General features: G+C 40.3%; 40 protein-coding genes, 2 pseudogenes and 1 other annotated feature (1 of these 43 running past the window's edge). Of the genes and pseudogenes, 27 read left to right on the top strand and 15 right to left on the bottom strand.

Features of this window, described 5'->3' with window-relative positions; translation table 11 throughout:
* From FW759_RS12090 to FW759_RS12075, 4 genes are all read right to left on the bottom strand, one after another.
* Positions 1–45, bottom strand: the start of a protein-coding gene (locus FW759_RS12090; protein WP_062844217.1) for a cytochrome c1. 672 nt of this gene lie to the left of the window's left edge; 45 of the gene's 717 nt are visible here — the first part of the coding sequence; it begins with the start codon at positions 43–45; its stop codon lies off the left edge, out of view.
* The gene (locus FW759_RS12085) at positions 45–1,250 is read right to left on the bottom strand and encodes a cytochrome b (RefSeq protein WP_208855372.1); all 1,206 of its coding nucleotides are present in this window, start codon (positions 1,248–1,250) and stop codon (positions 45–47) included. The genes FW759_RS12090 and FW759_RS12085 overlap by 1 nt, the downstream gene beginning before the upstream one ends.
* A gap of 22 nt (positions 1,251–1,272) precedes the next feature.
* Complete coding sequence (gene petA, locus FW759_RS12080; protein WP_062844219.1) at positions 1,273–1,857, bottom strand: ubiquinol-cytochrome c reductase iron-sulfur subunit; 585 nt, start codon at positions 1,855–1,857, stop codon at positions 1,273–1,275.
* A gap of 495 nt (positions 1,858–2,352) precedes the next feature.
* Entirely contained in the window at positions 2,353–4,296 is a 1,944-nt protein-coding gene (locus FW759_RS12075) for an ATP-binding cassette domain-containing protein (RefSeq protein ID WP_446443116.1), read from the bottom strand.
* Between the two features lie 239 nt (positions 4,297–4,535).
* On the opposite strand from FW759_RS12075, the gene FW759_RS12070 reads away from it, so the two are divergent.
* From FW759_RS12070 to FW759_RS12060, 3 genes are all read left to right on the top strand, one after another.
* A complete protein-coding gene (locus FW759_RS12070) occupies positions 4,536–4,796 on the top strand; it encodes a SlyX family protein (protein ID WP_446443115.1) in 261 nt (86 codons plus the stop codon).
* 219 nt (positions 4,797–5,015) lie between these two features.
* Positions 5,016–6,506, top strand: coding sequence for a hypothetical protein (locus FW759_RS12065; protein ID WP_446443114.1), 1,491 nt, complete (start codon positions 5,016–5,018; stop codon positions 6,504–6,506).
* A gap of 374 nt (positions 6,507–6,880) precedes the next feature.
* Positions 6,881–8,326, top strand: a complete 1,446-nt coding sequence (locus tag FW759_RS12060) for an outer membrane protein transport protein (RefSeq protein ID WP_446443113.1) — start codon at positions 6,881–6,883, stop codon at positions 8,324–8,326.
* A 463-nt stretch (positions 8,327–8,789) separates the two neighbouring features.
* Here the strand turns inward: FW759_RS12060 and putP are convergent, their stop codons facing one another.
* Positions 8,790–10,289 carry a sodium/proline symporter PutP gene (gene putP, locus FW759_RS12055; RefSeq protein WP_443528560.1) on the bottom strand — a complete coding sequence of 500 codons (1,500 nt, stop codon included), beginning with the start codon at positions 10,287–10,289 and terminating at the stop codon, positions 8,790–8,792.
* A gap of 465 nt (positions 10,290–10,754) precedes the next feature.
* Positions 10,755–11,627 carry a LysR family transcriptional regulator gene (locus tag FW759_RS12050; RefSeq protein WP_062844225.1) on the bottom strand — a complete coding sequence of 291 codons (873 nt, stop codon included), beginning with the start codon at positions 11,625–11,627 and terminating at the stop codon, positions 10,755–10,757.
* A gap of 321 nt (positions 11,628–11,948) precedes the next feature.
* Between FW759_RS12050 and leuC the strand changes: the two genes are divergently transcribed.
* The 5 genes from leuC to FW759_RS12025 all read left to right on the top strand — a co-directional run bounded on the left by leuC (position 11,949) and on the right by FW759_RS12025 (position 17,732).
* Positions 11,949–13,367 carry a 3-isopropylmalate dehydratase large subunit gene (gene leuC / locus FW759_RS12045; RefSeq protein WP_062844226.1) on the top strand — a complete coding sequence of 473 codons (1,419 nt, stop codon included), beginning with the start codon at positions 11,949–11,951 and terminating at the stop codon, positions 13,365–13,367.
* 124 nt (positions 13,368–13,491) lie between these two features.
* Entirely contained in the window at positions 13,492–14,142 is a 651-nt protein-coding gene (gene leuD, locus FW759_RS12040; protein ID WP_443528558.1) for a 3-isopropylmalate dehydratase small subunit, read from the top strand.
* A 130-nt stretch (positions 14,143–14,272) separates the two neighbouring features.
* The gene (locus tag FW759_RS12035; RefSeq protein WP_443528556.1) at positions 14,273–15,001 is read left to right on the top strand and encodes a hypothetical protein; all 729 of its coding nucleotides are present in this window, start codon (positions 14,273–14,275) and stop codon (positions 14,999–15,001) included.
* Positions 15,002–15,120: 119 nt separating this feature from the next.
* A complete protein-coding gene (gene leuB / locus FW759_RS12030) occupies positions 15,121–16,224 on the top strand; it encodes a 3-isopropylmalate dehydrogenase (RefSeq protein WP_446443112.1) in 1,104 nt (367 codons plus the stop codon).
* Between the two features lie 386 nt (positions 16,225–16,610).
* On the top strand, positions 16,611–17,732 hold the full coding sequence (locus tag FW759_RS12025; RefSeq protein ID WP_446443111.1) for a L,D-transpeptidase family protein: 1,122 nt from the start codon (positions 16,611–16,613) through the stop codon (positions 17,730–17,732).
* Between the two features lie 261 nt (positions 17,733–17,993).
* On the opposite strand, the gene infA is transcribed toward FW759_RS12025, so the two are convergent.
* From infA to dinB, 7 genes are all read right to left on the bottom strand, one after another.
* Entirely contained in the window at positions 17,994–18,215 is a 222-nt protein-coding gene (infA, locus tag FW759_RS12020) for a translation initiation factor IF-1 (RefSeq protein ID WP_021814850.1), read from the bottom strand.
* Between the two features lie 106 nt (positions 18,216–18,321).
* Entirely contained in the window at positions 18,322–19,179 is an 858-nt protein-coding gene (gene truA, locus FW759_RS12015; RefSeq protein WP_446443110.1) for a tRNA pseudouridine(38-40) synthase TruA, read from the bottom strand.
* A gap of 33 nt (positions 19,180–19,212) precedes the next feature.
* Positions 19,213–20,298 carry an asparaginase gene (locus tag FW759_RS12010; protein WP_446443109.1) on the bottom strand — a complete coding sequence of 362 codons (1,086 nt, stop codon included), beginning with the start codon at positions 20,296–20,298 and terminating at the stop codon, positions 19,213–19,215.
* Between the two features lie 162 nt (positions 20,299–20,460).
* Complete coding sequence (locus FW759_RS12005; protein WP_446443108.1) at positions 20,461–22,185, bottom strand: FimV/HubP family polar landmark protein; 1,725 nt, start codon at positions 22,183–22,185, stop codon at positions 20,461–20,463.
* Positions 22,186–22,240: 55 nt separating this feature from the next.
* Positions 22,241–24,022, bottom strand: a complete 1,782-nt coding sequence (locus tag FW759_RS12000) for a type IV pilus assembly protein FimV (protein ID WP_446443107.1) — start codon at positions 24,020–24,022, stop codon at positions 22,241–22,243.
* A 110-nt stretch (positions 24,023–24,132) separates the two neighbouring features.
* Positions 24,133–25,335: a tRNA preQ1(34) S-adenosylmethionine ribosyltransferase-isomerase QueA gene (gene queA / locus FW759_RS11995; protein ID WP_353671215.1), complete on the bottom strand. Its 1,203-nt coding sequence runs from the start codon at positions 25,333–25,335 to the stop codon at positions 24,133–24,135.
* 177 nt (positions 25,336–25,512) lie between these two features.
* Positions 25,513–26,598 carry a DNA polymerase IV gene (dinB, locus tag FW759_RS11990; protein ID WP_443528548.1) on the bottom strand — a complete coding sequence of 362 codons (1,086 nt, stop codon included), beginning with the start codon at positions 26,596–26,598 and terminating at the stop codon, positions 25,513–25,515.
* 191 nt (positions 26,599–26,789) lie between these two features.
* On the opposite strand from dinB, the gene FW759_RS11985 reads away from it, so the two are divergent.
* The 9 genes from FW759_RS11985 to FW759_RS11945 all read left to right on the top strand — a co-directional run bounded on the left by FW759_RS11985 (position 26,790) and on the right by FW759_RS11945 (position 37,701).
* Positions 26,790–28,157, top strand: coding sequence for an aminotransferase-like domain-containing protein (locus tag FW759_RS11985; protein WP_446443106.1), 1,368 nt, complete (start codon positions 26,790–26,792; stop codon positions 28,155–28,157).
* A gap of 340 nt (positions 28,158–28,497) precedes the next feature.
* Positions 28,498–29,781, top strand: a complete 1,284-nt coding sequence (locus FW759_RS11980; protein WP_446443105.1) for a hydroxymethylglutaryl-CoA reductase, degradative — start codon at positions 28,498–28,500, stop codon at positions 29,779–29,781.
* 107 nt (positions 29,782–29,888) lie between these two features.
* Entirely contained in the window at positions 29,889–30,320 is a 432-nt protein-coding gene (locus FW759_RS11975; protein ID WP_062844239.1) for a hypothetical protein, read from the top strand.
* A gap of 93 nt (positions 30,321–30,413) precedes the next feature.
* A complete protein-coding gene (locus tag FW759_RS11970; RefSeq protein WP_446443104.1) occupies positions 30,414–31,787 on the top strand; it encodes a tripartite tricarboxylate transporter permease in 1,374 nt (457 codons plus the stop codon).
* 195 nt (positions 31,788–31,982) lie between these two features.
* Complete coding sequence (locus tag FW759_RS11965) at positions 31,983–33,272, top strand: CitMHS family transporter (protein ID WP_446443103.1); 1,290 nt, start codon at positions 31,983–31,985, stop codon at positions 33,270–33,272.
* A 22-nt stretch (positions 33,273–33,294) separates the two neighbouring features.
* A complete protein-coding gene (locus FW759_RS11960) occupies positions 33,295–34,635 on the top strand; it encodes an acyclic terpene utilization AtuA family protein (protein WP_446443102.1) in 1,341 nt (446 codons plus the stop codon).
* Between the two features lie 3 nt (positions 34,636–34,638).
* Positions 34,639–34,938, top strand: coding sequence for an AtuA-related protein (locus FW759_RS11955; RefSeq protein WP_446443101.1), 300 nt, complete (start codon positions 34,639–34,641; stop codon positions 34,936–34,938).
* Between the two features lie 259 nt (positions 34,939–35,197).
* On the top strand, positions 35,198–36,517 hold the full coding sequence (locus FW759_RS11950) for a short-chain fatty acid transporter (protein WP_443528539.1): 1,320 nt from the start codon (positions 35,198–35,200) through the stop codon (positions 36,515–36,517).
* A gap of 458 nt (positions 36,518–36,975) precedes the next feature.
* Complete coding sequence (locus FW759_RS11945) at positions 36,976–37,701, top strand: tetratricopeptide repeat protein (RefSeq protein WP_446443100.1); 726 nt, start codon at positions 36,976–36,978, stop codon at positions 37,699–37,701.
* 813 nt (positions 37,702–38,514) lie between these two features.
* On the opposite strand, the gene FW759_RS11940 is transcribed toward FW759_RS11945, so the two are convergent.
* Positions 38,515–39,414 carry an XRE family transcriptional regulator gene (locus tag FW759_RS11940; protein ID WP_446443099.1) on the bottom strand — a complete coding sequence of 300 codons (900 nt, stop codon included), beginning with the start codon at positions 39,412–39,414 and terminating at the stop codon, positions 38,515–38,517.
* Between the two features lie 237 nt (positions 39,415–39,651).
* On the opposite strand from FW759_RS11940, the gene FW759_RS11935 reads away from it, so the two are divergent.
* From FW759_RS11935 to FW759_RS11900, 8 genes and pseudogenes are all read left to right on the top strand, one after another.
* The gene (locus FW759_RS11935; protein ID WP_201611550.1) at positions 39,652–39,921 is read left to right on the top strand and encodes a helix-turn-helix domain-containing protein; all 270 of its coding nucleotides are present in this window, start codon (positions 39,652–39,654) and stop codon (positions 39,919–39,921) included.
* A gap of 118 nt (positions 39,922–40,039) precedes the next feature.
* Positions 40,040–40,942, top strand: a complete 903-nt coding sequence (locus FW759_RS11930; RefSeq protein WP_446443098.1) for a hypothetical protein — start codon at positions 40,040–40,042, stop codon at positions 40,940–40,942.
* Between the two features lie 20 nt (positions 40,943–40,962).
* Positions 40,963–42,243, top strand: a pseudogene (gene dnaB, locus FW759_RS11925) (replicative DNA helicase); the annotation flags it as partial.
* Between the two features lie 92 nt (positions 42,244–42,335).
* Positions 42,336–42,941, top strand: a complete 606-nt coding sequence (locus FW759_RS11920) for a hypothetical protein (RefSeq protein WP_289048758.1) — start codon at positions 42,336–42,338, stop codon at positions 42,939–42,941.
* A gap of 2 nt (positions 42,942–42,943) precedes the next feature.
* Complete coding sequence (locus tag FW759_RS11915) at positions 42,944–45,259, top strand: hypothetical protein (protein ID WP_446443097.1); 2,316 nt, start codon at positions 42,944–42,946, stop codon at positions 45,257–45,259.
* The gene (locus FW759_RS11910) at positions 45,252–48,398 is read left to right on the top strand and encodes a site-specific integrase (protein WP_446443096.1); all 3,147 of its coding nucleotides are present in this window, start codon (positions 45,252–45,254) and stop codon (positions 48,396–48,398) included. The genes FW759_RS11915 and FW759_RS11910 overlap by 8 nt, the downstream gene beginning before the upstream one ends.
* A gap of 276 nt (positions 48,399–48,674) precedes the next feature.
* Complete coding sequence (locus FW759_RS11905; RefSeq protein WP_446443095.1) at positions 48,675–52,868, top strand: NACHT domain-containing protein; 4,194 nt, start codon at positions 48,675–48,677, stop codon at positions 52,866–52,868.
* A gap of 247 nt (positions 52,869–53,115) precedes the next feature.
* Positions 53,116–54,335, top strand: a pseudogene (locus FW759_RS11900) (IS3 family transposase).
* Positions 53,391–53,507 (top strand) — a sequence feature (AL1L pseudoknot). (Overlaps the previous pseudogene by 117 nt.)
* Here FW759_RS11900 and FW759_RS11895 read toward each other — a convergent pair.
* The gene (locus tag FW759_RS11895) at positions 54,299–55,282 is read right to left on the bottom strand and encodes an IS4 family transposase (RefSeq protein WP_446443145.1); all 984 of its coding nucleotides are present in this window, start codon (positions 55,280–55,282) and stop codon (positions 54,299–54,301) included. The pseudogene FW759_RS11900 and the gene FW759_RS11895 overlap by 37 nt on opposite strands.
* A gap of 511 nt (positions 55,283–55,793) precedes the next feature.
* Here FW759_RS11895 and FW759_RS11890 point away from each other — a divergent pair.
* Together FW759_RS11890 and FW759_RS11885 are read left to right on the top strand one after the other, a co-directional pair.
* On the top strand, positions 55,794–56,771 hold the full coding sequence (locus FW759_RS11890) for an OmpA family protein (protein WP_102092621.1): 978 nt from the start codon (positions 55,794–55,796) through the stop codon (positions 56,769–56,771).
* Positions 56,772–56,853: 82 nt separating this feature from the next.
* Positions 56,854–57,671, top strand: an 818-nt coding sequence (locus FW759_RS11885) for an Ig-like domain-containing protein (RefSeq protein WP_443509632.1), incomplete at its 3' end; no start/stop codon positions are given.

Below are 57,671 nucleotides of genomic sequence, written 5' to 3'. Positions count from 1 at the left end.
CGCGCCTAAGCCTAGACCAGCTAAGGATTTAATTAGCGTGCTCATCAGTGACCTCCGGTAACGCGTTCTGGTGGCTGTTTACACTTCTCAATGGCAGTGTAGAACGGCATCAATAAGAAGAACAAGAAATATAGAATAGTAAACACGCGAGCCATGATAGTAGCTGTTGGTGTTGCAGGCGTTGCACCTAAGTAGCCCAAGACGATAAAGCTAATGGCAAAGATAGTAAGTGCAATTTTAGATAAAATACCTTTATAACGCATCGAGCGTACAGGTGATCTATCAAGCCAAGGTATTAAGAATAATACAGCAATAGCAGCACCCATGGCGATAACACCGCCAAGCTTATCTGGAACCGCACGCAAGATGGCATAGAAGGGCGTGTAGTACCATACTGGTGCAATATGCGCTGGTGTTTTCAGGGAGTTGGCCGTCTCAAAGTTTGGTGGCTCAAGGAAGAAGCCGCCGCCTTCTGGGAAGAAGAATACCACTGCAAAGAAACAGATAAAGAAGACTACGATACCAACCATATCATGCACAGTGTAGTACGGGTGGAACTCAATACCGTCTAATGGCACACCGTTTTTGTCTTTTAGCTTCTTGATATCGATACCATCAGGATTGTTTGAACCCACATGGTGTAGCGCCACAATATGCATAAACACCAAGCCCACCAATACTAATGGGATAGCAACCACATGTAGAGCAAAAAAGCGGTTTAGGGTAATGCCTGAAATAATATAGTCACCACGTACCCACTCAGCAAGACCGTCACCAATGACTGGTAGCGCTGCAGGAAGGTTCAAAATAACCTGTGCACCCCAAAATGACATGTTGCCCCAAGGGAGTAGGTATCCAAAGAAACCTTCTGCCATAAGCGCTAAGTAAATACCCATACCGATGAGCCAAATAAGCTCACGAGGTTTTTGGTATGAGCCGTATAGTAGCGCTCTAAACATATGCAAATACACTACGACGAAAAACGCAGAGGCGCCTGTCGAGTGCATATAGCGGATTAGCCAGCCGCCTTTTACATCACGCATGATATATTCAACAGACGCAAATGCTCCTTCGGCACTTGGGTTGTACATCATCGTAAGCCATATACCGGTCACCAATTGGTTGACCAATACAATCATCGATAGCACGCCGAAAAAGTACCAAAAGTTAAAGTTCTTTGGTGCATAGTACTTTGACATATGGTATTCATAGGTTTCTGTCGCTGGAAAACGCGCGTCCACCCAGTGCATTAACTTTTTACCCATACTCATATTAAGCCTCCCCAACCGTCAAAATGGTACCATCCATACCATATTCTGGGACGGGTAAATTAAGCGGTGCAGGAACGCCACTATATACGCGGCCTGCTAAGTCATATTTTGACCCATGACACGGACAGAAAAATCCGCCATACCAATCGTTACCACCTAAATCCACCGCGCCCACATCAGGACGGTAGTTCGGTGCACAACCCAAATGCGTACAAACGCCTTCAACAACCAATACGGTTGGATCCAAAGAGCGAGTAGGATTTTTGCAGTATTCAGGCTGTAAAGACGCATCAGACTCAGGATCGGACAGTAAAGGTTTAACTGATTCTAGTCCTGCGACCATATCTTCGGTGCGTTTAACCACATAAATAGGTTTGCCACGGTATTTGACAACGATCATTTGTCCTGCTTCGATAGAACCAATATCTTGGGTCACTGCAGCCCCTGCAGCCTCAGCTTTAGCACTTGGATACCAAGAGCGGACAAAAGGGGTTGCCACAGCAGCTACCCCAGCTGCACCAATTGCGGCAGTCGAGGCAATAAGAACTCTACGGCGTTGTACATTAACGCCTTCGGCTTGGCTCATTAATACTTCCTCCAGGTGAATGAAATGGGATTACCCCACACTGGGTTTGTGGCTTAGAAAATATACAATATCAAGCCACTTTAGCTGTGCCTAATCTTGCTAATTGTTGCTATTCTAAGCTATTTCGGTGATAAAATAAATTATTGCGTTAAAAATAAAGCAACCTTTATAGGACATATTATAAGGTTGAATATGATGACCAGCATAAAATGATTAACATTATCAATGTCTAGCATCTATTTTTTTACTAGGGATTGTAAATGTGATGACCTTATAATTAATAAGGATATTTAGTAATAGCGCATGATACTTGAAATTGCGGTAATGTTCACTAACTTTCAGTATCTAAACAGATTGTAACTGCTCTATAAACGAATAATCACCACTTTATCCAATAAAGTGGTGATTAATTTACGACCTTTGAGTGTTTATTGATGCAAAAATGAGAAACGTATAGTCAGTCTTTCTAAAGGGATAATAGGCCATACATTGCTATTAGCTCTCAAGCGTACTCCAGCGTTCAAGCTTATTCATCATTTCTTCTTCGATAACCAGTAAGCGTTCACTAGCAGCAGTGGCTGCTTCAATATCTTGTGTAAACCATGAGCCGTCCGCCAGCTTTTTTTCTAACTGGCTTTGCTCTGCTTCTAAGGCCGCAATCTCTTTGGGTAAATTATCAAGTTCACGTTGTTCATTATAGTTGAGCTTTTTGATGGCTTTTGCTGGTTTTGCTGTTACTGTCGACTTATTAGCCGCTTTGGTATTAGTACCATTATTGACTGGTACTCTGGCAGCACGAGCAGCTTCTTCGCGGCCTTTTTGTATCAGATACTCTTGATAACCACCAACATATTCTTTAACAATGCCTTTACCATCTTCATCCTGATCAAACACCCAGGTAGACGTGACGACATTGTCCATGAATGAGCGATCATGACTGATAAGTAAGATAGTACCGTTAAAGCTACTGACTGATTCTTCTAATAGTTCGAGAGTGGCCATATCCAAATCGTTGGTAGGCTCATCTAGTACCAAAATATTAGCAGGCTTTAATAGCTGCTTGGCCAATAGTACACGATTACGCTCACCGCCTGATAGCGCTTTTACTGGGGTACGAGCGCGCTCTGGTGCAAATAAGAAGTCTTGTAAGTAACTCATGATATGCGTCTTACGACCACCAACCTCGACAAAATCAGAACCTTCTGAAACATTTTGCGCTACGCTGGCTTCAAGGTCTAGCTGGTCACGCAATTGATCGAAAAATGCAATTTGTAAATTGGTACCAAGCTCAACATTGCCTGTTTTGGTTACTTCAGCATCAGACATATCGAGTAGGGCTTTAATTAATGTGGTTTTACCCGCACCGTTAGGACCGACAATACCAATTTTATCACCACGCATAACCGTCGTACTAAAGTTGTCAACCAAGACATTACCATCGTATTCGAGGTGCAGGTTTTTAACTTTACAAACCAGCTTACCGCTTTTCTCGCCTTCATCCATCGTGATATTGACGTTACCAACTTGCTCACGTCGACCACTGCGCTCTTCACGTAATGCTTTTAGTTCGCGTACGCGGCCCTCATTACGAGTGCGGCGCGCTTTGATACCTTGGCGAATCCAAACTTCTTCTTGCGCCAGTTTTTTGTCAAAGTTGGCATTGTTCTTTTCTTCAGCCAATAATTGCAGCTCTTTTAGCTCTTGATAGCGAGCATAACCTTTGGCACCTTGGGTGACGTCATAGCTGGTCAATTGACCACGGTCAAGCTCGACAATACGAGTAGCCAATTTATTAACGAAGGCTCTATCATGAGTTACAAACAATAGCGTCAAACCTTGCCAATCAAGCAAGAAACGCTCTAACCACTCAATGCTCTCAACGTCCAAATGGTTGGTTGGCTCATCCAGTAACAATACATCAGGTTTGGTGACCAAAGATCTGGCGAGTAGGACGCGGCGCTTACGACCACCGGAGAGTGATGACAAATCGTCTTCTGGATCCAATCCCATCGTTGTAATCAGACGTCTAGCATCACGCTCTAAGTCCCAGCCATGCACCGCATCGATGTCATGTTGTAGCGTTGCCATATGCTCACAAGCATCCATGTCACCATTGGCACAGAGATCAACTTGTTTATTATAATTAATCAACAAGTCAGCAGTGCGGCGACTGCCACCCATGACGATATCTAAAATACGTCCACTCGTTTCAGGGACATCTTGTTCTAGCATAGCAACACGCATGCTGCTATTGGTAATAATCTCACCGCTATCAGGCTGCAATGAGCCATTAATCAGTTTAAATAACGTAGACTTGCCTTCGCCATTGCGGCCAATCAAACACACACGCTCACCTGCATTAATAGCAAAATCAATGCCATCAAGAACTGGGGCGACGCCGAATGCTAAGTGAATATCTTTTAAATGTATCAGTGCCATAGAGTATCTTAAGCTTATATAATAGAGAAGTAGGGGTTGTTGCAAAATTGCTAGCAGTATAACATGCCACCACGTGACTGTAGTGAGCGTAAATGGTTTTATAAGTACTATTTATAACTTTTACGGCAAGCTATTATGTTATGGCCATTAATCAATATTTAGTGCCACTATTCATTGATTGCTAATCCTTGTTATTAGCCAATAAATCTTGCCTTATTTATCACAATTTAGAGAACAATATGAACCAATCTAATACTCAAAATGACGCCTCTATTGCACCCCATGAATGGCAAACACAGCAAGTTATTGACCTACAAATGAGCATGGCACATCTTGAGCTGACAGTAGAGAGGCTTGACGCAGTCATTGCAAGACAAGACAAGGATATTCAAACGCTCCAAAGACAGCTACAACTTATTTATAAACAAGTTGAAAGTCAGGATACAGAAGGTGGCATAGCACCTTTCGATGTAATGGCAGACAAGCCACCGCATTATTAATATTCATAAAAGAGTCATGTACATTAAAATAAATAAAAACTATAAGCTTATTTTTAGACAAGTGTAACGTCCAGTGACTGTTTGGTCATAATAGAGAAATAAGGTGTTTTTATAGTTGTTTTCATGTTCGAATATCTTTAATATCGCTCATCTCGGATACTGCTTGCCTAATGAAAATGGTTTTAGTAGTAAAACAATGCGGATGTTTGGAGATATACAATGCGGGCGAATTTTCACTTAAAAACTCTTACAGTAGCGGTTGCTACCCTTTCTGTTATTAGCGTTGCTAACGCTGCTGGCCTTGATCGTTCAGGCCAAGACATCACCGCATTCTTACAAGATGGCACTTATGCCGAAGCTGTCTATACCTATATCGATGCTGATGTTACAGGTCATGACAATGCGTATGTTGGTTCGGATAAAAATGCTTACCAGAAAGGTGATAAAATTGGTGATATTGCAGAGTCTTATGACTTTTTCCGTTATGGCGTAAAAGCAGATATCAACGATACATTTAGCGTCGGCATTTTATATGACGAGCCGTTTGGCGCTGCCGCAGATTATAGTGGTGATAATAATTTTGTGGCGAGAGGTGATCTTGACGCTTCTGTTAATGCTATTTCGAACGGTAATGCTACTAGTGTAGCAGATGCGGGAATAAAAATTGATGGATTGACTGCAGGTGCAAGACAAGCAGGTATAGCCGCAGCAAACTTTGCAGCACAGGCACAAACTGCTACTACTCCGCAAGCAGCAGCACAATTTGCACAACAGGCTCAAGCAGCCCAAGCTCAAGCCCAAACTTTGGCTAGTCAGGCTCAATCTCTTGGAGCCGCTGTAGAAGCTGCACGTGCAGAGGCAGCGACTACTGGCGAAGGCACGAACGTTGAAGTTCGTACGCACAATATCACTGGTATCTTGGGTGCCAAACTTGGTCAAAGTAAAAACTTCCAAATATATGGCGGTCCTGTTGCTCAGCGTATCGAAGCAGATGTGAAACTTCGTGGTATTGCTTATGGTCCAGCAACTGGCTATACAGCACATATTAGCCCTGATCAAGACTATGGTTGGTTAGCTGGTGTTGCCTATAGCAAGCCTGAAATTGCCCTTAAAGCTGCTCTAACATATCGCTCTGAAATTGATCACAGTGCAAGTATCAGTGAAACCTACCCTTTGGTTGCTGCATTAGGTGGTAATCCTACACAAGGCAGTGTGCTTGAGATAACTACGCCTAAATCGGTCAATTTTGACTTTCAAACAGGCATTAACCCAACGACGTTAGCAACTGCAAAGGTTCGCTGGGTGCCTTGGGGTGATTTTGCTATCGTTCCACCGCTTTATAATGAAGTTAGTAAGCGTTCTACTAATGATGATAAAGGGTTACCCTTAGTTGACTATGATGATGATCAGTGGCAGGTAGAGCTAGGTCTTGCCAAGCGCTTGACGCCAGCATTTGCTGTAACTGGCACAGTTGGTTGGGATAGTGGTGCAGGCAATCCTGTCACTTCATTAGGACCTATTGAAGGTTACTATAGTGCTGGTCTTGGCGCAAAATATAACCTTACCGAAAACTGGGCAGTATCAGCTGGTGGTAAATACTTGTGGTTCGGTGATGCCAAAGGACAGATTCCAAATAAAACTATAGTTAGTAACTTCGAAGATAATGATGGTTTCATCCTTGGTGCAAAGATTTCTTATCAAGCAAAATAACGTATAAAAGAGTTGTACTGTTGAAGTCTTTAATAATGAAGTAAGAGCGATCCTTAATGGGTCGCTTTTTTATTGAGTCCTTGATATATAAAACTTTATTTTAATTATCAATCTAAAATTAATGACTCCCGTTTCTCCAACATTATAGTAATCAAAAATGTGTATTCATGAATAAGAATCTGTATGTTGTTTATATTTTATATGTACTGTTCAGTCATATTTGAGAAATAAAGTGCTTTAATTGTTGTCTTAGTGTCAAAAAGGCATTAGTATTCAACTTAGGACACTACTTTAATCATCGAAATACCACGCATAGGAATGCTAAGTATTGATGATTAAAGTATTAAAACAACGAGGACGTTTGGAGATACACAATGCGCACTACCTTTCATTTAAAAACCCTTGCAGTAGCAATTGCCACACTTTCTGTTGCTAGTGTAACCAATGCTGCTGGTCTTGATCGTTCAGGGCAAGACGTCACCGCTTTCTTACAAGATGGAACGTATGCAGAAGCCGTTTATACTTATATTGATGCTGATGTGAGTGGTAAAGATAGCGCTAATAACGTCCCTAGCAATAATACCTATGTTGAAGGTAATGATACTGGTGATATCGCCGAAGCTTATGACTTTTTCCGTTATGGTGTAAAGACCGATATCAATGATACTTTTAGTGTTGGTGTCTTGTACGATGAGCCTTTTGGTGCGGCTGCTGAGTATAAAGGTGATAGCAACTTTGTTTCAAAGGGTGACATTAATGCATCTATAACACAGTTAACTGGTGGACGGTTTAATGCGTTAACTGTTGGCGATGAAATTACTAGACAGACTGGAATTGCACAGTCTCCAACAAGTACTCCTGCTGAGAGAGCAGCTGCAGCTGCAACTGCTACAAATCTTAGCACTGCAGTAGCAGCAGCTCGAGCAGAAGCAGCCACTGCAGGCGAAAATACCAACGTAGAAGTCCGTAGTGAAAGTTTAACGGGTATTCTCGGTATGAAATTCGGCGCCAATAAAGAATTTCAAGTATATGGTGGTCCAGTTGCCCAGCGTATCAGAGCCGATGTGAAGTTACGTGGTTTGGCTTATGGTCCTGCTACTGGCTATACGTCAACCAGTAATCCTGATATGGATTATGGTTATATTGCAGGTATCTCTTATAGCAAACCAGAAATTGCCTTAAAAGCCGCTCTGACTTATCGTTCTGAGATTGATCACGATATTGATATCGCTGAAAACTATCCGTTACTAGCCGTTAGAGCACTAGCAGCAGGTGCCACCCCAGCACAGGCAGCAGAAGCAGCAAATCGGAAAAGTAATTATGAGGTTACAACACCTCAATCAGTTAATTTAGATTTTCAGACAGGTATCAATCCAACGACATTAGCTACTGCAAAAGTTCGCTGGGTACCATGGAGCGACTTCTCTATTACGCCGCCACTATATAATGAAGTTAGTAAATTGAATCCTTTATATAGTGAGAATGGCTTAAACTTGGTTGATTACGATGACGATCAGTGGATGGTAGAGCTGGGTTTGGCCAAACGTGTTGCACCAGCACTTGCTATTAGTGGTACGGTTGGTTGGGACAGCGGAGCAGGTGATCCAACGACTTCTTTAGGACCTATTGACGGCTATTATAGTGTTGGTCTTGGTGCCAAATATAATGTCACTGAAAATTGGGCGGTATCGGCAGGTGGTAAATACTTATGGTTCGGTGATGCCAAAGGTCGTTTACCAACGGGTAAGATTGTTGGAGATTTCCAAGACAATGATGGTTATATCTTAGGTTTGAAACTTTCTTATCAAGATATCAAATAGTACCCATGTTTAGCAGTACTACTAGATAGAAAAGCGATCCGTGATGGGTCGCTTTTTTTATGAAAATTATTAATAAATTGTCTATATAGAACGGACCGAAAAAAAACCAATCATAAAGTTTCTAGACACCTATATGGCTTGTTTACTCTCTAAAATTTGGGTCACATGATTACGCAGGTTGTTTGGTTATAAAGAGATATTGTATTTATAGAAATCACTCAGTGAATAGATATAAATAGTGATCAAAAATAACTTCTAAAAGTATTCATGGAATTAATAGTGCGACAAATCTTTTGATTTGAAATATGAGTGCCATAGTCTAATCTCAAACATGAGTCTTTAGACAAAGATAGTTTTTATCACATCAGCTGTAATGGCTCACATTGTCGGATGAACAGTTACTCATAAAAAAACCTCGCCAATGTTGGCGAGGTTTTTTTTAGTGATAAAGTACTTTATCGATTTATTTGTTCAAATTGAGTTCCATTTCTTTATACTTCGCAGCCACTGAAGGTCTTGGACCACCAGTCATGATACTAACTGCAAAGATTGCAATGGTACTTAAAATAAAGCCTGGAACGATAGCAAATAACCAGCTATTCAATGCCATACCGTTTACTTGGAAAGGACCATAGATCCATAGAATAACAGTCAAGGCACCAATAACCATGCCAGCCACCGCACCATTACGGTTCATACCGCGCCATGTCAGACTGAAAATCACCAACGGTCCAAACGCGGCACCGAATCCTGCCCAAGCATTAGAAACTAAATCTAGTACTGAGCTGTCTGGGTCAGAAGCTAGGAAAATAGAAGCAAGAGCGACGGCCACAACTGAGATACGGCCGACCAATACTTGACGAGCTTCAGGTGCATCTTTATCAAAGAATAGTTTATACACATCTTTGGTCAATGAGCTTGACACCACGAGTAGCTGCGATGAGATAGTACTCATAATCGCTGCCAAGATTGCAGCTAATAAGAAGCCTGAAACCAGTGGTGTGAATAAAAACTGGGTGAATACTAAAAAGATGGTCTCTGGATCATCTAATGTCATGGCTGTTTTTTGCACATAGGCACGGCCTGCAAAACCTGTCATTAATGCACCAACAAGGCTGATAATCATCCAGCTCATACCGATGTTACGCGCCGTAGGAATGTCTTTTACTGAACGAATAGCCATAAAGCGAACAATAATATGTGGTTGACCAAAATAGCCTAAGCCCCATGCCAATAGTGAAATAATACTAATGATAGTCATTCCACTAGTAATATTAAGCATACTTGGATCAATAGTTCTGACTGCTTCAGTTGTCGCTGATATACCACCAAGATCTGTAAATGCAACGATAGGTACGATGACCATTGCGAATAACATGATGACCCCTTGCACAAAGTCAGTCATTGACACGGCTAAGAAACCACCAAATAACGTGTAAGCGACAACCACACCAGCGGTTACCCATAGACCTGTGCTATACGATAAATTGAGTGAGCTTTCAAATAGTTTACCACCGCCTACTAAACTTGCAGCTGTGTAAACGGTAAAGAATAAGATAATAACCAATGCAGAAATGACACGCAGCATGTGCGATTTATCTTCGAAACGATTAGCAAAATAATCTGGTAGGGTAATGGCATTATCAGCAACCTCGGTATAAACACGAAGTCGCGGTGCCACGATAAGATAGTTTAAAAAAGCACCCAGCGTCAGGCCAAGCGCAATCCATATACTGACCACACCATCTGCATACATGTAACCTGGCAGACCAAGCAATAACCAACCTGACATATCAGAGGCACCAGCAGAGAGTGCAGTGACCGCTGGCCCTAAGTTACGTCCCCCTAATAGGTAACCTTCCGTATCATTGGCTTGCTTAAAATAAGCGTAAATGCCAATCCCAATCATTAATAAGAAATAGGCGCCAAGTGATATTAGTACGCCACTAGAAACTCCGTTCATATAAATTGTCCTTAACCAATATTATTGGCTGTAATTATTTATAACTGTCAAATTTAATCTCAAAAGCGATGTTTCAAACAATATTTAAAAACAAAAAAAGCCATTAAGTAGGACATAATGGCTTCTCTCAGTATTTGCTGTTAGTTTTATATGATTGGTAGTTTCTAGAGCGACTATTCAAATCATAAAGAAGGAGCAACGGGAATTTCGTATCCCCTATATTTACTTTGGTTGCTCGTTTTACTATTGATTTGTAGATAGTAGCCGCCTATAAAACCAATCATTTAAAACCACTAAACCTACTGTTAACCATCATATCTTACTCGAAGTATTCAATATATGACTATCAGTGCTCTTATGGTAAATTTTTGTTGGAAAACAACGTCAATTGCATTATAACGTATGACTATCACAAATGCGAACAGCTTATTTTATAAATTGAATATAATAAGTATATACGCCTCACTATTCAATAGGAGCAAGTAAGTCTAATAAGGCAGTAACGCTGCTAGATGGCGTTAATTTTGGGTTGATTACGACGCCTAAGTAACGCTGTAATTCAATATTATCCGCCATATCAATACGTTCCAAATCTTGGCTAATCATAGTTTGTGGCAGTACTGACCAACCAAGACCGACAGAAACCAACATGCGAATAGACTCAAGTGGATTGGTGCTCATGGTGGCATAAGGCTTGAGATTGTGCTTTGCAAATTCAGCCAAAGTGATCTGACTGGTAAACGTGTTGGCCGATGGTAAAATAGCAGGATAGCGTGCCAATTGCTCCAAAGTGACATTAGACTTGGTGGCTAAAGGTGACAGTGTGCCTGTCATAAAGTACAGAGGGTCAGACCATAATGTATGATAGCTCAAACGCTTATCATAAACAGGAGGTAACGTGACGAAGGCTAGGGACAAATCGCCATCCAGTACCGCTTTGTGAGCTTTCTCTGAATCAACAAAGTGTACTTCTAATTGTACCGCTGGGTAGGTTTGAATAAAGTGCTTAAGTACAGGAGCTAAATGATGCAAACCAATGTGATGACTGGTACCGATGACCAATTTACCAGAGACAATGTGCTGAGAGTGTTGCAAGTTGATTTTAAAATTTTCATAATCTTCTAACCAACGCTTGGCATGAGGTAGCATTTCGCTAGCAGCTTGGGTCGGCACGATCCCTCGTCCAACTGTGTCAAACAAAGTAATGTTGAATTCGTCTTCCAGATTTTTGATACGCTTACTGACAGCAGGCTGTGTGATGAACAGCTTTTCTGCTGCGCCCGAGATACTGCCTGTATGCATGACAGTAACAAATGTCGTTAAGTTTGTGGTGTTCAAGCGAATGTCCTTAGCTATGTAGCGAACTATAAATAAAAGTTAACTGACTTAATCACAGTATATTAGAAATAAAAGTTTGCATCTGGTTAAAAATCATCAATTATTATTATAGGATTAGCCTGCTATAATCACAAGACATCAAGGCGTATTGTGGCATATTTATTGTAGCAACTCAGAAATTTGGCTTATAAAGCAAGTCTCAATGCCCCAATATGGTAATAAATACAAGATAGACATGCTATTTGAACACGCACTTTGCCTGCTACTATTATATGGGCGAGTGAAATATTCAATGATTAGTAACCAATAAAGGATAAGAACATGGCCGGTCAAACGTTATACGATAAACTTTGGAGCGCTCACGAGATCACCAAACGTGACGATGGTTCAAGCCTGATTTATATTGACCGCCATTTGCTGCATGAAGTGACAAGCCCGCAAGCATTTGAAGGGTTGGAGTTGGCAAATAGAGCGCCATGGCGCTTGTCTGCCAATATCGCAAGCCCTGATCATAATGTGCCAACAGTATCTAAAGAGCGCCTAGAAGGGGTGTCTGGTATTAAAGACAAAGTATCACGCTTGCAAGTGGTTACATTGGATGACAATTGTACCAAGTTTGATATTGCTGAATTTACTATCAATGATGCTCGTCAAGGTATCCTACATGTAGTGGGTCCTGAGCAGGGCTTGGTACTGCCAGGTATGACAGTAGTATGCGGCGACTCGCATACAGCGACACATGGCGCACTTGGTTGTTTGGCTCATGGTATTGGCACGTCAGAAGTTGAGCATGTGCTGGCCACGCAGTGTTTGATTCAAAAGAAATCAAAAAATATGCAAATTCGCGTCACTGGTACGCTTGGTGCTGGTGTGACATCAAAAGATGTGGTATTAGCCATTATTGCTAAAATTGGTACGGCAGGTGGTACAGGATATGCGATTGAATTTGCAGGACAAGTGTTTGAAGACATGAGTATGGAAGGTCGCATGACTGTCTGTAACATGGCGATTGAAGCAGGTGCTCGTGTGGGTATGGTCGCTGTTGATGATGTCACCATTGATTATGTTAAAGGTCGTCCATATGCGCCAAAAGAATCACAATGGCAGCAAGCTGAAGCTTACTGGCGTACCTTGTATTCAGATGACGACGCGGTATTTGATACTGTGGTTGAAATTGACGGTAGCCAGATAGCACCGCAAGTATCGTGGGGAACCTCGCCTGAAATGGTTGTCGATATCACGCAATCAGTACCAACACCTGATCAAGCGGTTGATGAAGCGCAAGAAGAGGGTTGGTTACGTGCCTATACCTATATGGGATTAGAAGCTGGTCAAAAAATCACAGACATTCAGCTTGATCGTATTTTTATTGGTTCATGCACCAATTCGCGTATTGAAGATTTGCGTGACGCTGCTGCAGTTATCAAAGGCCGTAAAGTTGCTGATAATATTAAAGAAGCGATCGTTGTCGCTGGCTCAGGACAAGTAAAACTACAAGCAGAAGCAGAAGGTCTTGATGCCTTGTTCACTGAAGCTGGGTTTGAGTGGCGCGAGCCGGGTTGCTCTATGTGTCTTGCCATGAATGCGGATAAGCTTGAGCCACAAGAACATTGTGCCTCTACGTCTAATCGTAACTTTGAAGGTCGTCAGGGTAATGGCGGTCGTACGCATTTGGTCAGTCCAGCAATGGCAGCAGCAGCAGCGCTCGCAGGTCACTTTGTTGACGTAAGAACGTTTTAATACTAATGGTTGATGATCGGTCGGTGTCGATAAAAGTACATTGTAGGAGAAGTAAAGACTGATTGTTTTCCAGCGGTTTAATGACTACCACGCATTAGCGACAACATAATCGATAGGATATTTTATGCAAGCTTATAACACCCAAACAGGTATCGTTTGCCCACTTGATCGCGCAAATGTCGATACCGACCAAATTATTGCAAAGCAGTTTTTGAAATCCATTAAACGGACAGGCTTTGGTGTGAATTTATTTGATGATTGGCGCTATCTGGACGAAGGCTATCCAGGTCAAGACAACAGCACACGAATCATCAATCCAGACTTTGTATTGAATAAACCACGCTATCAAGGCGCTATGATTTTGCTGGCGCGTAGAAACTTTGGCTGCGGCTCTAGTCGTGAGCATGCACCTTGGGCGTTGTCTGAGTATGGCTTTCGTACAGTCATTGCACCAAGCTTTGCTGATATTTTTTATAATAACTGCTTTAAAAACGGTATGTTACCCATTGTATTAGATGAAGCGATTGTCGATACTTTAATGAAAGCGACTTTTGCTAATGAAGGTTATGAGCTGACTGCCGATCTTGAGCGTCAGGTGGTGATCACCCCAACGGGTGAAGAGTACGCTTTTGAAGTGGACGCGTTTCGCAAGCATTGCTTGTTAAATGGTCTTGATGACATTGGTTTAACGTTACAGCAAAGCGATGCGATCAAAGATTACGAGCATAAAATGATGCAGAAAACACCTTGGATATTTAACGAGGTGCGAGCCTAAGTAGTCAGTTTCTAGCAGACAGGTAATAAAAGCTCTGAGTAGTAATAATGCAGCGTTGAGTTATAGTGATGAACTGGCTAAAATAAAGGACAGTTCTTTATTATCTCTATCACAAATAGTAGCCGCCATTATGAATAAAAAACGTTATGCGTTATGGACCAGTACAATTTTTGCCGCAACCTTATTGGTGTCTGGCTGTCAAGTATTAACTGGCTATCAAAAGATAGATGAAGCAGAAAGTGCTAGGTCATTGGTAGGCAGCATTCAACCGCTCGATGGCGAGGTAAATATTGCTTGTGCGGGTACTTATCACTGTGAAATTGTGCAGATAGATAGAACGTTGATTATTGCACCTGACACTCATGAGCCAGTCAATCCTAATATGTTGGTAACTTTACCAAATCGTAATGGTATTAAAAAAACGGCAAATGCACCGATAAATATGGACATGGCACCGCTGACCAATAAATATGCAATCAAAGTAGTGCCATTATCCGCATCAGCAATGCCGGGTTTGACCAATTATTATGCTCGAGTCATGCCTGCAAAACGCGAGGTACATGTCAATTTTTACCCAGAAAACAATGAGGGTTATGTAGAACGCTTTGCGATGATTCATGACTTTGTTGATACAGGTACTTATAAGCTGCGGGCTTATCAAAAAAAATCTGATACAAACTCTGGTAGCTTATTAGAGACTGCTTCACCTGAACCTTTATGTGTCGATCTGCTGCAAGACAATCAAGTACAGCGCCGATTCTGCAAACAACTCGACACTGAGCACCAAGGTGAGTTTGTAGAAGCGAGTGTAAGGCAAGGACTATCAGCAGTGTCGAACACTAAAAAAGCCAAAGCATAGAAGTGTGTTTAGCAATCACGTATGAACGCTCAAATAATAGTGAGCAATAATGCGTCATAACACTGTCAATTAATAAAAATTATCAATTAATAAAAACTTATTCGTTTAAAAGGACCAGTATGGCAACGATTTTAACATTAGCAGGCGATGGTATTGGCCCTGAAATCATGACTCAAGCCATTGATGTGCTTGAAGCCGTCAATAAGAAGTTTGCATTGGGTTTGACACTTGAATCAGGACTTATTGGTGGGGTAGCCATTGACGCAACTGGCGAGCCTTTACCAGAGGAAACTCTGACGCGTGCACGTGCTGCAGATGCTGTACTACTAGGAGCAGTTGGTGGTCCTAAATGGGATAGTATCGAACGTAGTAAACGCCCAGAGCGCGGCCTACTTAAGATCCGTGGTGAGCTTGGTTTGTTTGCTAACCTTCGAGTAGCAAAACTATATCCGCAGCTTGCTAATGCATCAAGCATCAAGCCTGAGATCATCTCAGGCTTGGATTTATTGATCGTTCGTGAATTGACTGGCGGCATCTATTTTGGCGAGCCACGCGGTATTCGTACATTAGAAAATGGCGAGCAGCAAGGCTATAACACCATGGTGTATAGCACCAGTGAGATACAGCGCATCGGTAAAGTGGCTTTTGAGTTGGCAAAAACGCGGGCGCAAGCCGCAGGTACAGCGCCAAAGGTATGTTCGGTAGATAAGGCAAATGTCTTAGAAGTGACTGAATTGTGGAAGCAGACAATGATCGAGATGCAGCAAGCAGACTACAGCGATGTGGCGTTATCGCACATGTATGCTGACAATGCTTGCATGCAACTTATCAAATATCCTAAGCAATTTGATGTTATGGTCACAGGCAATATGTTCGGCGATATTTTATCTGACGAAGCAGCGATGCTGACAGGTTCTATCGGTATGCTACCATCAGCAAGCCTTGATGAAGCGGGTAAAGGGATGTATGAGCCGTGTCATGGCTCAGCACCTGATATTGCTGGTCAAGACAAAGCCAATCCATTGGCAACCATTTTATCTGTAGCGATGATGCTTCGCTATACCTTCAAACAAGAAGAGGCGGCGCAAGCCATTGAGCAAGCAGTCAGCGATGTCTTGGATGATGGTTTACGTACTGTCGACATCTTAGATCGTAGCGAAGAGGGACTCAAGCAAGTTGGCTGTCAAGAGATGGGACAGGCAGTATTGACCAAACTGGTCTAAAGCCCGTTTGAGGAAATCGATCTTTTATTAGGATTGTTAAAAAGCGTCAACTGATACTTTATCAACCCATAAATTGCTTCGCAGTTTATGGGTTTTTTATTGCTTATCCATTGAAGATAAAAACGGACAGCAACGATTTACGCCATATTAAAAACCTTCTTATCAGCAGTGTTAACAGATATGCTGCACAATTCAGATGCTTTTAACATAAAGCTGTTACATCCTCACAGAATAATGTGTCAACATGAGTTGTTTGTTAAACTTAAAAAGTAACGCTCGGAATAGCTTAATAAAGTTATGTATCGAATAAGTGGGCATTCGAAGTAATAAGTCTTAATAACAAAATCCTTAATAACAACAGCATAATAAAAAATTAGGAGCATTACATGTATCAATTGAAAAAGGTAAGCGCTGCACTCGTAGCGGCAGGTTTATCGACAGCAATTTTTATGAGCCAGAGCGTTGCAGCGACCAATACTGATCAGAGTGCAAATGACACAACCAGTATGGCTAAGAATGATGTCAGTCCAGTTACTAATGGTGTCAGTCAAAAGCCGATGGGTAGTAGTAAAACGGTCAGTTCACTCAAGAACTTACTCCCTGTTATTAACTATACGACAGATAACTTGTCTCCTATGGCAACAAAGGTAAATGCAGCAAATTGGAAAACAGGGGTAAAAATAGACCGTACCACAGGGACTAAGTTGCAGGCATTACTAAACTGGCATCATAATGGTGTGGGTCCCGTAGATGGATACTGGGGTAAGAATACTCGCAAAGCAATGCAAGCATTTCAGAAAGCAAACGGTCTGAGCGTTACTGAAAATTTGAATAATGAGACATGGCAAGCATTAACTAAAAATGAAAAGCTGGTTGCCCAGCCTGTGTTGGTGAGTTACCAATTGAGTGATGATGATGTAAACATCAAAACGACTAAAATACCTACTGACACAAAAGAAAAGGCCAAGCTCGACGGCATGTATTATGAAAGCCTCACTGAAGCGCTGGCAGAAAAATTTCATATCAGTGAAGATTATTTAAAAGCATTGAATCCTAATGCTAAGTTTACAGCTGGCGAGACCATCACTGTTTATAACCCCAGTAATCCTAACACCAAACCTGTCAGCAGAGTCGTTGCAGATAAGGCTACTGAGACATTATATGCCTATGACAGTAATAATAAATTGATTGCCAGTTATCCCACTACGGTAGGGAGTACAGCAACACCGTCACCAACAGGAACGCATACCGTAGAAGTGAAGGTACATGAGCCTAATTACACGTACACCGCTGATGATGGTAGCAAGTCTATTATTCCGCCAGGGCCCAACAATCCTGTTGGTCTAGTCTGGATTGGACTCAGCAAACCCACGTATGGTATTCATGGTTCGCCAGATCCTGCTCGTATCAGTCGCCAAGCATCGGCAGGTTGTATCCGTCTAACCAACTGGGATGCACTGGCACTTTTAGGGGTAATCGAAAACGGTGCCACTGTTGAATTCAAATAAAAGCTGGTTCATGATTTAGAATCAATATTCTCATGGCCTATAAAGCAGACAAAAAAATACCGCTGATATTAGCGGTATTTTTTTAATGAAATAAGTTGCTTGCAGTCAAAACTAAAACATTGATAGGCAATAATGAGTAGGTTAGTATTTTCATTATTATTATCAGTTAAACCACTCAAACATTCATATCAGCGGTAAAAAACAACGTAACAACTGGTGGTACATGTAAATGCTTTTATAACCATCTTAATTGATAAGAATTTAGTTCTTACCACGATAAGTAATGCGACCTTTAGACAAGTCATAAGGTGTCATTTCTACCTTAACCTTATCGCCTGTTAAAATACGGATATAGTGTTTACGCATCTTACCAGAAATGTGAGCGATGATTTCGTGTCCGTTTTCTAAACGCACTTTGAATAAAGTATTTGGAAGGGTGTCAATGACTTCGCCTTCAAATTCAATGATATCGTCTTTTGCCATAATTTGTATCAATCAATTAAAAATAAGCCCATATTATACGTAAGTTGGCTGGTTAAAGCAATACAGAACCTGGTTTTGACTTGACAGTCTGTAAGTGATATGTATATCAGTCAGGCAAATTAAGCCAAAGTGGCGTTAAAGGCGCCTTTGGAAGAAGTTTCTGAAACTGTTCAGGATAGTAAGCATTAATAAAATACAAACCATCACCAGATGCGGTTGGCGGCGCTATAGTGCGGTCTTTTTTGTTTAAAATATTCAAAAAATCTGTCGGATCAAGTTCGTGTCTACCAATAGCATATAACGTGCCCATTAAGTTACGAACCATGTGATGTAAAAATCCATCTGCTTGAATATCAAAAACGATGAACTGACCGTGAGAAAATAAGTTTGCATGACTGACCTGACGAACAGGTTGATTGGATTGGCAGGCCGCAGCGCGATAACTGCTAAAGTCATGCGTACCCACGATATCGGCTGCCGCCAGTTGCATCGCTTTTAAGTCAAGAGGTTCATAGATATGGGTCACTTGATGGTTGAGTATCGCAGGACGCTGTGTTTGATTGAGCGTGATATAACGGTATCGACGTGCAATGGCACCAAAGCGCGCATGAAAGTCGGCTGGCATGGGTTGAATCCAGCGTAGCGCTATATCATCAGGCAGTAGGCTATTTACGCCGCGCAACCAGTTATGTGTAGGACGATACGCACGGGTCGTAAAATGAGCAATCATATTGCTGGCATGCACACTGGCATCAGTACGCCCAGCAGCGACTACTTCTACTGGCTCGTTGGCGACCTTGCCGATGGCTACCTCTAATGCCTCTTGTACACCCAGCACTTCGCGTTGGCGCTGCCACCCATGATAATGTGTGCCTAAAAACTCGATAGCAATTGCTAAGGTATAGGTTGGTAAAGATTCAGGATTTATAGGTTCTAAGTCAGGCAGTGCTTCAGTGTTGGGCATTGTGTTTTTAACGCTTATAAAATAAATAGGGAGTTACCGTTTTTTGGTGGTTGTGCTGGTTTGAGTCACATTATTTAACCAGCGCTGTCGGCGTCTCGCTGGACTGTCATAACGTAGCAATAACCATAACAAGCGTGCGTAAACAGCGGGAATGGTCAAGCGCCCACCAGAAATCACATGATGCTCGTATTGCCAACTGCCAGCAGCATAGCTATCGCTAACACCGCCAAACGGACATTGGCTGGTACATACCACCAAATGTCCTTTTTTATGAGCAAGCTCTAAGGTTTCTGCCAATGCTGCTGAATAAGGAACATTACCAGCACCAAACCCCATTAGAATAACGCCAGAAGGCGGCTGTGATAGTAAGGCTTGTAATTGACTGTTTATTGCTTCAGCATCATTGGGCAAACAATACAAAGCGTTAACACGCACGCTTTTCGCACGACTTTGAATATTGTTTAGTACTTCTTGTTGGTCATCTAGCCAATGCTGACGGCGGGTATCTGGTAGGCTTCTTACATAACTGTTGGCCGGATACGCGGCTCTAAAATGACCTGTAAATGCCATTAAATCATGACTGTGAATTTTTTGAACCGTTTGGGCCGGCCATGCCTCACCACCAAAACTAATCTTGACGCCAGATTCACCCGCTGCTGCCAACTGTAGTGAATGATTGAGATTGTCCCAAGCATCGCTATGCTCATCGATACAATAAGAGTGAATCACTTCGCTGTCTAATAAAGGACGCATACTTCCCGTTAAGACAACACAGATATCACTACCAGCAAAAGCTTCTGCCAAAAAAGCGCCCAAATAGCTTAGCGTGTCTGTCCCAGTAATCAATACAAAACGTCTACCACCTTGCGCATAGGCAGCCAATAGAAGCTGATAAAAATGGGCAAAATCGCTGGGTGTCAATTGACTGCTGTCTTTGAACAACGTGTTGTCTAACCATGAGCTTTTTGGTAGATTAGCTGTGTGCGCTTGAGCTGCTAATAGCTCCTGCACGATAGGTAAAAACACGTCTGCTGATAACGATGATAAAGGTTTTCCATAGCTACCAAAGGTGCCACCAGCATAAATCAGTTGAATAGGATCAGATAGAGTCTTTGTCATAGTAGAGGATGGCATAGTATTGGTACGATAAAAGAAGATAAGGCAGTAATAATAGATAATATAAAGGCGAAATGCAAAAAAATCAGCAAGTATTCTATGTCATATACTCATAGAATACTTGCTGATGAAAAACTAAGTTATTTGTGATACTGGTATCTGTAATTACGCTGTGCGTTTAAGCAGAAGTTTGGCTTGATTTTGTTGTTCATGGTTGCCTTGAACCATAACTTCATTGAGTAAACGTTTGGCGCTATCGTATTCACCCAATTGTACATACTGAGTGGCCAAATCTAACGTCACTTGATTACTATCCAGCGATTTTACAAAATCAAAGTCTGCTGAAAAACGAGATGCAAAATCTTCTGTTGATTCGGTATCAATTTCATTTTCAAGAATAACGCTGTTATCTGCTTCGACAGGTGCTGATGACGTCGGCTTTGTTAAAGCACCACTTAGCTCAAAGTCAAAGTCTTCCTCTAATACGGTGTTGTCATCGAATAATAGTGGCTCAGAAGAATTAGTAACCTCTGGCGTATCCGTAATTTCGTGTTCTACAGAGTTGTCGTCAAATCGTTGCTCTTCAAACCTGATGTCTTCAAATTTACTATCGTCAAGGGTGCTACTTTCAGAGCTATTGTTTTTAGAGTCAGTATTTTCAAAAGTGTGGTCTTTAGAGATATTGTCTTTAGAACTGCTGTCTTCAAAGTCAGTATTTTCAAGAATGAAATTATCGATGTCATTCGTTTCTTCAAGAGCAGGTACAATGCTTTCTGACACAGTCTCTGTATTATTTGATGCATCAAAATCATCTAATGATAAGACGAACTCATCTTCATTTTGATTAGCCTCAATGCTCAATTCTTCGACGATTGATTCTTTATTATCAGCAATAGTATCGGTCTCAGCATCGCTTACTAAATCATCAAAATCTAAGATGAACTCTTCGCTATCTAACGTCATATCTTCGTTAGCGCTATCAGCATTACGTGAAGCTACAGGTGTGTTTATTGGAGTCTTATCGGCCTCAGATGAATCAAACTCAAAGTCGAAATCAATGATATCGCTGTCTTCGCTAGTCGTCTCATCGACGGTAGCAGTATTAAAACTTTGCTCTTCTGTGTCGTTCAATGAGGTTACAGGCGCTACACTAGTAGTGGCAGGCTCTTCAAAACCATGACCTTCAAAATCATTGTCAAAGTCACTGAGGGTAAGATCAAAGTCGTTTTCTACTGACTCATTAGTAGAGCTGATATGATCAAACTCATTTGATGCTGCAGTTTGATGGGTTTGCTCATCTGCCCAAGTAGGATTGCTATCTTGTACAGCTGGCTGATCAGACAGCACTTTTTGATCATCAGTTTGACTGATCGGTAAGTCAAAATCTATGCTTTCAAAGTTAGTATGATCTTCTACTGGCGCTACTTCTGCAGCAACAGGCGCTTGCTCTCCAAAGAACAAAGCTTTTAATTCATTGGCCTGAGTGATACTTTGTGGATCGCTCTGAGTCTTGATAGTGTTATAAACATTATTAAAGTTTTCGGGCTGATCTAGCGTGGCATAAATGCTCAGTAGCTTAAGCAATAATTGACTATCGTTCGGCTTCTCATTAAGTCCACGAGTTAGTGTCTCAATGGCTTTGTCATGGCGCTGTTGATCAATAAAACGCTGGGCGATTGTAATGTGATCAAATTTCTTATCAATATCTTCACGGCTATGAGCAGGGGTATTATCATTGGTTTTGGCAGTCGGCGTTAGAGTAGCGGCCTTTTTTCCTGATTGAATAGCTGGTGGTATTGACGTTTCTTGTGCTTTCTTTTTGCGCAATACTAAAACAGCTACCAATAAGATGAGCACCAATCCGGCGATGATATATAGCATATTGTCCATAATTACTCCAACGCCTATCTATGATCATGGCGTATTGCATTGATCAATCAGGCAATTATTGATTGCGTAGTTTTTTAAGACGAGCTTGTAGCTCAGCCAGTTTTTGATTTTGTAATTGAATTTTTTTAGCATAGTTATCAAGTGTACTACTGGTCTTTGATAACCGCTGCGCTTGTGTTGCTGTACTCTGTCTTGATGATTTTAGAGTCGCTAATATATCTGTGCTAAGCCCATTACCTTTGGTCGCTGCTGATTTTGCCTGCGTGCCCTCGGCACTTCCATTATAATCAGGAGCCAGTACTGAAAACTGGGCCTTTGGCAATGTTTGAGTCTTAGTGGTTACAGGCTCTACACGTGGTTTGGTTGTTTGAGCCCTCTCAGATGACGATGGAGAGCGCTTTTTGGTGGTTTCCGGTATGACAGAGGCGTTTGAACGCCGACTATATTGTCTTTGTGCGCTAATAGCGTCTTCTAATTTTTTCTGTGACGGAATTACATCGTAGCTGGGTAAGCTTAGCTTTGCATCTGCTTTTAGTTGACCTGCGTCTCTATTGATAAAAGCATCAGGGTTTTGTGATTGAATCTGCTTCATCACGGTTTGCACATTCAGATTGTTTTCTTGTGCAATCTGCTGCGCTATCATCCATAAGCTATCGTTGCGTTGTACTTGATATTGAGCAGTCACGCTATTAGTCATATTGCTAGAATCAGCACTGGCAACAATCTCAGGATTATTATTAACTTTGGCTTCAGAGTTTGCGATATTAGCCGGTATATTGCCAGTTGAAGCAATTGTAGAAGTGGCATCGCTCGTATCAAGGTTTGTCTCTGAGTTTTTAACAGCCAAATCTTTAGCCATATTGGCATTGGGAGTTGGTTTAAGAGTAGAGGCAGCAACAGTGCTGACTTCTTTTTCGCTTCTTGGCTGTATCTGACGAGTGACTTGTATATTCAAAATATCTAGCTGTTTGTCAGTAATGGCTTGAGTGGGTGCCTTATCAACTGCAATGACAGCTTTACTGTTGTTTGCATCATTGGCAGTGGTACTATTATTAATGAGCCTATCGTTGGCTATACTCTCAATAGAATTGACGCCAACGCTGCTTTGCTGGGTTGCGCTATTAGCTTTATCCGTCAAACGACCATTATCCAAACGGCTAGATGCATAAGAAAGGCTGTTGCCTGCTGAGGCAGTAACGGTAGGCGCTTGTATGCGAGTTGCCTGCATACTGGGCACAGGCGATTTTGCAGCGATCAACTCATTTGCTGATGAATGGATGGCAGGTAGACTCGATGTAGGCATCAATGGCGGCGGTGCACCTTTTCTGAGCGTCAGCGGCTTGGCAGTACTGGCAGATACCGTTGGTAAGTTGGGCTTTTTTGCCCCTGTGTTGATGTTAGTAGATGTGTTAAGAGGCAAGCCATCATCGAGCGGCATCAGCAAGGTTTTGGGAATGACATTACTTTGACCTTTATCGTTGATGGTTAGTACCACATCAGCAAAAGGTTTCGATACCGGCTGTGATGTGGTGATAATGACTTGACCGCTGGTAGCTGAAGTTGGCGTAAAGCGTACCATCATTGAATCTGTTTTGGTCAATCCCATTTGCTGATAAATGGCTGGATTTGCTAAGCTCGCTGAAAAGTCTGCTGCTCGAATATCGGTGACGACAATACTTGCTGCTAGCGGCTCATGTTGGGCAGAGGTGACTACCGTCTTGCCGATCGTTGCTGCTTGAGCACTTGAAGTCAGAGCCACGTAGCCGACAGAATACAGTAATGCCATCGAAATCGCGCGATGTACAGTAGTCAAGCGATAAGAGAGATGACAAGACATGAGCCGCCCTTTAGGATATAAGTTGTCTTTGCTGTTATAGCAAAATACTAACCAGTTTACCAGTTTATTTCACAACTGTTGTGACCAATAAAAAAATGTTTGTATCGTGTTTAATTTGCTTTTTTATCGAGCAACATAGCATCGCCGTAACTAAAGAAACGGTATTGTTTTTCAATAGCATGTTGATAGGCATGTTCGATGGCAGCTTTGCCAGAAAAAGCGGAGACCAACATCAATAAAGTAGATTTGGGCAAATGAAAATTGGTCAGTAAACGATCTATTACCCCGAACTTAAAACCAGGGTAAATAAATATATCTGTATCGCCTGACCAGCTAGAAAGTGGTTGACCTTCTACTGCAGTCTTTTGATACGCAGTTTCAAGGACACGAGTGACCGTCGTACCAATGGCAATGACTTGGTTGCCGTTTGCATGAGTTTGGTTGATGAGATCAGCGGTTGCCTGCGGTAAATGGGCATATTCACTATGCATGGTGTGATTGAGCAAGTTGTCTGTCTTAACGGGGGCAAAAGTACCAGCGCCAACGTGCAGCGTGACAAAAGCTGTATTGATACCTTTCTCTGTCAGTTGGTTCAATACGGATTCATCAAAATGTAAGCTTGCAGTAGGGGCAGCCACGCTCGCAAGCTTGGCTGGATCATGAAAGACAGTTTGATAACGCGTATTATCAGTGTCATCTGCATGACGCTCAAAGTAAGGTGGAATGGGTAGCTCGCCATACAGTTCTAGGTGAGGCAAAATAGGGGCCTCAAACGCCAAGATAAATAGATTGTCTTGACGACCAATCATAACCGCGTTCATATGACCATCAGCCAGCGATACGCGCTGCCCAAGCTTAGGCGCTTTACTGGCTTTTACATGACAAAGCGCAATATGTTCTTTATTGACAGCCGTATCGTCTATGGTTTCTACGTGTAGAGTGGTTACATCCAAATCTGAGAGGGTCACCAAACGCTCAATCAATACCTCAATCTTCCCACCTGTGTCTTTTTGACCAAATAATCGCGCCTTCATCACTTTTGTGTCATTAAACACAATCAAATCGCCTGCATTTAATAAATCGGGTAACTCAGCAAACAAACGATCCTGCACACTGGCTGTGTTTTTCTGATTATCAGTGGCTAGGTATAGCAGTTTTGAGGCAGAACGTTGTGCCAGTGGATAGCGAGCAATAAGACTATCTGGCAACTCATAATCATAATCATCAACGCTCAAATAGTCTAAGACGTTGTTGTCTGTATCGTTATCAATTAAGGTGGGAGTCGTAGAATCTAGCGCATGAAAGTCGGTCATAATGAGTCTTTAAATGAATAGAAATTTTGGAACAATTGTAGCAGAAATGAGATTGTGAGAGGATAGCTAAATATAATTACTCACACCTAAGAGTAGCTTAAATTTTATAAATAGCCTAAGTGAAAAATAGCATAGTAGATGATAGACAAAACCATCCAGAATTTATTGCCTAAAAAACTACTCAAATAAATTGAGCTGAGGTAGCACTTGTGCCGCTGGCATTAATGATGAAAAAGTAACGCCTACTAGTCGAATGGGAAGCTGGCGCGGAATATCTAAAAACAACTTATCAAGCCAGTAATGAGCAGATTCAGCGCTATCAAAAGCTGTAGAGAGCGTGTGTGTACGCGTGATTTGAGTGAAGTCTGCGTACTTTACTTTTAGGGTAATGGTATGAGCGATGAGCGCCTTCTTTTGTAGTTGATTAAATGCATCCTCATTTTGTTCATAAATCTGAACGCGTAGGGCATTATCATCGTTGAGATTCTCTGTAAAAGTGGTCTCCGAACCAACAGACTTATGCGTGCGCTCTGATTTTACCGCACGCTCATCACGCCCATGTGCAATATCATGATAAAACTGTCCACGCTTACCAAACTCTTGCACCAACAGAGTCGCTGACAGATTCCGAAGATCAGCACCAGTATTGACACCCATTGCGTGTAAACGCTGAGCAGTTGCCTTACCTATACCGTGAAAGCGCTCGATAGGTAAGGTGCTAATAAAAGCCTCGCTATCTTCTGGTGTGATGATGGCTGTGCCATTGGGCTTGTTAATATCAGAGGCAATTTTGGCCAGCATTTTATTAAAAGATACCCCAGCAGAAGCCGTCAACCCGGTGTGCTCGAGAATCTGGGCGCGTAACCAATTGGCCATTAAAGTTGCCGACCCTTGGTGAGCTGTTAGCCCTGTGACGTCTAAATATGCTTCATCCAGCGACAACGGCTCAACATGTGGTGTTAAGTGGTACATAAGCTGACGTATCTCACTGCTAACAGTGCGATAAACCTCAAAACGTGGTCGTACAAATATCACTTCTGGACAGCGTTTGCGTGCCTCGTAGCAAGACATAGCAGAACGCACACCAAATTGACGCACTTCATAACTGGCCGCCGCCACCACACCGCGACCATTTGGATCGCCGCCCACGACCAACGGTTTACCTCGCAACTCTGGAAAATCGCGCTGTTCAACACTGGCATAAAAGGCATCCATATCTATATGGATAATCTTACGAGGACTGGGGCTTTTGAAGGTTGTCATAGTCCTTATTTTACCTGACAGACAGTTTGAGTTCAGTATCAATTATTCGGTAATACAACTAATATAGTCCTACGTTTTGATACTGACTTGTTTAAGCCATTGGTGTGATTGTTGGTCAGATAACGGCATAATACGAGCGACATATCTCTAAAACCTTGCGATAAGGCTTATACTAAAGATGGAGTTGCAGTGTGAAAAAGTTTGAAGAAATATGTTTAATAATCATTGATGACATTAAGTCTGGTAGAAAAAAAATTGGAGACAAAATACCTTCAATTCGTGCCATGTCAAAACAATATAACGTGTCAAAAAATACCATAGTGAACGCGTATAGCATTTTACTCGAACAGCGTTGGATCAAGGCGTTACCCAAATCAGGGTTTTATATCAGTGAAGATTTATCCAGCAAAGAGATGCACAATACCATGTTGGATTTGACCAATGTTTATAATGGCGTCGATTTACTTGAGCAACAGCTGGTCAACGAGTACAGTCACAAACCTGGCGAGGGTAGATATCCAAGAGAGTATATGGATAAGCTCAAGCTAGACAGTTATCTGGGTTACCCGAATTGTGGCGACAAACCTTCCTATCTTGACTATGGATATGGCGATCCAGCTGGTAACAGCATGCTTCGAGGACTGATCACTGACATACTGAAAAATCATTCTCTTAACGTTGATCCGCAAAATGTGTTAATGACGTATGGTACCAATCACAGTGTGGATTTAATCATTAGGCATTTTTTGTCAGAAGGCGATAACGTTATCGTAGAGTCGCCTGGATATTACCCTTTATTCAGCAAGCTTAAGCTTAATAAAGTGAATATGATTGCGCTCAAAAGAACCAAGTTTGGTTTAGATGTGAATAATCTAGAAGCCATTATTCAAAAAAAGCACCCCAAGATATTATTTCTGCAGCCCTTCGCGCACAATCCAACAGGGACAGACTTAACCGTAGAAAACCTTGAAGCCATTAAGTCGGTCTGCGTAGAAAATAACGTCATTATCGTTGAAGATGATCCTTTTTTACTGATTCGAGAAAAAGCCGCCAGTTATCTATTTAGTGAAGACGAGCCTGTCATTTACCTAAGCAGCTTTTCAAAAACCGTTTCTGCCTCGTTACGATGTGGTTTTATCGTCGCCTCTAAGCCATTAATAAAATCACTTACGCGTCTAAAAATGATAACGGTCATCAATACGTCATCCATCACCGAAAACATCCTTAATCATATGATCAGTAGTGGCACGCTAGACAATCATCTTCAAGCACTAAAAAATCTGTCACATGAAAAGTCAGCCGAATCAATAACGGCTCTGAGTACCATCGAAGGCCTAAAGCTTTATCCTCACAATCCCAGTGGTCATTTTTTGTGGTTTCGTATTCCAATGGATGACAAAAAAGTCGTCAACTATGCCAGAAAAAACAATATTTTTATGGCGCCAGGCAATCTGTTTTTTCCTTGTGAGAATACGTATTTTGCCTTGAGAATCAATAAATTCTATATAGACCAAACCACCGTTACATTCATTGAAGAAGAGATTTTTAATACGCGTTAGCCTATGATTTTTTATAACTGCTTTAAAGCCGTTGTCCAAAAAGGAGCCGTTGGGTGTCACCCATTGTTCACGCTCAGTATGATTTCACTACCTATCTATTTACTTATCTTACTTACCCAATGGTCTCTTCTTGTATTCAATCGACTGTGTTCGCCACAATAACGTCGTTCTATAAGGATGGGTACAGTTTTGAGGGTAAAAGCCTTTCTGTACCCTTGGAAGAACATTCCGCACATGGTATTTCTATAATAACGGACTGAAGTAGTACTGCTACTAGCAGTCTTAGGGTTTTGCTATTTCAAACCTTTTTTAAAGGAATCACTTTACAGGATGTATACCCATGCAAGAATCAACCTCTTCTTCGCGCATTTCTAGTTTTTACAAACTTGAGCACCAGCAACGTTTAGAAAAAATCGCTGAATTTTTGGGCGAAAGCAATTTCAGTCAAGATCACTTTTTGAACACTGGTAATACGGAGTTTCAGACCGTTGATAATATGATTGAGAATGCCATTGGTACGATGAATATCCCCATTGGTGTTGCTACTAATATGATAATTGATGGTAAAGACAGACTGATTCCTATGGCGACAGAGGAGTCGTCCGTAGTGGCCGCTGTTTGTAATGCAGCCAGACAATGCCGGGCTACTGGTGGTTTTTATACCCATACTTCTGAACACATTATGATCGGCCAGATTCAATTGATTGATGTCATTAATCCCATGATTACCAAACAAGTTATCCTTGAAAATGAGCACGATATTAAAGCTATCTGTAACGATGTAGATCCATTATTAGTGAAGTTAGGCGGCGGGTTCAAAGGGTTAGAAGTGAGAGTGTTGGATGATGGTCATGAATACAACATTATTGTACATATTTTGGTAGATACCTGCGATGCCATGGGTGCAAATGCAGTCAACTCTATGGTTGAAGCGTTATCGCCAGCATTGGAGGGCTGGACATCTGCCAAAGCAAATATGAGGATTTTGTCAAACCTTGCAGACAAACGCCTGTCGATGGCTCGTGCCACGTGGCCTACGGATGAGATAGGGGGAGAAGCCGTTAGAGATGCGATGTTATCAGCATTCCGATTTGCAGATACTGATCCTTATCGGGCAGCGACCCATAATAAAGGCATTATGAATGGGATATCCGCTGTGATTCTGGCAACAGGGAATGATACACGAGCGATAGAAGCGGGTGCACACGCCTACGCTTGTAAGACAGGTCAATATCGTAGTTTATCCAGTTGGGGTGTTGATAAAGACGGCAATTTATGCGGCAGCTTAGAATTGCCCATGGCAGTCGGTCTGATTGGTGGTGCAACCAAAGTGCACCCAACGGCGCAGCAAAACTTAGAGATTTTGAACATTGATTCTGCAGATGAGCTGGCTAGGATTACGTGTGCGGTTGGATTGGCACAAAATTTTGCGGCAATGAAGGCCTTGGTGACCACAGGTATTCAAAAAGGCCATATGTCACTGCATGCAAAAAACATCGCGGTGATGGCAGGTGCCAAAGCCCATGAGGTTGACAAAGTAACTGAGCTATTAGTTCAGAGTGGCAAAGTGCGTATCGATGTGGCCCAGGAGATCTTAGCAACCTTGCGTCACAAGAGCGGGTAACCAGTGCACATCGATAAGAAATAAAAGTTCAGTTAGCACCAAGGTCGATGCTTCAATACTGATTTTTAGATGGTCATTCTATACGGACTATGATGACAAGGATGAATATGACTATGGACAGTTCAAACAATAATTTGGTAGAGGTCTGGGGGGATACGGTTAATTTTAAGTCGATGCTATTCGCTATCGTGATAGGTAGCGTCGTGAGTACAGGGACTTTTCTATTGGCCAAGTTTTTTCTGTCTTCTTCCTCTGGAGACACGACCCTGCTTAATGGTTATGCAATGCTCATTGGCTTAGGAGGTTGTCTGCTCTCAGGCTTTATTTGCTCCATTATGTTTAAACCAGCAAGGACAGTGATATCCAGTCAAGAAGACAATAGCGATAATGTCAAAGCATTTATTGTCGACTTAATTAAAGACGATCCCAATTACACCAGCGTCAATGATTTACCTTCTGAAGTAAAAGAAGAGCTGAATTTGTTGCAATTAATGACCGTGTTTCAAGAAGCAGAAGAGATAGCAAAGAAAAAACAATAACAAATGGACGGTTTTTCTAAGCATTTATATAAGAGCCATTAGCCGATATACGACAGCCAGTGGCTAAGAATACAGACTTCAAGGAAGAAGGCGATGTTACATGAGATTTTGATTCAGTTTTGGCCAGCGCTGATGTATGGCGTTATTGGCGCTATTATTTTTTCACTAATTGGTATGGTATCAGGAACAGATGAGACCGCGACCATGGTGCCGCTTACCTTGATGGTGATTATCATTGGGGCGCCGCCAGCAGCCGTGTTTACATTTTGGATGGCAGGTGCTGTGTCCAAACACATGACTCATGCTATACCGACAGCGCTGCTGGGGATTCCTGGTGATACGATGGCGACACCTATGTTAGAGGAGGCAGATCTTTTACGGAAGTTGGGCATACCGCATATTGCCCTCAAAAAGATGATCTCAAGCTCAATTATATCGGCTTTTATTGCGGTGGTTGCCGCTGTTGGGTTTGCCTTAATTTTAGCGCCATTTGGCGACATTATTACTAAGTTTGCGCCATGGATCTTTTTAATAGCTGCCATATCCATTGCTTATTTTTCAAAAGGTAAGTGGGCATCGGTACTGCTACTCATTCCCTTTGTGACGTTCATCTTGGCGCTAAAAGCCTTTACAGCACAATATGATACCAGTCTGGGCGTGACTTACTTTTTAGCGATTGCTATCGGCCCCCTAATAGCAGATTTGTTTACTGTTATGAGTCCTGCTGGTAGAAAGTTGCAATCTCGAGCAAAAAATAACGAGGTTCAAGTCGCGCCAGATTTGAAGCTTTGGCAGGGTTATTTTCCCAATCCATTTAAAATTTTGAACAAGACACAGACTAAATTTACGGTGATTACCTCCCTAATATCGAGTGCCACCTTTGTGTTTAGCCCAGTGGCAATGACCGTGATATTGGGTGAATTTGTGGGTTCGCGTATCAAAAATACGTATCATAGGCTAACGACGGTCTTGTCTTCTAAGAATGGGGTCACTGAATCGACCTATATTGCAGAAGCCTTGATCCCATTAATTGCTTTTGGTCTACCGCTCAGTCCAGTCGCTGCTGGTCCTGCCGCGCCTTTATTCAATGCGCCGCCTGTGTTTAATGTGGAGACAGCTGAAGTAGCAGGTAATAACTTGCACCACTTACTCAGTCCGATGGATTTTCTTTTTTATGGTGTCCTATCAGTCATATTGGCCGCTATTATCGCGTATCCTTTTTCAATGAACTACGCCAGAAACGCCGCTTTATTTGTAGTGAAAAAAATAAGCCACGAAGCGATTATCGCCACTTTTATCGGTCTGATTTTGGTCATTAGTATATGGGAAGGGGGGTTGGTTGGTGTGTTTACCGTTCTAGGATTGGGTTTACTGGGTGGTCTTTTATCAAAACACTTCTCATTCAATACAGGCTGTCAGTTCATGGGTTATTACGTGGCTGTGTTGTCAATCCCTGCGATTATGTGATGTTTAATCTTGATGAGTAACATTTCTAATAGAGCGCTGAGTAGGGTTCGGCGCTCCCATGCGTTCTTAAACAAAGAATAGCGACAATGATGGTAAGACATGACTAAAAGATTTGGTATGAATTCTACTGAGCATGAATAAAGGTGCTAAGGTGAATGAATCAGGAAGAAAGTAATTTTAACAGGGAGAGTGAATTTGTTGGCTTTATTAGGATTTTTGACGATTGCTGTGTTTTTGGTTCTTATATTGACTAAAAAGGTATCCGTGATTGTTTCGCTGATTTTAGTACCGATTGTTTTTGCGTTAATAGGTGGTTTTGGCAGCGAGTTAGGCACTTTTATGTTGGACGGTATTGTGAGTGTGGCGCCAACGGGCATTATGTTAGGGTTTGCTATTTTGTTTTTTGGTGTGATGAACAATGCCGGACTATTTGATCCATTAATTACAAGAATCTTGAAACTCGTCAAAGGTGACCCAGTGAAAATCACCATAGGAACGGTTGTCATTGCGATGATTGCCCATTTGGATGGCTCTGGGGCGTCTACTTTTTTGATTACCATTCCTGCATTATTACCGCTATATAATAAATTGGGTATGAGCCGAATTGTACTGGCGGGCATGGTAGCGCTTGGCGCAGGCACCATGAATCTAACGCCTTGGGGCGGACCAACCGCACGAGCCGCAGCGGCACTAGAGGTTAGCACCGCCCAACTATTTAATCCTATCATTCCTGCGTTTATAGCGGGTATCGTTTGGATCATCTTTGTGGCGTATCTGGTCGGAAAAAAAGAGCGTAAACGTTTGGGTGTTCAGGAGATGGAGCATAGCTTGCAGGATGAGCTCACTGAAGAAGAACGTAGTATGCGTCGCCCTAAGCTGTTTTGGTTCAATTTGGTGTTAACCGTTTTAACCATTGTGGCATTGGTTCAAGTGTGGCTACCGTTACCAATTGTCTTTATGGTGGCGTTTGCCGTTGCTGTCCTTATCAATTATCCCAAACTGAATGATCAGATGGATCAGATACGCGCGCAGTCGGTTGGCATGATTACGGTTGTTTCGATTATTTTTGCTGCGGGTATTTTTACAGGGATTCTATCGGGTACAGGCATGATTACGGCGATGGCGACGTCCTTGGTCAATATCATCCCTAATCAAGTAGGCGGTTTTATGGGTGTGATTGTCGCTACCATCAGTATGCCATTGAGTCTGATATTCACGCCAGACGCTTATTATTTTGGTGTCATGCCGATTCTGGCAGAGACGGCTGGTGCTTATGGATTGGATCCTGTTCAAATTGGTCAGGCATCTATGCTTGGACAAATGACCACAGGGTTTCCCTTAAGTCCTCTTACGGCTTCGACATTTTTATTGATTGGATTGGCAGGAGTAGAGCTTGCTGATCATCAAAAATTTGTATTCAAATGGGCGTTTGGTACGACCATCGTTATGACCATCGTGGCAGTCATCACTGGTGTCATCATATAAATAGAAAAGAAGGAAACACATCATGAAATCTATCAGAATTGGGTCGGGTGCAGGGTATTCAGATGACCGATTGGAACCTGCTCTTGATATCATTCGAGATGGCGACGTTGATTATATTGTGTTTGAATGCCTTGCAGAGCGTACGATTGCCATTGCACAGCAGCGAAAAATGAAAGAGTCAAAGCAAGGTTATGACAGTCTGCTTGAGTATCGAATGGCGCAAGTCTTACCGCTTTGTGTAGAAAACAACGTCAAAATAGTCACCAATATGGGCGCGGCCAATCCAAAAGCGGCTGCCGAAATGGTCAAGCAAATCGCTGAAAAACAAGGTTTGCACCATTTAAAAATAGCAGCAGTCACTGGTGACGATGTATTCCCAAAAATTGAGCGTTATCAGAATGAAACACTGCTAGAAAATGGTAAGCAAATTAAAGAGCTTGGCTCGTCAATCGTTTCGGCAAATGCGTATATTGGCGCGGCAGGTATCGTACAAGCGCTTAAGGCAGGTGCCGATATAGTCATCACGGGTCGAGCCGCTGATCCTTCATTATTTCTTGGCCCCATGATGTACGAATTTGGCTGGTCCTTTGAAAATGCTGAATTATTAGGTAAAGGCACCATAGGCGGGCACTTAATGGAGTGCGGCGCTCAAATCACGGGTGGGTATTTTGCCGATCCTGGCTACAAAGAGGTACCAGAGCTGTGGAACGTAGGTTTTCCAATCATGGAAGTGACTGAAAACGGAGAATACCATATAACTAAATTGGCGAACGCTGGCGGTTTGGTATCGTTAGCCACCGTAAAAGAGCAATTGCTTTATGAGATTCATGACCCCGCTAACTATTTGACGCCAGATGTCATTGCTGACTTTTCTAGTGTCCAAGTTGAAGAAGTGGCAAAAGATGTCGTTAAAGTGTTTGGTGGTTCAGGAAAACCAAAGACGGGCTTGCTAAAAACGAGTATCGGATATAAAGATGGATATATTGCCGAGGCAGAAATTAGCTACGGCGGTGCAGGTTCAGTTGAAAGAGCCAAGCTGGCCAAAACCGTTATGGAAAAAAGACTGGCTGCTCAAGATATTGAACCCATTGAAATACGCTATGATTTTATTGGACTCAACTCTTTGTATGCCAATAAGACTTTTGATATGCAAGAAGCACCTGAAACGCGGCTTCGTATTGCTGCAAGAACCGAGGATGAGGCAGTCGCTAATGCCATTGTGCGAGAAGCAATGTCACTTTACACCAATGGGCCAGCAGGTGGCGGTGGTATTCGCTCAAATATTAAAGAGATAGTATCCATAGGCTCAATACTCATTTTCGAAGCAGACACTGATATCAACGTTTCATATTGGGAGGTATGATAAATGAAATTACGTGAAATAGCCCATTCCCGAACAGGTGATAAAGGCAATATATCCAATATCTCTCTTATTGCTTTTAAAGAAGAAGATTACGAGCTTCTCAAAGACAAGGTCACTGAAGGTATTGTCAAAGAATGGTTTAAAGACATTGTACAAGGGGAGGTTGTTCGTTATGAGCTACCGACTCTCAATGCATTCAATTTTGTGATGTACGGCGCGCTGGGCGGCGGGGTGACCAAGTCGTTAGCGCAAGATATGCATGGTAAGAGCCTAAGCTCTAAACTTTTGGATTTAGAGATATAAACAAGTCAGTAATTTGTCGTAGGTCTGGCGGCTATATATAGCATTTTTCAAAGCCAAGTATCCAAAAGAGTGCCTTCATATCAAGGTGCTCTTTTTTATTGAAAGTTTGTGGATGAGTATGAAAGTAAAAATGCAAAACATCAAAAAATGTCATATTAACGAGACAGCTTGTGGTTAAATGAACAAGAATAAAAAGAAAGAATAAGGTAGCATCAGGGTTATAAATCAAGTCTACATTTGGCTAAAAGGGAATTAAAAAATGAAAGGGATTACACGTTTTTCGAATAGCTTAATGGAAAAGTATTTACCAGATCCATTTTTATTCGTCATTATCTTGACGGTTGTCATCTTTATCCTTGGTCTAGGATTGACTGACTCTTCACCCATACAGATGGTCGCATTTTGGGGAGAAGGATTTTGGGCATTACTCGCATTCTCCATGCAGATGGTGCTGGTACTAGTAACTGGCTTTGTACTTGCAAGCAGTCCCATATTTAAAAAGGGACTTGGTAAACTTGCAAGCTTTGCTAATTCGCCAGGCAGTGCCATTATTTCAGTGACCTTGGTGTCACTGGCTGCCAGTTGGATAAACTGGGGATTTGGCTTGGTGATTGGTGCGCTATTTGCCAAAGAGCTGGCGAAGCGCGTTGAAGGCGTTGATTATCGCTTGCTGATTGCCAGTGCTTACTCTGGGTTTATTATTTGGCATGCAGGGTTCTCAGGATCCATCCCTTTATCGATTGCGACAGAGGGTCATCCATTCGCGGACAAGATTGGTATTATTCCAACGAGTGCCACTATCTTTGCCACTTATAACTTAATTATCGTTGTTGCGCTCGTGATTATCGTACCTGTATTAAACCGTCTGATGATGCCAAAGGCAGAAGACACAGTGACCGTCGATCCCAAACTCTTGGTTGATCCCATCGTTGAGGACGTTCCAGCAAAAGCTGATATGACTCCAGCAGAGCGGTTAGAGAATAGCTGGATGTTATCAATGGTTATCGGTCTGATGGGCATTGCTTTTATCGTTTATTACTTTGTGCAGAATGGTTTTGCCTTAACGCTCGATTTGGTGAACTTTATGTTCTTATTCCTTGGGATTATATTCCACGGCACGCCTCGTAAGTATCTGATAGCGGTTCAAGAGGCAGTAAAAGGCGCGGGCGCTATCATCGTACAGTTCCCATTTTATGCTGGTATTATGGGCATGATGACTGCCTCTGGTTTGGCGGCTATTATGTCAGAGGCGTTTGTTAATATCTCGACAGCAGAAACATTGCCGCTTTTTGCATTTCTGAGTGCTGGACTTGTCAACTTCTTTGTCCCTTCAGGTGGTGGACAATGGGCGGTACAAGCGCCCATTATGCTAGAGGCGGCAGAGATGCTGGGTAGTGATCCAGCAAAAGTGGCGATGGCAGTAGCGTGGGGTGATGCATGGACCAATATGATCCAGCCGTTCTGGGCATTACCGGCACTTGCCATTGCAGGACTAAAAGCCAAAGACATCATGGGTTTCTGTGTCATTGTTTTGGTTGTCAGTGGCGTTGTGATTGGTTTGGGATTGCTGTTCTTATAAAGACAATTTAAAAGATGCATATATAGCCTTGCCTTTAGAGGTAAGGCTTTTCTACGCTTGAATACCAAAAGGATAACTACTATCCATGGTTTATCGGAAAATGGTAAATGTTAGAAAATAAAGAGGGTACATACGGACGTCATATCCTGCTGGTATAAATTTTCTTTGTTGGCTGTTTGCCGTCGTGACAGATGCTTTGCAAAATTCATCCCAGTAGAACTATACTTTTTTAAAGGGGATTGACTATGTTTAATAGCATATACGACTGTTTTAATTCGACAGGATGTTGAATGAATACAAGAGTTAAAAGGTACCGATAGACTGGTTACGGGCTTACCTGCATCTGCACTGTTCAAGCGATAGTATTTTTATTTTTAAGGAAGATCATGATCTTACAAACACTGAAACAGACATTCATTTATAAAGTAATGGTAGTGGGATTATCGTGTGGGTTAACCATGTCAGCTACTGCCGATCTTGGGAAGGTGAGCACATTAGTGAATAACGGCATAGCGACTGCCCAAGCCACTCTTGGCCATATGTATCTTACTGGAAAGGGTATTAGTCAAGATGATGTTAAAGCGTTTAAAAGGACTAAAGAAGCCGCTTATAGAGGTCGAGCATTTTCGCAATATGCGCTCGGAGAGATGTACAGCAATGGCACAGGCGTACGTCAGAATGATACTAAGGCCATTGAGTGGTATGAAAAAGCTGCCAAACAGGGCAATGCTAAAATTCAATACAATCTTGGAACGCTTTATCAAAATGGCGACGGTATCCTGCAAGATGATTATAAAGCAGTTGAATGGTACCAAATGTCAGCTGATAAAGGTTTTGCACCCGCTCAGTATAATCTGGCTGCAATGTATTATGAGGGTCAAGGAGTGAGTCAGGATTACGCAGAGACACTAAAATGGCTAAGAAAAGCTGCTGCTCAAGGATATGCGAGCGCTCAAAACAATATCGGCGACATGTACGAAACGGGTAAAGGGGTTGAGCTCAATGACACAAAAGCAGCCGCATGGTATCTAAAAGCTGCAAATCAAGAAATAGCTGAAGCGCAAAACAGTCTTGGTTTGATGTACTTCGAAGGTAGAGGTGTGGAGCAAGACAGCGCCAAATCGAAAGAGTGGTATAGCAAGTCTTGTGACAATGGATATCAGCCTAGTTGTAATGAGTTGTAGCTAATATTAGTGGTATCTACGGTGATAAATCTAGCACTAACGCCAGATACAACAAAGCCCCTGATATCAGGGGCTTTAGAGGTTCTATAAGATAGTATAGAACTATGTATTGGTACCAGTGGTCGGACTCGAACCGACACGCTTTTAAAGGCAACGGATTTTGAATCCTTTGGCTATCTCAAATAACTAGATATACTTAACGATAATAAGCAATGAGTAGAGATAAAATATATTTATAAACAATGGCTTAGGGTTAAATTAACTATATTTAGCTATAACTAAAAAGATGTAACAATATTTTTCAAGTATCAAATAAGTATCAAAATTACTTTTAAAAATTGGTTTGTTTAACTAGTTTTAGATCTCGTCGTTAATTTTAATATGATGAAACGCATTTATGTAACGGACTTCGATTCAGTTAAGAGTACCAAAAAAGTTATCAGCAGATTGTACAAAATATTAAATTGTATAGATTGTAATAATTAAACTTTGACCCAACCGTTTATCCCTAATTATTACATTGAATGCGCAGCATATCGAATCAGCTGCGTACATTTATTTATTGCTTAGCCAATAAGCTCTCTAGTACATAATTCTTTATTATACATTAGATACAAGCAGTCCTTAGTAGTCCAAATGCATTTAATATCACTGATCCTCTTCAGATTCGAGCGATTGTCATTAAACTATTGATTTAGCGCGTTTGGATAGTCGAGCTTATTATTTGCTTATGCTTCCTAAAGGTGCAGATGACCTTTTTTTAATATTTAGTACTCTTCATAAGTAGCTTTAAGGTCACGTTAAGACATTTCTTTACCAAGGATCCATATTAGTCCAAGCATAAACATAACCGAGAACCTCTAAGCTGTCTGTTTTGGATTTAGAAATTTTCTCATCTGGATATTCCTTGTTCTTACATTGTAGTAGCAGGCCACCATCAGACTGACTAAATAGTGCTCTTACCCCGTAAAAGCTATCCGTTCTTATCAAGTAAAACTTGCCGTTTTTTATAGTGCGTTTAGTTAAATCTACTGAGCACTGTGCACCAATAGTGATTATCGGCTGCATGCTATGGTCTTCTTGATTATAGAATAGGGTCTTACTTAAGTTACTGTTTGTCCGTTCAGCAATTTCAGATTGCGACCTTAATGGTTGTTCTACATGTTTAAAATTTTCTATAAAAACACTTAAATTGGGATATTTCTTTATCTGTTCTAAGGTCGACCTATTTTCAATAAAATCATCCGCTCTTTCCTCCCATTCTAGCCACTCTTCATACTCTTCGATTTGACGCTCTTGTTCAGCAGAAGGCTCGTATCGTTTTTCAAACTCTTCATGCTCACTAAAAATCTTATTCTCAAACTCTTCTTTTAAAAATCTAATACTATACGGAAGTCTAGGTTCTAAACCGAGCTCTGTAATGTAATGATCCCTCATACTTTCTTCGTAAGCGTTCATATAGTCCATAGCGTCGTCAATATCTTCATAAGAACTATAAGGATATTCACCATTCAATAACCAATATTCTGATTCACCTAGAACCTGTGAAAGGCGGAGTAAATATTCGCCACTTGGTTTGGCTTTACCAGCTAACCATTTTGATATGCTTCCTTTAGAAACCCCCGTAGTTTTAACAATATCTACTTGTTTAAGTCCTTTCGCCTTCATGCACTCTTTAATTCTATTAGCCATCTGTTTTAGATCTTCACTCACAAATTTCCCCTTAACTCATAAAAAGTTTCTTGTATTTATTTTATCACGAGAAACTTTTAAAAGAAATAGCATAAAATAGTGATTTCTTATGCCATAGCTACTTATACCCTGCTATACATGAAAGTTACATTACTTAACAATAATAATTTAGGTTTCGATTGATTTTGATAGTTTCGAGAGTAAACTATACTTACTAGTATTTAGAAGTAATAATCTATATCGACAAGGAAAGAAGTTATGTATCGCAAAAAAACTTGGTCAGAATATACAGATGATGAAAAAGAGATTTTAAAACAAAAAGTCATTGAAGCTGCTCCAAATACTCCTTTTTCGCCTGAATTCGCCGCCGCCTACATAGGCAAATCATTGCACACGTTGCAGCATATGCGTTGTCATCAGTCTCAGGCTATTACTTACAGCAAAGCTGGCAGACATATTTTATATCGTAAAAAACATCTTGATGAATATCTCGATAATTGTGAACAATCATCTACAAGCAGTTATTAGATATGCAATCGATTTATAAAAATATAAGTTCAAGAGGTTGAAAGTGGAATTTTTAGAAAATCTTCAATGGCTTTCAAGAGCTTATAGTTAAAATCATTAGATCAGGCTGGGTTGAAATATGAGTAATCTACTGATAAACGAACCGCCATTACAAGTATTGCCTTCACTTGCCAATAAGATAGGGCTTAATGAAGCGATCGTTTTGCAACAAGTACATTACTGGCTTGCTCACGCCAAGACAAAATATGATGGAAAAATGTGGATTTATAAAACATTTGAACGGTGGCGTGAGCAAGATTTTAAGTTTTGGAGCAAAAGAACAATTGAGCGTATATTTAAAAACTTAACTGACATGGGTTTATTATTAGTAGAAAAACTGGCGGACAACAAACAAAACCGAGTTAATTTTTATACGATTAATTATGAAGAATTAAATAGGATTAGCGCAGATTTGGGTAAAAAACCGCTTGAAAGTACCGAAAATAAGCATAACGACAAATTGTCTAAATCCTATACGACAGATTGTCATGATGGATCGCGACAGATTGACGATGCGGATAACGTCAGCTTGGCATCATCCATCATCACGACAGACTGTCGTGATGTTAAAGAGAATAAAGAAGAGACTAATAAAGAAAATACAGAAGAAAGCGTTGTCGCCTCTTTCGATGATTTTGATAGTCAATATGAAATATACAAAACGCATTTACAGGCGGCAGGTGTATTATCCCTATCTGGATTCATCAATGAGCAAGAATTAAGATTAGAACTTTATGGTTTCCATTCATACTGGTTTGAAAAAAATCTTAGTGAGTCGGTACGCATTGCTAAGCTAGTCAACCTATTTCAGAAAATGGATAAAAAGCGAATCAACAAATTTAAAACCAACCTTGATGAGCATACTCCATTACACCCTAGTCATATACCTGTTGAAGCAATCTCAACAGCCAAAAAACAGCATGACCCTAAAAGTATAGCTGCCATGATTGCTGCCGCTGAAACAAAAATTGAGAGGAAATAATGAATCATTTATATAACACAGGTCTTGAGCAATCTGTAATTTCTACGCTTATCTCAACAGATAATGCCTACGACAAGGTTGTAGGAAAAGTAAAAGCTGATGACTTTTATGCAGGTGCGCATCGACTAATATATGAGTCTATCGAGTCACTAGCTACATCTGGGCAGCCATACGACAGAGTAATGATTATCGATAAATTATTAGCCGATAAGAGAGATAAGGCTATTATCGAATATATATCGAATGAGCTGCAAACAATTGCACCATCGATTTTTAATATTGAAAGCTACATAGAACGCTTAATTGATTTATCGCAACGTAGAAAAATCAGTGAATGTTATGAAAGAGCAAAACTTAAAATTTCTAATTTTGATTTAGCGCCTATCGATTCTTGGAGCTTAACGGCTGAAGATGTTAATGCAGTAATGCAGGGTACAGTCAGCGAGGTCTACTCAAACATTAGTCAACTTATAGAAAACTTTGTAGAAGATTTAAAACACAATGCCACTGCAGGGGTTTCACCAAACATTAAAACAGGGTTGGTCGAGCTCGATAATAAAACAATGGTCATGAATGGTGAGATGGTGGTTATTGCAGCTCGTCCTTCAATGGGTAAAACAACATTGGGGCAGAGCATCGCTATAAATATTTCTCAAAATGAAGACGGTGTTGTTGTGTTCTTTAGCCTTGAGATGCCAAAAGCTAGTATTGTTAAGCGTTTAGTAAGCAGTATGGCTAACATACATATGAGCAAAGTGTTTAGCGGACAAAATCTAGATACACAGGATTGGGAAGGTATCATGAGTAACAAAAAGCGCATCGAGGCATTACCGATGATTATTGATGACCGTAGTGGCATCACTACAGGACAGATGCGAGCCACATTAAACCGCATACGCCAAAAACACGGCAGAATATCGGCAATCATAGTAGATTACATTCAGTTGATCCGGGCTACTAATCTAAAAGACAATCGAGAAGGGCAGATTAGAGACATATCGTCAGCTTTAAAAGGATTCGCTAAAGAGTTTGATTGTCCAATGCTTGCGCTATCGCAGCTTAATCGTAGTTTAGAAAATCGAGATAACAAACGTCCGATTATGAGCGATTTACGAGATTCAGGCTCTATTGAGCAAGATGCTGATCATATCATCTTTATCTATCGTGACGAGGTTTATAACGAAAGGTCAGGTCAAAAAGACATTGCTGAGTTGATTATTGGCAAACAGCGTAACGGCTCGATTGGTACTGTTAAAGTTAAGTTTGAAGGAGAATACAGTCGTTTCGCTGATCTCGCTTAAAGCTAGTGTTATGAAAATTCGTTTTAACCTATTTACGATTAATTCTGAAAATGGTGAGGAATATATTACTTTATCAACAAGCACTCAAATTTATGGCTGAACAGACAGGAATAATAAATCAAACTTATGGAATGAAGTCAACAATGGGAACTACAAACTTAAAACCGAATCAAAAGCTCATTAATTTAAATAGAGACAAATTGCTTATACATCCGCAAGCTGAGCAAGCTTTAATAATTTGGCAAAGACTTAGGCTCAGATCATCTTCTGTGAGCATTAGATATCTAGATAAGTTTTATTGCCCACCTATTAGAGTAATCAAAAATAGTAGTGATACATATTATTTTATTGGTGATTTTGAGAGAGTTAATGACTTATTAAGAGTAAGAGACGTGGACAGTTATCCATGTCTTGTTACGCCTGAGAGCATCAAAGATATTCAAATGCTGGCATGGTCTGAAGTAGTACAACTTACTAATTTAAAAAATATTAATCATCTAGACTTGTTTAAGGCGCTTAAGCAGACAGCGCCTAGCTCAGTTATTTGTAAATTGATGCGCATAGAGGTTTTATCCGTTGAGTCGTATTGTCAATATGCAGGTATTAAAAAGGCAAGCTTTGAGTATCAACAATGCAGAAGATCTATTGAGAACGATGTGATAGGTATTCCAAAAAACATGGATTGGCTGGTGAACTAATTATGATGAATTTGAGTAGAGATGAGCTAAAAACAGCTCTCAATAAGTTAATACCTAAAGATTCCCCTGACAGTCTAAAAATACAAAATTTGATTATTTACGTAGTGGGCTTTAGGCCAGACTTTGCTCTGAATATAAACTCCACTATAAATTTATTTGAGGTGACTTTTACAAGAGATGAATGCGCTAGCATAGCTAATACGATTATTAAAGAGCAGAAAATTGAAGAATGGGCTGTCTCATATATGCTCGTAATGTTTTATAAAAGATATGGAACGGTAGATAGCAAAAACAGTGCTTGGCAGTTTATGAGTGTTTACCTACAAATAATTTTAAGGATCACACTGCGAGAGGATAATCACTTTGCTAAGGTCAGTCAGTTAGGCGTTAGAGTCAGAATGGGATTAAATTCGCACAATCCTCAATCTGAAATAATAAATGAGCTCATTGGTATACATGCCCAGCAGAGTTCATTAGAAAGTGTACTAAATGCTATTCGCCAGTATGAGGCTTTAACTAAGCAGTCAGAAGCGTCAAATAAGGTTGTCAATACAAAGCTGGCAGCAAAAATTAGCCGCATTAGGCTCGCCTATGAGGTTGTGGCGGAAGATAAAGCGTTTATTGGCAAGACTTATTCTAAGTCTGATGACACTGACAATAATAGTGTTGGTTTAAACAAGGTTTTTCTTGATAGTGATGATGAACCACTTAGAGCCACTATATTTGGGATAAGTCACCAAAACGATAATGTGTCCTCCAATGAAAATTTAGCTGATGATGATCCAGAGAAGCTTTTAGATAATGATTTTAAGCCTTCTAAGTATACTGCTAAGTCTGCTGAGCTGCAGCAATGGAAACTCAAAAATAACTTTCGCCACGCTAGGCGCAATCAATTTGGCTTTCCAACAAGCTTAAGGCAGTTAAGTTTACTCAGTATTCAAAAATTGTTTAATAGAGTTTGGCAGCTTTCAATGGTTACGGATGATGATAGTCGTTTTGGCTATGTAGTTATCTTAATGTCATTCCTTAGTGGACGTAAGATCCAAGAAGTCATTAATGAACTTGGCAAAGAGAAAAGCCAACGCACGTGGCTCAGCAGTAAAAAAATAATAGGTGAAAGCTACTACACTTTGAAGATTGTAGTAAACGTTACTATGAATCGCAGAAGTCATCTACTACAACATCGCAAGAGCATTGATAACGAATTTATACTTCTTTTACCTACTCAGTTGCATTCCATTATTGACGCAGTCAATATCGAAAATACAGATATATCTGAAATACTAAAAGACCTACAAGAACAATTAGACCTGCCTGCACTCAGTTATCAACACATAAATTCAGCTCTATACCTCATCATAAAAAATAAGTTAAATGAGCCGTTGCACGCTGATTTAATCACTGGTGTTGACGTTAGACATAGCTCGCCTCTTTACTACACAAGCATTGATTCTAATAGTATTGAGAATACATATAGAAGTGCTATTTTGTTAATGAGAAAATATTGTCCTGATATGATTCAATCACAGCTTCGTCAAGATTACAAAACTAAATCAGAAAATATAGAGCGCCAGAGTTATATCGGTAGTGATATGGCTTTAAATAAACTGACATGTCAAAAGTTCTTTTCAGAATTAGCGAATGGAGCCGAAAGTTTTAATGGATGCCTTGAGCGAAACTTAAGTATTCGACAGGATCGTTATATAGAGCAGTTTAATGCCTATGGTATTTGGCTATGGCATATTATCATGATTCAGACAGGTATAAGACCTGTTGTACATGCGCCAGGTGTGTTAAACCAGCTTGATTTTATAGCAGGGTTGTTTTGGGTCTCTGATAAAGAAGAGCGTCAAGGACAAGAGCAGGGAAGACTCATACCTTTAAGCAAATTTTTAATTATAGCGATACAAAATTATATTGAATATATAAAAGAATTTGCTTCACTGCATAATGTTATATATCCCTCTGAGCAGTTTCCCATAGATGATATTTTAAACTCTCGCCAACCTCTTATTCAAATCTTTAGTAAAAACCCTAAGGGGTTTTCAGGCATTACACCTAGCAAAGTTCGCTATCAATTAAAGAGATTCTTTAGTCATCAAGACAATTGGCTGAGACACCAGTTGCGATCAATGTTAGTAAATAGAGCGCCAGAGCACTTGATATGCGCTCTTTACGGTCATGAACACCCTGATCAGGAGGCGATGCATCCAATGTCTTCATTATCAATTAATGAGCTAAAGGGAATAAGTAACTATTTGGATGAAATTGCTTATGAACTTAATCTGAAACAAGTTGAGGTGACTATATATGTCTGAGCTAGTTGCACATAAGCTAAGAGCTGAGAATCGTAATAGCGCTCATGAGGACATTAAGAACGAAGCTAAAAGCCTTGTTAAGTCTTATATGAACTCTAATCCACTCTGTAAAGGTATAGATCTGTTTGATTATTACCAAGATATAAATACTATTTTAGAAATCAACTTTGACACTCCTCTTAGTTTTCAGCTGGCACGTCAAGGATTTTTAGAAGTTATTCGTATATATAATAAAAATCATAAAGTTTATCTTGATGAGCCAGTTGTTCCTGTCTTAGCAGAGAGAGACAGCTTGAGCATTGGTTATGATTGGTTCGTAAAGGGGTCACAGGTCAGTCAAGCCAGCCGAGAAATGATAGAAATATGGCAAAGGAAGGTAAAGTTCACTACCAATGATTTGGTCGAATCCGCGATATTCTGCAGCATTGTCTACGGCGGCCTTAACGATATTGAAGTATTAAAAGCATTTTACGAATGGCTTTTGGCTGAATCCGAAGTCTATAGAATAGATTTACCTAGTGAAGGTAATACGGTAGGTGTTGAGAGTGTACCGATTATTCTATTAGTTATTGACGATAATAGTTATGGGTGTTGGGAGTCATCTAGTAGAAACTCAAGTGATACTCCTGACAGCGAATTAAAACGCTATGTTGAGTATGTTCCAGATGACGTAACGTTGTGTTTTTTATATGCGTTAAAGGATAAAGTTTTTAAAAAGGGAGACATTAAATCTTTCGATACAATAATTAGTGATATTAGTAGAAAGCTTTCACTGCAAAACAAAGATAGGACAAAGCCACATCTTTCACACCTGATCAAATACGCTAACTATCACTGGAGACAATTAGAAGGAGCTGATATTGATAATGCATTAGCTACGATCAAGCAGGGTAAAATTAAAACTACAAGTCTACCTATAAATAAGCTGCTTAGTTACAATAAAGAAGAAATTAACTCTAATGTTAAACAGCTACAATGGAATGAGTTATTTGAACTAGATTATTCTAAGCCTATAAATGCAAGTAGAGAAAGTATAAGTTATCCTGCGTTTAGTAAAAATATGATCAGAGCAATTCAGGAAGAGCTTAAAGATACTAGAGTAAATGCCATAGATGGTATTGAGCAGTTACAGAATGAGTTTCTTCAACCAAACGCACAGCGCATACTAGGATGGGTACGTCAGTTATTGGATGATAAAAGTTTAAATCAAGAGAGCATAAGCAAATATTTGGGGTGTATAGGGCGCGATTGGTTGATGCTGACAATTAATGAGGATATAGATAAATGGGACGGCGAAGACTTTGAGGTTATTTATGAGCAAGTTATTCAGAGCAAAAATAAAGATGGTCGAAAAAAATCAGTCATAAATAAAGACTCTAATTTTGATGATAAGCTAGTAGGTAGTAATGATCGTTCGTACATGAATAAGCTTAGAGATGGTCAAGGGTTTACTTATGGTCGTTTAAGAGCTTTTCATGATTATCAGCGTGAGTGTCATGATGCGCCCTATGTATATTTTGCATGGCGTAATAATAGGCAAATCGTCAAAGCTAATATCATTTCTCCTCGCATCTACCATGCTATGAAAGTATATGTTGACGAATCAAAGTTAGAGCTTGAGCAGAAAAGAATTTGTCTAGTTGTTCTGAGTATTGCTTATAGAACAGGGCTACGGATAAAAGAGCTCATTGGTATTAGAGTTTCAGATATTGCAGATATTTATACTGACAATTATAATCAAGAAATTGATGAGCCTAAGATTTGGATAAGACCGAATCGTTATCGTAGACTTAAAAGTAGCAGTGCAAGTCGTGTAATACCTATTAACTGCCTTTTAAAAAAAGATGAAATGGATTTGTTTATCGAGCTTTTTAAGCATCAGAAACGGTTAAAACGGAAATACTTGTTCTCACAAGGTTCAGGTAAACAGCCATTACCGAGTACGTTCTTTAGTAATATGATGAAGTTAATTTGGGATAGACTGCTTGGAGAGCATGACTTTACTTTTCATAGCTTTAGACATACAGCCATAAGCCAACTGGCTTTAGTGCTAGGTAAGTCTTCCTTAGCATCAATAATGACAGATTATGATGCTAAGCAGCGTGAGACTATTATTGAGGGTATCCTTGGCTACCATAAAGCACAAGGATCATGGTTTGGGCTGGCAAGTTTTGCAGGGCATTTGACACCTGATACAACATTTGAGCACTACATTCATACTGCCCACCTGCATACAGCAATACAGTTAGCTGATGCTAAGTTACAACTTCCTTATACAGTCTTTCAGCAAATCACAGATTTAAAATATCAGACTATACATAGACAAAACAAAGATGTTTACGATGCTAAGTCTAAAAAGGTAAGACTTAGCTTGCTAAGATCGTACTTAGTTAAAAGCTTAGTGACTAATAAGAACCCTTTATTTGTTGATAGTCTTAATATTTCTACAAATTCGCCAGTCATAGAATCTAATAGATTAGCATCGCAATCTATTTTTATTCATCAAAAATATTCGGATGTGATTGCCTATTTAGAAGAGCTACAGAAACTTAACTTAGAAAAACGAGATAGACTATTGCCTGAGGTTGCTATAAGACATGGCATTAATATAACCGAAGCTAGACAGTTATATTACAATGCAAATCTGATTTTTGCTAGCGATGAAAAAATTTTACTAAGCTCGCCGAATGGTAGTAAGAATCAAGAACTGTTAGTTAAAGCATTAGAAAAAGCATATCAAATGTCTATTCATGAACCCGATCAACTAAAAATGTTTGTTGAAATATTCGTAGCGAAACAGAATATAAAAACATCATCTATACATTTTGGGATCAAGCCTAGTGAAATAAAGATGTTAGAGCAGTTCTTAGAGGTAGGATGTAAACTTATTAATGCACTACACTGGCAAATTAGAGCTTCAGGTGAAAACGAAGTAACTCAATTAAAACGATGTTTGAAGCTAGATAGTCAGATACGTACTGGAAGTCGTCAAAATTTCCATGGTTATGAAGTTAGGGTAGTGCAGAAAAAAATCAAACGATCAGATAAGAATATGGCTATATCTGAGAATTATTATGCTTCATCAGGTGTGCTGAAGTATCTTGGATATTTATTGAGTGTGCTGATTTATATAGAGTAATTTAGCTTTAACTACTCTAAATTAACTTGAATAATTTGAAAGCATATTATAACTAAAAAATTTTAGTCAAGCTTAATTCCTATGTAGAATTAGGAAATAAATTAATTATGATAAGCTGCAAGTAAACTCATACAAAAAATTGGGTCTTAATAATGTCCTAGTATTTAATTCTTCTCATCATTATAAACGTTGTTTATGTCTATAGTTCGTAGTAATCAACTTTGTTTATTGATAATATCGATATAATCATTTATCTGAGTAGGTGTACCAACGTTTATGCTAGCAAATAATATCAACTGGAAAGATATAAAAAGCTATGAGTATTCACAAAACACAGCCTTTGAAGAGGTTGTTTGCCAATTAGCTTATAACGAGAACAAAGAAAATGGTCAATATATTAGAGTAAAAGCTCCTGATGGTGGCGTTGAGTCTTATTTAATTTTAGACAATGAAGAAGAGATTGGCTGGCAGGCTAAGTACTTCTTCGATATTCAAGATAGTCAATTCAAGCAGATTAAGAAATCGTTTGAGACAGCTATCACAAAGCACCCAAATCTGGTGAAGTATTACGTTTGTTGTCCTATTGATAGAGCAGACCCAAGAATACCAGATAAAAAGTACCTTCAAGATAGGTGGAATGACTTCGTAGAAGATTGTGAAGCGATAGCGTCAGATAAAGGAATGACCGTTGAGGTTGAGTTTTGGGGTGCTTTTGAACTTAATAATAAACTTCAAAAACCTGAAAATGCGGGCATGGTTCAATTTTGGTTTGGTGGGGATAGCTTTTCTAAAACATGGTTTGCCGAACAGGTCAATACGTCTATTAAAAATTTAGGACCAAGGTTCACGCCTGAACTCAACGTGGAAATACATGGGATCAATCATTATCTTGATGCTGTATTGAAGAATAAACAGTCAAGAACCTATATTTTTGAGAAACTTAACTTGCTCTATAAAGCACTTAAAAGTTTAAAAGGATTTTGCGATAAGTATGGGTTAGATTTAAAGGATGACTTTAGTAAACTATCAAATTGCTTAGTAGATAGTTGGCAAAATATATCAAGAGAAGACGCCAACGTCATCCTAATTGGAAATACTGATGACATAGCAGTTAAAGAAATAGTAAGGTTATCTAGAAGCATTCTCGATAAAATTAGTAATGAAAGCAGAACAATTGAAAGTGATAGCGATAGACGAACGTTTCAAAATGACATGTACGAATTTAGGAATGCTATTGATGATTTTGAAGTTGAGTTACAAACATTTAATTTATTTAATCATCCCTGTCTGATCGTTTATGGCGATGCGGGCATTGGCAAGTCTCATCTATTGGGTGATTTTTCAAACAAGTTGATTAAAGATAATAAGCCCAGCATTTTCGTTCTCGGTCAAACATTGACAGACACCACGAACCCTTGGACGCAAATCTTAAAAGATGAGCTAAGACTTGACTGTAATGAAGATGTATTTCTAGGTGTTTTAAACACCATAGGTCACGCTCAACAAGAGAGAGTTCCTATTGTCATTGATGCTTTGAACGAAGGCAAAGGACGTTCATTCTGGAAAAATACACTGGCAGGTTTTATTGAAAAGTTTAAAAAATATCCTTGGGTAGCATTGGTACTATCAGTTCGAAGTGAATATAAAGAAGGGATTTTAACTAACGTACAGCAAGATATCGAGGATAGTATAGTCAATGAGATTCACCATCTTGGGTTTCAGTCTAACGTTTTTGAGGCGGTTCGGTCATTCTTTGAGTACTATCAGTTAGCTTTGCCCAAAGAGCCGTTATTAACGCAAGAGTTTAGGAATCCTTTATTTCTTAAAATTTATTGCGAGTATAGAAAACACGCAAAAACCGATGACTTCACAATGGTATTGACAGAAGTTTTCGATAATTACTTCTCATCAATCAATGCCAAGATAGCTGATGAGTTTGGATATAGACCTGCTCTTAATTATGTGCAAAAAACACTGAATAAGTTAGCTGAAGAAATTTTTCGTAATAATACTCAATCGTTAACTTATGAAGATGCAATTCAAGTTGTCGATGCTCAAACCTATTCTTTAAATGCAGATGCATTTTTGCAATTATTGATTGACGAGAACCTACTGATTTCTTACCAAAATCAAAGAGATAATAGCGAAATACTTTATTTCTCGTATGAGCGTTTTTATGACTATTTGACCGCTGAATTTATTTGTAATGACAATGCGACACTGAATGATTTAGAAGCTTACTTAAGTTGTGATATATCAAGCATAATGTATAAAAGCCAATATCTATCACAAGGCACATTGAGTATCTTAACTGTGCTTATTCCTAGCAAATTTGAAGTTGAGCTGTTTGAATTGTTAGATAAGGATAAAGTTCATCAAAACTATTCTTTTGGCTGTGCTTTCATTGACGGTTTGTACTGGCGTGACAATAGCAATTTTGATTTGAGCAAGTGCAAAAGTTATATAAATAAAAGTCTTTTGAGAACTAGAGGACTGTTTGCAGAATTTATAAACCTACAGTACAAGGTAGCAGGTAAAGAAAATCATCCATTAAATGCTAAAAAGTTGCACGAGTGGCTTTCAAAGTATAGTTTAGCTGATAGAGATGCGTTTTGGACGACACATATTAGTGATAGCTATATCAATGATGATTCTGCTATTTATACGCTTATCGACTGGGCAAAAAAACAAGGTTTTTCAGAGAGTTTAACCGATACTAGCAGATACCTAGTCGCTGTTGCCCTTAGTTGGGTTTTTACCAGTACAAACATTAAGTTACGAGACAATGCCACAATAGCATTGACTCGCCTTCTGCAAAACCATATTCATGTTGCGGTTCAATTGCTATCAACCTTTCAAGAAGTAGATGATCCTTATGTGTTTGAGCGTGTTTTAGCTTCAGTGTATGGTGCAATATTATCGTCACAGAGCCATGAATCAATAAATGAGATATCCAGTTTTATCCTTAGCAATATTTTCGCTAAAGAAGAGGTGTATCCTAATGTTCTTGTAAGAGACTTTGCTCGAAATATCATTGAATATGCTAATAGTCATAATTTAGTAGGTTTTAGCGAAAGTGAGCTGAAGTTAGCTAGACCATCATATAAAAGTGTGTTTCCTAAAACTATTCCTAGTAATGAAGACATTGACAATGAGTACGCGAATGATTATGAAGATAAAACCATTCCTAAACATCGTTTTGCTCAAGATAAAATTATAGACTCAATGACGACAGAGTATGGTAGAGGTACAGGTTGGTACGGTGATTTTGGGCGTTATACCTTCCAGTCAAGTTTAGACGATTGGGAAAACGTGCAGATTGATAAGCTTAGTAATTATGCCATAGAAATAATTTTTGATAAATTTGGCTATAATTCAGAAAAACACGGCGAGTTTGACAACAATATCCCATATACAGGTCGTAGTGAAAATAGTGTAGAACGAATTGGTAAAAAATATCAGTGGATGGCAATGTATGAAGTAGTAGCTAGAGTAGCAGATAACTTTAAAATGACAGATCCATCAACACGTTGGAAAGATGATAAGAAATACATATGGTACAACGGTTCTGTAGAGCCTTCTTTTAGAGATATAGACCCTACATTTATTCCCCCTGATTCAACAGATATTCGTCTAATAACTTATCCCAATTACAATGGTTGGAGCGATGATTTCGAAGAATGGGTAGTTTCAAAAGATAATTTAGTTGATTCAAAAGAAGTCATTTTAAACGACTTCCAAAATGAAGAATGGTTGTCTTTACATAGGCATATTGACTTTAAGCCTAATAAAAAGTTGGGTGATGGTAATTATTCTGGCTCATATCAAAGTATGTGGTATATGGTCAAAGCATACCTAGTAAAAAATGAAGATTTTGATCTGATCGTAACAAATATAAAAAATAAAAACTTTATGGGTCGATGGATGCCTGAGCCTGTAGAGAGGCATAACGATATATTTAACTTAGAGTATTACTGGTCGCCTCTACTTGAAGTCTATGAAAATGAATATTACGGTAATTCTGGGTGGCAAAACATATATGAACGCCGAGCTGGTTCAAATGAAGATAGTTTAGGTGAAGTCTATGTTTGTTCAGAAAGTCACATTTCAGAAGGGATAAAAAATCGTGATTTAGGCTATAACATCAGCGCACCTGCTAAGTTACTATTTGAAGCGTTAGATTTAAAAAATGATAAATTTTCTGGTTCATGGGTTAATGAGAATGATGAATTAGTAATGTTTGATGCTTCTTTTTATGGAAATAAGTCTGGCAACAACCTAATTGTGAAAAAGGACGTATTAGAAGATCTGCAAAATGATACTGGATGTAAGGTAATTTGGACAATACTGTCCGAGAAGATTGCGATGTACGGAGGTACTAAATCAACTGAAAAAAGGTTAAATATTTCGGGTGTATATTACCTAGAAGATGGCGAGTTGGTCGGTGAGGATTTTTTCTTTACAACTTGAGTTTTATAAGTATACGGAAAACTAAAAATTTAAGAGTTTCCTGGGGCAAACTCCAATATTAAGCACACTACCTAAGTAAAATGCTAAATACGGAAAGGGTGCTAACGCTATATATCGTAGTACGTTAGCACCCTTTTTCACTACTGCCAATATTCAATTATCATCAATATTTATTCATTACACTAATAATTTCAATCTGAACCGCCCCGGGATTGTCGGAGACTTAATATTCTGAGAGAATACGACAATGAAAAAACAAACCTACACTCCTGAGATTAAAGAACGCGCCGTTCGCATGCTGATTGAAGCGTCGAGCGACTATCCTTCCACATGGTTAGCGATTCAAGCCATAGCGTCAAAGATTGGCTGTACGCCTGAGACCCTGCGATCCTGGCATAAAAAGCACATAGACCAAACCATTCCCGCCTCAGTGCAGGCTCAAAGTGACAAAGAGCGTATCAAAGAGCTTGAACGCGAATACAGAGAACTCAAGCAAGCCAATGTGATTATACGTAAGGCTGCCGCTTTTTTCGCCCAGGCGGGGACGGGCCGTCCACCCAGATAATGGTTCAGTTTATTGATGACTATAGAGGTAGTTATGGGGTCGAGCTGATCTGTAGAGTATTACCGATTGCCCCATCAACCTATCACCGTGCTAAAGACTTGGAGAGCTACCCTGAAAAACGCTCACTGCGCAGTCAGCATGACGACTACTATCTCAGCGAGATTAAACGCATCTGGCAGGACAGCAAATGCCGCTATGGTGCGCGTAAAGTCTGGTAGCAGATGAAAGCTGACGGGTTAAAGGTTGCTCGGTGTACCGTCGAGCGTTTAATGAGACAGCATGGCCTACAAGGTGTCTGGCGCGGTAAGGGTAAAATAACAACTCACAGCCGTGATGATCAAAAGCGTGCTGATGACTTGGTTAATCGTAACTTTAGCGCTCATCGCCCTAACCAGCTCTGGGTGGCAGACTTTACCTATATCAAGACGACAAGCGGCTGGGTGTATACTGCTTTTATTATTGATGTGTTCGCTCGTGCCATTGTGGGCTGGAAAGTATCCAATCGCATGAACACCGATATGGTGATGGCCGCGCTCAATCAAGCGATAGCAGATAGGAATAATCCCAAAGATGTGATTCATCACAGTGATCGAGGGGTTCAGTATTTATCCATTCGCTATACTGACAAAATGTGTGACTCTGGTATCATCGCTTCTGTCGGCACGACTGGTGATTCATACGATAATGCACTGGCTGAAACGGTCAATGGACTCTATAAATCTGAGGTAATTGACTATTTAAAGGAGAACTGGACTGGTATCAATGATGTTGAACTGGCAACCCTTGAATGGGTGGACTGGTTTAATAAAATACGACTGCATAGCACGATTGGTTATGTGTCACCCTTTGAGTTTGAAAAGCGGTATTACGATAATTTAACCCTGTCAGGCATCGCTGCCTGACTCAAGTAAATCACTCTCCGATATAGTCGGGGCGGTTCAGTCTTATCATTGTTAAAGAACACCAAGTGAAGGCCCTCAATCAACACATCCAGGCCAAGCGCAAACAAACTGGCTTGAGGTCGAGCGTTTGACTTTAACTTGCGCTTTAACGGCTTATCTTTGTCTTTATAAATACCGACATGATAAGCCCAACAAAATGCTAAGGCGTTCACTGCGACTAATTTACTGACCCGATCAAGATGGGTTAAGTGGGTATCTTCAAGATTAAAGCCACGACCCTTTAGACAAGCAAATAAAGTCTCAATTTCCCAACGCTTAGCATAGCTTGTCATCGCATCCACTGTTTCTAGTTGATTGGTTGCGACAATCACTAAACCATAGTCTTTATCACGCTTGGCAAATACTCGAACCAAACAACCATCGACAGTCAGTATTCGTCCATGTCGATATGTTTCTTGATGGCTAACATGGCGCAATAACTCTTTAATCTGTACCAACTTGCCATGATGATTCTTAACTTTACTGTTCTTCTTAATCCGTATGGCAAAGGGTATGTGATTATTGGTGAGCCAGTTAAACCATTTTTCGCCAACAAACTCTCTGTCTGCTACTATCATCTCAAGGTTATCTTTGCCAAATTGCTTGATAAACCGCTCAATAAGTTCACAGCGTTCAAGATGGTTTGTATTACCTCGCTTATCTAGCATTTGCCAGTATAAGGGGATGGCTATCCCTTTATATACCACCCCTAACATAAAGATGTTGAGGTTACTTTTACCCCATTTCCAGTTGGTGCGGTCAATGGTTAAGGTGACTTTGCCTAGCCCAAATAGTCGATATATCATTAAAGCCAGTTGATCGTAGTCTATCCTCGCTTCGGCAAAAAATCGCTGTAGTCTGCGATAGTGACTGTCGGTCTTGCCACCCTTAGGGAGGTGTCTTGCTATTTTTTTTAAGATTACTGCTTTGAGCAGTAATCAGGGCTATTATCATTAGGCTCAAACAATTGATTCTTGCCTTGTTCATGCTCAGGTTTTGGGTTAAAGTTTCACTAAGTCTGTTAAAGTTTGGCATGGTCTGATTCGTCTTGAAAATTACTATTATGCCTTTGCTTTAACAGACTTTTTTGTTTTTTTGTCGTGTGCAGAGAAGTACCAGATACAAATGTGTGTATTTTACAAAGATGATTAAAAGAAAAAAGTGTCACATTTCAAGAAATATTATTAGATACACGAAAAGAATTAGCACATAAATATTTAGTAAAGCAAAGAGTATCTGCTATTTATGTTGGCTTTGTGTCCATGACTAAAATTTAGTATAAGCATTGAAATTTCGTATGCTCTGTAATCAGAAATGGCTAACTTCATAATAATAAGACTCTGACGTGATTCTCACGACTAAGAGATTTAAAATCTTAAAGTGACCATTATTTTATAAACTTATATTTAGGAATCTACTATGGAAAAGGTATTTAAAAAGGCCATCACTACTATTATGCTACCAACGATTTTTTTTGGTATATCTGCCTGTGCTACTACTAGCAATAATAGTATTGATAACGATGGAGATAGCCGACGTGTTGGCAAAGTCGCATGGAATAACCAAGTAGATACTGATATTAGTAAGATGCTAGCAGAACAAGTGGCTAATGACGAAACTCGCCTGATATTCATCCGAAAAAATGATAATGATCCTGAGCAAACCAGTGCCAACATCGCAATCAACGACAGATTTCAAGTCAGCCTACATCCTGGTAACTACACCGCCGTCAACTCTTGTGTAGGCACAAACCAACTAAGCGCTCATGCCACTGGCTTTAAAGACAATAACTTGCTCGCTGAGCAAAAAGATTACCAATTAGCTAGTGGTCAAACGTACTTCTTCTACGTAGACATGGACGAAAGTGGACAAGGAACACTGGATCAGATAACAACAGAGAGTGCATTGCCATTATTAGCAACCAAACGCTATCAAACGCACCAAATTAGTCGTGTCGTCCCCAACTGTCCTACACCAGTGATTGCAATACCACCAGTAACGCAGCCAGCACCAGTAGTAGAACAACCAGCCGTATTAACTGAAAAAATGACTATTGAACTCGAAGTACTGTTTGACACCGACAAATCTATAGTAAAACCAGACTACTATTCTAAGATCTCTGAAGTAGCAGAGTTTATGGCGCAATATCCTAATACGTTAGTTACTATCGAGGGACATACTGATAGCCGTGCTAGTGAAAAATATAACCAAGCATTATCACAACGTAGAGTAGATGCTGTAAAAGAAGTGTTAATCACTCAATTTGGGACTGCACCTGAGCGTCTGAATGCCATTGGTTATGGTGAGTTACAGCCAAGAGCCAGCAATAATACTGTAGAAGGCCGTCAGCTTAATCGCCGTGTGATTGCCATTATTGAAGAGCGACCAAATAATTAATATCAAATAAATTTCATAACCACTGAAACCGTGCCATATAAAATCTAAAATGGTACTGCTATCATTAAAAAAAGGTAACCCAATGAATACTGTCATCGTAAAAATAAATGATGCTACTCAGACCATTGACCAAATATCTGTTGTCACCAAAGATGGTGTCCCTACGGTAATCACTGCTACGAACAAAGTGAACTATGAGTTTCACGATACTGCTATTGGTCGTGCGCCTAACCATATTATTACTAAACGTGTCAAGAACGACTTGCATGTCTCATTTGAAAAAGAAGGTCAAGAAAGCGACCTGATTATAGAAGGGTTTTATGATAATACAGATAGTGCCTTGCTCGGAATCGCTGAAGATGGAGAGTACTATTACTATATTCCAGATACTGGCGAAACCTATGATTATGTAACACAGCTAGAAGAGGGTGCGGTAGAAGGGCAGGCTTTGGGTGGCCAAGAGTATGCTACTATTATACCTTGGTGGATACCGGCTGCTGCTGGTCTAGGACTGGTCGGTTTAATAGCTGGCAATAGTAATAGTAGTAGTGATAAAACACCAGTAGCCCCTCCTGTTAACAAGCCGCCTGTTGCTACCGATGATGTTGCTAAAGGTGAAACAGGTCAGCCCGTCATCATCGACGTGGTAGCGAATGACAGCGACCCTGAAAACGACTTAGACCCAACGACAGTCAAGCTGATCGACCCTGTGACAGGCAATGAAGTCACCAATGTAGTGGTAGATGGCGAAGGTACTTGGTCCGTTGATGGCAGTACAGGCAAAGTGATCTTCACACCAGTGTCAGGCTTTACAGCGGATCCAACGCCAGTGGACTATGTGGTGTCTGATAAAACGGGCGAGAAATCTAACCAAGCGACCATCGCCGTTGACTATCCAGT

It is taken from the genome of Psychrobacter sp. 1176_08, assembly GCF_052850615.1.
This window is presented reverse-complemented; position numbering and strand designations above follow the sequence as displayed.

What these genes read in the sequence shown, in the direction of transcription:
- FW759_RS12085 (WP_208855372.1), bottom strand. Translation starts at nt 1,250, where the DNA reads ATGCACTGGGTGGACGCGCGTTTTCCAGCGACAGAAACCTATGAATAC.
- petA (WP_062844219.1), bottom strand. Translation starts at nt 1,857, where the DNA reads ATGAGCCAAGCCGAAGGCGTTAATGTACAACGCCGTAGAGTTCTTATT.
- FW759_RS12075 (WP_446443116.1), bottom strand. Translation starts at nt 4,296, where the DNA reads ATGGCACTGATACATTTAAAAGATATTCACTTAGCATTCGGCGTCGCC.
- FW759_RS12070 (WP_446443115.1), top strand. Translation starts at nt 4,536, where the DNA reads ATGAACCAATCTAATACTCAAAATGACGCCTCTATTGCACCCCATGAA.
- FW759_RS12065 (WP_446443114.1), top strand. Translation starts at nt 5,016, where the DNA reads ATGCGGGCGAATTTTCACTTAAAAACTCTTACAGTAGCGGTTGCTACC.
- FW759_RS12060 (WP_446443113.1), top strand. Translation starts at nt 6,881, where the DNA reads ATGCGCACTACCTTTCATTTAAAAACCCTTGCAGTAGCAATTGCCACA.
- putP (WP_443528560.1), bottom strand. Translation starts at nt 10,289, where the DNA reads ATGAACGGAGTTTCTAGTGGCGTACTAATATCACTTGGCGCCTATTTC.
- leuC (WP_062844226.1), top strand. Translation starts at nt 11,949, where the DNA reads ATGGCCGGTCAAACGTTATACGATAAACTTTGGAGCGCTCACGAGATC.
- leuD (WP_443528558.1), top strand. Translation starts at nt 13,492, where the DNA reads ATGCAAGCTTATAACACCCAAACAGGTATCGTTTGCCCACTTGATCGC.
- FW759_RS12035 (WP_443528556.1), top strand. Translation starts at nt 14,273, where the DNA reads ATGAATAAAAAACGTTATGCGTTATGGACCAGTACAATTTTTGCCGCA.
- leuB (WP_446443112.1), top strand. Translation starts at nt 15,121, where the DNA reads ATGGCAACGATTTTAACATTAGCAGGCGATGGTATTGGCCCTGAAATC.
- FW759_RS12025 (WP_446443111.1), top strand. Translation starts at nt 16,611, where the DNA reads ATGTATCAATTGAAAAAGGTAAGCGCTGCACTCGTAGCGGCAGGTTTA.
- infA (WP_021814850.1), bottom strand. Translation starts at nt 18,215, where the DNA reads ATGGCAAAAGACGATATCATTGAATTTGAAGGCGAAGTCATTGACACC.
- truA (WP_446443110.1), bottom strand. Translation starts at nt 19,179, where the DNA reads ATGCCCAACACTGAAGCACTGCCTGACTTAGAACCTATAAATCCTGAA.
- FW759_RS12010 (WP_446443109.1), bottom strand. Translation starts at nt 20,298, where the DNA reads ATGACAAAGACTCTATCTGATCCTATTCAACTGATTTATGCTGGTGGC.
- FW759_RS12005 (WP_446443108.1), bottom strand. Translation starts at nt 22,185, where the DNA reads ATGGACAATATGCTATATATCATCGCCGGATTGGTGCTCATCTTATTG.
- FW759_RS12000 (WP_446443107.1), bottom strand. Translation starts at nt 24,022, where the DNA reads ATGTCTTGTCATCTCTCTTATCGCTTGACTACTGTACATCGCGCGATT.
- queA (WP_353671215.1), bottom strand. Translation starts at nt 25,335, where the DNA reads ATGACCGACTTTCATGCGCTAGATTCTACGACTCCCACCTTAATTGAT.
- dinB (WP_443528548.1), bottom strand. Translation starts at nt 26,598, where the DNA reads ATGACAACCTTCAAAAGCCCCAGTCCTCGTAAGATTATCCATATAGAT.
- FW759_RS11980 (WP_446443105.1), top strand. Translation starts at nt 28,498, where the DNA reads ATGCAAGAATCAACCTCTTCTTCGCGCATTTCTAGTTTTTACAAACTT.
- FW759_RS11975 (WP_062844239.1), top strand. Translation starts at nt 29,889, where the DNA reads ATGACTATGGACAGTTCAAACAATAATTTGGTAGAGGTCTGGGGGGAT.
- FW759_RS11970 (WP_446443104.1), top strand. Translation starts at nt 30,414, where the DNA reads ATGTTACATGAGATTTTGATTCAGTTTTGGCCAGCGCTGATGTATGGC.
- FW759_RS11960 (WP_446443102.1), top strand. Translation starts at nt 33,295, where the DNA reads ATGAAATCTATCAGAATTGGGTCGGGTGCAGGGTATTCAGATGACCGA.
- FW759_RS11955 (WP_446443101.1), top strand. Translation starts at nt 34,639, where the DNA reads ATGAAATTACGTGAAATAGCCCATTCCCGAACAGGTGATAAAGGCAAT.
- FW759_RS11950 (WP_443528539.1), top strand. Translation starts at nt 35,198, where the DNA reads ATGAAAGGGATTACACGTTTTTCGAATAGCTTAATGGAAAAGTATTTA.
- FW759_RS11945 (WP_446443100.1), top strand. Translation starts at nt 36,976, where the DNA reads ATGTCAGCTACTGCCGATCTTGGGAAGGTGAGCACATTAGTGAATAAC.
- FW759_RS11935 (WP_201611550.1), top strand. Translation starts at nt 39,652, where the DNA reads ATGTATCGCAAAAAAACTTGGTCAGAATATACAGATGATGAAAAAGAG.
- FW759_RS11930 (WP_446443098.1), top strand. Translation starts at nt 40,040, where the DNA reads ATGAGTAATCTACTGATAAACGAACCGCCATTACAAGTATTGCCTTCA.
- FW759_RS11920 (WP_289048758.1), top strand. Translation starts at nt 42,336, where the DNA reads ATGGCTGAACAGACAGGAATAATAAATCAAACTTATGGAATGAAGTCA.
- FW759_RS11915 (WP_446443097.1), top strand. Translation starts at nt 42,944, where the DNA reads ATGATGAATTTGAGTAGAGATGAGCTAAAAACAGCTCTCAATAAGTTA.
- FW759_RS11910 (WP_446443096.1), top strand. Translation starts at nt 45,252, where the DNA reads ATGTCTGAGCTAGTTGCACATAAGCTAAGAGCTGAGAATCGTAATAGC.
- FW759_RS11905 (WP_446443095.1), top strand. Translation starts at nt 48,675, where the DNA reads ATGCTAGCAAATAATATCAACTGGAAAGATATAAAAAGCTATGAGTAT.
- FW759_RS11890 (WP_102092621.1), top strand. Translation starts at nt 55,794, where the DNA reads ATGGAAAAGGTATTTAAAAAGGCCATCACTACTATTATGCTACCAACG.